General features: G+C 66.1%; 56 protein-coding genes and 2 tRNA genes (2 of these 58 cut by a window edge). 31 read left to right on the forward strand and 27 right to left on the reverse strand.

The genetic code is table 11. The features are described 5' to 3' along the window. A protein-coding gene (locus E5A73_RS01655) for an Lrp/AsnC family transcriptional regulator (RefSeq protein ID WP_135962058.1) crosses the window boundary here: on the reverse strand, positions 1-410 show its 5' portion. The gene continues 58 nt to the left of window position 1, outside the view; 410 of the gene's 468 nt are visible here — the first part of the coding sequence; its start codon is at positions 408-410; the stop codon falls past the left edge of the window. A gap of 180 nt (positions 411-590) precedes the next feature. On the opposite strand from E5A73_RS01655, the gene E5A73_RS01660 reads away from it, so the two are divergent. The 4 genes from E5A73_RS01660 to E5A73_RS01675 all read left to right on the forward strand — a co-directional run bounded on the left by E5A73_RS01660 (position 591) and on the right by E5A73_RS01675 (position 3,576). Beyond that, entirely contained in the window at positions 591-2,303 is a 1,713-nt protein-coding gene (locus E5A73_RS01660; RefSeq protein WP_240699967.1) for a sensor histidine kinase, read from the forward strand. A 7-nt stretch (positions 2,304-2,310) separates the two neighbouring features. Next, a complete protein-coding gene (locus E5A73_RS01665) occupies positions 2,311-3,369 on the forward strand; it encodes a polysaccharide deacetylase family protein (protein WP_135962059.1) in 1,059 nt (352 codons plus the stop codon). Continuing rightward, positions 3,360-3,435, forward strand: a tRNA-Ile gene (locus E5A73_RS01670). The genes E5A73_RS01665 and E5A73_RS01670 overlap by 10 nt, the downstream gene beginning before the upstream one ends. Before the next feature lie 64 nt (positions 3,436-3,499). Next, positions 3,500-3,576: transfer RNA gene (locus E5A73_RS01675), tRNA-Pro, on the forward strand. A gap of 1 nt (position 3,577) precedes the next feature. On the opposite strand, the gene E5A73_RS01680 is transcribed toward E5A73_RS01675, so the two are convergent. The 3 genes from E5A73_RS01680 to E5A73_RS01690 all read right to left on the reverse strand — a co-directional run bounded on the left by E5A73_RS01680 (position 3,578) and on the right by E5A73_RS01690 (position 6,808). After that, on the reverse strand, positions 3,578-4,903 hold the full coding sequence (locus E5A73_RS01680; RefSeq protein WP_135962060.1) for a dicarboxylate/amino acid:cation symporter: 1,326 nt from the start codon (positions 4,901-4,903) through the stop codon (positions 3,578-3,580). A gap of 127 nt (positions 4,904-5,030) precedes the next feature. Beyond that, a complete protein-coding gene (locus tag E5A73_RS01685; protein WP_135962061.1) occupies positions 5,031-5,270 on the reverse strand; it encodes a hypothetical protein in 240 nt (79 codons plus the stop codon). A 164-nt stretch (positions 5,271-5,434) separates the two neighbouring features. Continuing rightward, entirely contained in the window at positions 5,435-6,808 is a 1,374-nt protein-coding gene (locus E5A73_RS01690) for a M28 family peptidase (RefSeq protein WP_135962505.1), read from the reverse strand. A gap of 144 nt (positions 6,809-6,952) precedes the next feature. Here E5A73_RS01690 and ettA point away from each other — a divergent pair, with 144 nt between their 5' ends. Next, positions 6,953-8,632, forward strand: coding sequence for an energy-dependent translational throttle protein EttA (gene ettA, locus E5A73_RS01695; protein WP_135962062.1), 1,680 nt, complete (start codon positions 6,953-6,955; stop codon positions 8,630-8,632). Positions 8,633-8,637: 5 nt separating this feature from the next. Continuing rightward, positions 8,638-9,096, forward strand: coding sequence for a GNAT family N-acetyltransferase (locus tag E5A73_RS01700; protein ID WP_135962063.1), 459 nt, complete (start codon positions 8,638-8,640; stop codon positions 9,094-9,096). 19 nt (positions 9,097-9,115) lie between these two features. Here the strand turns inward: E5A73_RS01700 and E5A73_RS01705 are convergent, their stop codons facing one another. From E5A73_RS01705 to E5A73_RS01725, 5 genes are all read right to left on the reverse strand, one after another. Continuing rightward, positions 9,116-9,685 carry a Uma2 family endonuclease gene (locus tag E5A73_RS01705; protein ID WP_135962064.1) on the reverse strand — a complete coding sequence of 190 codons (570 nt, stop codon included), beginning with the start codon at positions 9,683-9,685 and terminating at the stop codon, positions 9,116-9,118. A gap of 80 nt (positions 9,686-9,765) precedes the next feature. After that, positions 9,766-10,152 carry a DoxX family protein gene (locus tag E5A73_RS01710; protein ID WP_135962065.1) on the reverse strand — a complete coding sequence of 129 codons (387 nt, stop codon included), beginning with the start codon at positions 10,150-10,152 and terminating at the stop codon, positions 9,766-9,768. Positions 10,153-10,261: 109 nt separating this feature from the next. Continuing rightward, complete coding sequence (locus E5A73_RS01715) at positions 10,262-10,540, reverse strand: acylphosphatase (RefSeq protein WP_135962066.1); 279 nt, start codon at positions 10,538-10,540, stop codon at positions 10,262-10,264. Positions 10,541-10,660: 120 nt separating this feature from the next. Continuing rightward, the gene (gene greB / locus E5A73_RS01720; protein WP_135962067.1) at positions 10,661-11,137 is read right to left on the reverse strand and encodes a transcription elongation factor GreB; all 477 of its coding nucleotides are present in this window, start codon (positions 11,135-11,137) and stop codon (positions 10,661-10,663) included. Between the two features lie 50 nt (positions 11,138-11,187). Then, entirely contained in the window at positions 11,188-13,194 is a 2,007-nt protein-coding gene (locus E5A73_RS01725) for a lytic transglycosylase domain-containing protein (RefSeq protein ID WP_135962068.1), read from the reverse strand. Between the two features lie 71 nt (positions 13,195-13,265). On the opposite strand from E5A73_RS01725, the gene dapA reads away from it, so the two are divergent. The 7 genes from dapA (at position 13,266) to E5A73_RS01760 (ending at position 22,988) form a co-directional block, all read left to right on the forward strand. Continuing rightward, complete coding sequence (gene dapA, locus E5A73_RS01730) at positions 13,266-14,147, forward strand: 4-hydroxy-tetrahydrodipicolinate synthase (protein ID WP_135962069.1); 882 nt, start codon at positions 13,266-13,268, stop codon at positions 14,145-14,147. Positions 14,148-14,355: 208 nt separating this feature from the next. Further along, positions 14,356-16,662: a TonB-dependent receptor gene (locus tag E5A73_RS01735; protein WP_135962070.1), complete on the forward strand. Its 2,307-nt coding sequence runs from the start codon at positions 14,356-14,358 to the stop codon at positions 16,660-16,662. A 187-nt stretch (positions 16,663-16,849) separates the two neighbouring features. Continuing rightward, positions 16,850-17,332, forward strand: a complete 483-nt coding sequence (gene smpB / locus E5A73_RS01740) for an SsrA-binding protein SmpB (protein ID WP_135962071.1) — start codon at positions 16,850-16,852, stop codon at positions 17,330-17,332. Further along, entirely contained in the window at positions 17,325-17,897 is a 573-nt protein-coding gene (locus E5A73_RS01745; protein ID WP_240699968.1) for a DUF2062 domain-containing protein, read from the forward strand. The genes smpB and E5A73_RS01745 overlap by 8 nt, the downstream gene beginning before the upstream one ends. A 44-nt stretch (positions 17,898-17,941) precedes the next feature. Continuing rightward, positions 17,942-20,035 (forward strand): M13-type metalloendopeptidase, encoded by a 2,094-nt coding sequence (locus E5A73_RS01750; RefSeq protein ID WP_135962073.1) that lies wholly within the window; start codon positions 17,942-17,944, stop codon positions 20,033-20,035. 172 nt (positions 20,036-20,207) lie between these two features. Further along, the gene (locus E5A73_RS01755; protein WP_135962506.1) at positions 20,208-22,592 is read left to right on the forward strand and encodes a hybrid sensor histidine kinase/response regulator; all 2,385 of its coding nucleotides are present in this window, start codon (positions 20,208-20,210) and stop codon (positions 22,590-22,592) included. A 39-nt stretch (positions 22,593-22,631) separates the two neighbouring features. Then, positions 22,632-22,988, forward strand: coding sequence for a response regulator (locus E5A73_RS01760; protein ID WP_135962074.1), 357 nt, complete (start codon positions 22,632-22,634; stop codon positions 22,986-22,988). Positions 22,989-23,033: 45 nt separating this feature from the next. On the opposite strand, the gene E5A73_RS01765 is transcribed toward E5A73_RS01760, so the two are convergent. Continuing rightward, the gene (locus tag E5A73_RS01765; RefSeq protein WP_135962075.1) at positions 23,034-23,750 is read right to left on the reverse strand and encodes an MOSC domain-containing protein; all 717 of its coding nucleotides are present in this window, start codon (positions 23,748-23,750) and stop codon (positions 23,034-23,036) included. Positions 23,751-23,830: 80 nt separating this feature from the next. Here E5A73_RS01765 and E5A73_RS01770 point away from each other — a divergent pair, with 80 nt between their 5' ends. From E5A73_RS01770 to E5A73_RS01795, 6 genes are read left to right on the forward strand one after another with little or no spacing between them, the layout of a single operon-like run. Beyond that, a complete protein-coding gene (locus E5A73_RS01770) occupies positions 23,831-24,556 on the forward strand; it encodes an enoyl-CoA hydratase/isomerase family protein (protein ID WP_135962076.1) in 726 nt (241 codons plus the stop codon). Then, positions 24,556-25,290 carry an N-formylglutamate amidohydrolase gene (locus E5A73_RS01775; RefSeq protein ID WP_135962077.1) on the forward strand — a complete coding sequence of 245 codons (735 nt, stop codon included), beginning with the start codon at positions 24,556-24,558 and terminating at the stop codon, positions 25,288-25,290. Before E5A73_RS01770 ends, E5A73_RS01775 begins: the two co-directional genes overlap by 1 nt. Positions 25,291-25,301: 11 nt before the next feature. Next, positions 25,302-27,023, forward strand: a complete 1,722-nt coding sequence (ilvD, locus tag E5A73_RS01780) for a dihydroxy-acid dehydratase (protein ID WP_135962078.1) — start codon at positions 25,302-25,304, stop codon at positions 27,021-27,023. Between the two features lie 31 nt (positions 27,024-27,054). Continuing rightward, positions 27,055-27,438: a hypothetical protein gene (locus E5A73_RS21550; protein ID WP_206366354.1), complete on the forward strand. Its 384-nt coding sequence runs from the start codon at positions 27,055-27,057 to the stop codon at positions 27,436-27,438. After that, a complete protein-coding gene (locus E5A73_RS01790) occupies positions 27,435-28,835 on the forward strand; it encodes an NAD(P)H-hydrate dehydratase (protein ID WP_135962079.1) in 1,401 nt (466 codons plus the stop codon). The genes E5A73_RS21550 and E5A73_RS01790 overlap by 4 nt, the downstream gene beginning before the upstream one ends. Continuing rightward, complete coding sequence (locus tag E5A73_RS01795) at positions 28,826-30,028, forward strand: class I SAM-dependent RNA methyltransferase (protein WP_135962080.1); 1,203 nt, start codon at positions 28,826-28,828, stop codon at positions 30,026-30,028. The genes E5A73_RS01790 and E5A73_RS01795 overlap by 10 nt, the downstream gene beginning before the upstream one ends. On the opposite strand, the gene truA is transcribed toward E5A73_RS01795, so the two are convergent. After that, positions 30,019-30,759: a tRNA pseudouridine(38-40) synthase TruA gene (gene truA / locus E5A73_RS01800; RefSeq protein WP_135962081.1), complete on the reverse strand. Its 741-nt coding sequence runs from the start codon at positions 30,757-30,759 to the stop codon at positions 30,019-30,021. The genes E5A73_RS01795 and truA overlap by 10 nt on opposite strands. Further along, the gene (fmt, locus tag E5A73_RS01805; RefSeq protein ID WP_135962082.1) at positions 30,756-31,655 is read right to left on the reverse strand and encodes a methionyl-tRNA formyltransferase; all 900 of its coding nucleotides are present in this window, start codon (positions 31,653-31,655) and stop codon (positions 30,756-30,758) included. Before fmt ends, truA begins: the two co-directional genes overlap by 4 nt. A gap of 137 nt (positions 31,656-31,792) precedes the next feature. On the opposite strand from fmt, the gene recR reads away from it, so the two are divergent. The 3 genes from recR (at position 31,793) to E5A73_RS01820 (ending at position 34,453) form a co-directional block, all read left to right on the forward strand. Further along, the gene (recR, locus tag E5A73_RS01810; protein ID WP_135962507.1) at positions 31,793-32,389 is read left to right on the forward strand and encodes a recombination mediator RecR; all 597 of its coding nucleotides are present in this window, start codon (positions 31,793-31,795) and stop codon (positions 32,387-32,389) included. A 51-nt stretch (positions 32,390-32,440) separates the two neighbouring features. Then, positions 32,441-32,968 carry a peptide deformylase gene (gene def / locus E5A73_RS01815; RefSeq protein WP_135962083.1) on the forward strand — a complete coding sequence of 176 codons (528 nt, stop codon included), beginning with the start codon at positions 32,441-32,443 and terminating at the stop codon, positions 32,966-32,968. Positions 32,969-33,064: 96 nt separating this feature from the next. Continuing rightward, positions 33,065-34,453, forward strand: a complete 1,389-nt coding sequence (locus E5A73_RS01820; protein ID WP_135962084.1) for a DNA recombination protein RmuC — start codon at positions 33,065-33,067, stop codon at positions 34,451-34,453. Positions 34,454-34,958: 505 nt separating this feature from the next. Here E5A73_RS01820 and E5A73_RS01825 read toward each other — a convergent pair. From E5A73_RS01825 to E5A73_RS01860, 8 genes are all read right to left on the reverse strand, one after another. Further along, the gene (locus tag E5A73_RS01825) at positions 34,959-35,660 is read right to left on the reverse strand and encodes an META domain-containing protein (protein ID WP_135962085.1); all 702 of its coding nucleotides are present in this window, start codon (positions 35,658-35,660) and stop codon (positions 34,959-34,961) included. A gap of 75 nt (positions 35,661-35,735) precedes the next feature. Next, the gene (locus E5A73_RS01830; RefSeq protein WP_135962086.1) at positions 35,736-36,542 is read right to left on the reverse strand and encodes a TrmH family RNA methyltransferase; all 807 of its coding nucleotides are present in this window, start codon (positions 36,540-36,542) and stop codon (positions 35,736-35,738) included. 8 nt (positions 36,543-36,550) lie between these two features. Then, a complete protein-coding gene (locus E5A73_RS01835) occupies positions 36,551-36,823 on the reverse strand; it encodes an HPr family phosphocarrier protein (protein WP_135962087.1) in 273 nt (90 codons plus the stop codon). Beyond that, the gene (locus tag E5A73_RS01840; protein ID WP_135962088.1) at positions 36,820-37,227 is read right to left on the reverse strand and encodes a PTS sugar transporter subunit IIA; all 408 of its coding nucleotides are present in this window, start codon (positions 37,225-37,227) and stop codon (positions 36,820-36,822) included. Before E5A73_RS01840 ends, E5A73_RS01835 begins: the two co-directional genes overlap by 4 nt. A gap of 1 nt (position 37,228) precedes the next feature. Continuing rightward, positions 37,229-38,167, reverse strand: coding sequence for an RNase adapter RapZ (gene rapZ / locus E5A73_RS01845; RefSeq protein ID WP_135962089.1), 939 nt, complete (start codon positions 38,165-38,167; stop codon positions 37,229-37,231). Then, positions 38,164-38,607: an HPr kinase/phosphorylase gene (locus E5A73_RS01850; RefSeq protein WP_135962090.1), complete on the reverse strand. Its 444-nt coding sequence runs from the start codon at positions 38,605-38,607 to the stop codon at positions 38,164-38,166. Before E5A73_RS01850 ends, rapZ begins: the two co-directional genes overlap by 4 nt. After that, positions 38,607-40,181 carry a sensor histidine kinase gene (locus E5A73_RS01855; protein ID WP_135962091.1) on the reverse strand — a complete coding sequence of 525 codons (1,575 nt, stop codon included), beginning with the start codon at positions 40,179-40,181 and terminating at the stop codon, positions 38,607-38,609. The genes E5A73_RS01850 and E5A73_RS01855 overlap by 1 nt, the downstream gene beginning before the upstream one ends. Then, on the reverse strand, positions 40,150-40,857 hold the full coding sequence (locus tag E5A73_RS01860; RefSeq protein WP_135962092.1) for a response regulator transcription factor: 708 nt from the start codon (positions 40,855-40,857) through the stop codon (positions 40,150-40,152). The genes E5A73_RS01855 and E5A73_RS01860 overlap by 32 nt, the downstream gene beginning before the upstream one ends. Positions 40,858-41,034: 177 nt before the next feature. Here E5A73_RS01860 and E5A73_RS01865 point away from each other — a divergent pair, with 177 nt between their 5' ends. The 4 genes from E5A73_RS01865 (at position 41,035) to E5A73_RS01880 (ending at position 43,844) form a co-directional block, all read left to right on the forward strand. Continuing rightward, positions 41,035-42,651: a phosphoenolpyruvate carboxykinase gene (locus E5A73_RS01865; protein ID WP_135962093.1), complete on the forward strand. Its 1,617-nt coding sequence runs from the start codon at positions 41,035-41,037 to the stop codon at positions 42,649-42,651. An 88-nt stretch (positions 42,652-42,739) separates the two neighbouring features. Continuing rightward, entirely contained in the window at positions 42,740-43,207 is a 468-nt protein-coding gene (locus E5A73_RS01870) for a hypothetical protein (protein WP_338112842.1), read from the forward strand. Between the two features lie 36 nt (positions 43,208-43,243). After that, a complete protein-coding gene (locus E5A73_RS01875) occupies positions 43,244-43,555 on the forward strand; it encodes a hypothetical protein (RefSeq protein ID WP_135962095.1) in 312 nt (103 codons plus the stop codon). 91 nt (positions 43,556-43,646) lie between these two features. Continuing rightward, positions 43,647-43,844, forward strand: a complete 198-nt coding sequence (locus E5A73_RS01880) for a hypothetical protein (protein ID WP_240699969.1) — start codon at positions 43,647-43,649, stop codon at positions 43,842-43,844. Positions 43,845-43,872: 28 nt separating this feature from the next. Here E5A73_RS01880 and E5A73_RS01885 read toward each other — a convergent pair whose 3' ends face one another. The 4 genes from E5A73_RS01885 to E5A73_RS01900 are packed head-to-tail and all read right to left on the reverse strand — an operon-like array spanning position 43,873 to position 47,469. Beyond that, on the reverse strand, positions 43,873-44,190 hold the full coding sequence (locus E5A73_RS01885; RefSeq protein ID WP_206366355.1) for a hypothetical protein: 318 nt from the start codon (positions 44,188-44,190) through the stop codon (positions 43,873-43,875). Then, positions 44,187-46,007, reverse strand: a complete 1,821-nt coding sequence (locus E5A73_RS01890; protein WP_135962096.1) for a DUF885 domain-containing protein — start codon at positions 46,005-46,007, stop codon at positions 44,187-44,189. Before E5A73_RS01890 ends, E5A73_RS01885 begins: the two co-directional genes overlap by 4 nt. A 16-nt stretch (positions 46,008-46,023) precedes the next feature. Beyond that, positions 46,024-46,473 carry an NfeD family protein gene (locus E5A73_RS01895; RefSeq protein ID WP_135962097.1) on the reverse strand — a complete coding sequence of 150 codons (450 nt, stop codon included), beginning with the start codon at positions 46,471-46,473 and terminating at the stop codon, positions 46,024-46,026. 3 nt (positions 46,474-46,476) lie between these two features. Continuing rightward, entirely contained in the window at positions 46,477-47,469 is a 993-nt protein-coding gene (locus E5A73_RS01900) for an SPFH domain-containing protein (protein WP_135962098.1), read from the reverse strand. 51 nt (positions 47,470-47,520) lie between these two features. On the opposite strand from E5A73_RS01900, the gene E5A73_RS01905 reads away from it, so the two are divergent. From E5A73_RS01905 to E5A73_RS01925, 5 genes are all read left to right on the forward strand, one after another. Next, positions 47,521-48,330: an HpcH/HpaI aldolase/citrate lyase family protein gene (locus tag E5A73_RS01905; protein ID WP_135962099.1), complete on the forward strand. Its 810-nt coding sequence runs from the start codon at positions 47,521-47,523 to the stop codon at positions 48,328-48,330. Between the two features lie 81 nt (positions 48,331-48,411). Beyond that, positions 48,412-48,798 (forward strand): hypothetical protein, encoded by a 387-nt coding sequence (locus E5A73_RS01910; protein WP_135962100.1) that lies wholly within the window; start codon positions 48,412-48,414, stop codon positions 48,796-48,798. A gap of 86 nt (positions 48,799-48,884) precedes the next feature. Continuing rightward, positions 48,885-50,342, forward strand: a complete 1,458-nt coding sequence (gene guaB / locus E5A73_RS01915) for an IMP dehydrogenase (protein WP_135962101.1) — start codon at positions 48,885-48,887, stop codon at positions 50,340-50,342. A gap of 3 nt (positions 50,343-50,345) precedes the next feature. Beyond that, positions 50,346-51,533 (forward strand): RsmB/NOP family class I SAM-dependent RNA methyltransferase, encoded by a 1,188-nt coding sequence (locus E5A73_RS01920; protein ID WP_135962102.1) that lies wholly within the window; start codon positions 50,346-50,348, stop codon positions 51,531-51,533. Positions 51,534-51,562: 29 nt separating this feature from the next. Beyond that, a complete protein-coding gene (locus E5A73_RS01925; RefSeq protein WP_135962103.1) occupies positions 51,563-52,069 on the forward strand; it encodes a tetratricopeptide repeat protein in 507 nt (168 codons plus the stop codon). A 309-nt stretch (positions 52,070-52,378) separates the two neighbouring features. Here E5A73_RS01925 and rsmA read toward each other — a convergent pair whose 3' ends face one another. The 3 genes in view from rsmA to E5A73_RS01940 are tightly spaced (at most 16 nt apart) and all read right to left on the reverse strand, a layout consistent with a single transcriptional unit that may run on beyond the window. Continuing rightward, a complete protein-coding gene (gene rsmA, locus E5A73_RS01930; protein ID WP_240699970.1) occupies positions 52,379-53,197 on the reverse strand; it encodes a 16S rRNA (adenine(1518)-N(6)/adenine(1519)-N(6))-dimethyltransferase RsmA in 819 nt (272 codons plus the stop codon). Then, on the reverse strand, positions 53,194-54,195 hold the full coding sequence (gene pdxA / locus E5A73_RS01935; RefSeq protein ID WP_135962104.1) for a 4-hydroxythreonine-4-phosphate dehydrogenase PdxA: 1,002 nt from the start codon (positions 54,193-54,195) through the stop codon (positions 53,194-53,196). Before pdxA ends, rsmA begins: the two co-directional genes overlap by 4 nt. 16 nt (positions 54,196-54,211) lie before the next feature. After that, positions 54,212-55,304, reverse strand: partial view of a peptidylprolyl isomerase gene (locus E5A73_RS01940; RefSeq protein WP_206366356.1) — the 3' portion only. 254 nt of this gene lie beyond the right edge of the window; 1,093 of the gene's 1,347 nt are visible here — the last part of the coding sequence; its start codon lies off the right edge, out of view — the gene reads right to left on this strand; its stop codon occupies positions 54,212-54,214.

Here is a 55,304-nt window from a genome sequence, read left to right on the forward strand (position 1 = left end):
GTCTTGACGTGCTCGACATTGGGCGCGGTGGTGAGTTGGGTGGTCAGGATCTGCTGGAAGCTCTGCAGATCGGGCGCGACGATCTTGAGGATGAAGTCGATCTCGCCGTTGAGCATATGGCATTCGCGGACTTCCGGAATTTCCGCCACCAATTTCTCGAACGCGCGCAGGTCGCTCTCGGCCTGGCTCTTGAGGCTGACCATCGCGAAGACGGTGAGGTTGTAGCCGAGCGCGGTCGGATCGAGTGCGGCGTGATAGCCGCCGATCGCGCCCTGTTGCTCCAGCGCGCGGACACGGCGCAGGCAGGGCGGCGCAGTCAGTCCGACGCGCTCGGCCAGCTCGACATTGGTCATCCTGCCATTATCCTGCAGCAGCCCGAGGATCCGCACATCGATCTCGTCGAATCGCATGGCGTCCTCTCTTTCATTGTGGATTCGTTGCATATTGGGGTTGCTAGACTATAAGATAATTACAACGCAACGCAATTGTCCCACAATGCGACGTGCCGAAATGGCATGTATCTAGCGTCCCCTTCAAACGTTAATAAATTCCAATGGCGCGCTTCCGCGTCGCGGGAAAGATTAAGGCGCGTGCGCTTCGACGACACTCTCGAAACGGTGCTCGCAGCCGATCTGGGTACGCCCTATGGCGTGCAATCGGTATGGCGCCAACTCGTCGACTTGATCGGCCGCCGCCGGGTGCCGCCCGCCACGCGTGCGATGGCGACTCTGCGGGCGATTCGGGCCGACGTGCCGCCGCCGGTGCGCGCCGGCAGCGCGCGCGCGCTCGAATATGCCGATCCGCCGGCGGCGCTGGTTCGCCTGTTCGCGCAGGATGATATCCCGATCGCGATTCCCGTGCTGCGCAGTGCTCGACTGACATCGTCCGAATGGATTCAGCTGCTCCCGGACTTGTCGCCGACCGCGCGCAGCGTTCTGCGCAATCGCCGCGATCTTGGCCCGGATGTGCGCCGTGCGCTCGAGAGTTTCGGACCTGTCGACTTAGTCCTGCCCGACAGCGCGACCAACGCCGCCAATGCAGCGACGGAAGTTGTGGATAGATCGGCCGCGCCGATTGCGGAACCGCGCTCCCGCGCGCACAACCCGAACATGGATCAAAGCGACAGGATCTCGGCCGCGGCATCTGCCGCGACGCCGGCACGGCCGGTCGCACCCCCGCCTTTCGGGGAGGATTCGGGTCCGTTTGAAATCGCCGAGGTCGTCGCGCGGATCGATGCGTTCTGGCGCCATCGCGAGGAAGCCGGCCCGGTCGTGCCGCCGGCACCGCCGCGGGCCGTGGAATTCCGCTTCGAAACCGATGAGAAAGGCGTGATTCGCTGGGTCGACAGAGTCAGCCGCGCGCCGGTGATCGGGCTCTCGCTGGATCTCATTGGCGAGGGCGACAGTTCGCAGGTCGATGGTGTCGCCGCGGGCGCATTCCGCCGCCGCGCCGGCTTCTCGACTGCGCGGATGGTGATCGAAGGCAGCGCGGACGCCGCAGGCGATTGGCTGATCTCGGCGGTCCCGGTATTCGATCCGGCGAATGGCCGCTTCACCGGCTATCGCGGTACGGCGCGGCGCCCGCGCACCGACGAGCGCGCCGAGCCGGCCCGCGTGCCGATGGGCTCGCCGGCCGAGTCGCTGCGCCAGCTCGTCCACGAGCTGCGCACGCCGACCAATGCCATCGCCGGGTTCGCCGAGATGATCGAGACGCAGATGCTCGGCCCGGTCTCCGACGTATATCGCGCCCGCGCGCACGTCATTCGCACCGAAGCGCGCGAACTGATCGGCGCGATCGACGATCTCGATCTTGCCGCGCGAATCGACAGCGACGCGCTCGCGCTCAGCCCCGACCGAGTGGCACTGCGACCCCTGCTCGCTGCGATTGCCGACGATCTCGCGCCCTTGCTCGAGCTGCGCGGCTCGATGATCGGGCTGCCGGTCGAGGATCTGGCGGTGGTCGGCGATCGCCGCGCGGTCGAGCGGTTGCTTTCGCGGCTGATGGCTACGCTCGTCTCGGCCAGCGGCCCCGGCGAGCGAATCGGCGTGAAGGTGGCGCTCGAAAGCGACCAGCGCGTCGCCGTGTCGATCGACCGTCCGAAGGCACTTGCCGACTATCCGGGCGATTCGGTGCTCGGCATCGATGACGAGCGCGAGGATTCGACCTTGCTGGGCACGGGCTTCGCGCTGCGGCTATCGCGCAATCTCGCCCGCGAACTGGGCGGCGGCCTGCTCATCGGTCCGGCGAGCTTGACTTTGCGGCTTCCCGCCGCCGTAACCAGCCAAATGGGGCAGGCGATCTGATCTGAGCGTGGAGGCGCGGCATTCCGGCAGGGGCTATCGTCCCCCCGCGGCTGCGCCGGGTGCCATCGTCCGATGGCCCGATACCTTCGGCACGCGCTTCACGCTGTTCGTCGATACCGAAGAGGAATTCGACTGGGGCGCAGCGTTCAGCCGCGACGCCGGCGGCACCAGCCACATGTCAGCGATGCCCGACGCGCATGCCCGCTTCGCCGCGCACGGCGTTCCGCTGACCTGGCTGATTGACTATCCGATCGCGACTTGCCCGCGCGCGGTCGAAATTCTCCGCGGGCTGATCGGCGACGGCCGCTCGGCGATCGGCACCCAGCTTCATCCGTGGGTCAACCCGCCTTTCGACGAGGATCTCTCTGCCGCCAACAGCTTCGCCGCCAACCTTCCTGGCCCGTTGGAAGCGCAGAAGCTCGCAACCCTTACCCAGGCCATCGCCGTGGCATTCGGCGTCCGGCCGCCAATCTATCGTGCCGGACGCTATGGTATCGGCCCGAACAGCTTCGCCACGCTCGCCCGGCTCGGCTACCGCGCCGACACCTCGATGCGTTCGGGCTACGACTATTCCCGCGACGGCGGTCCCGATTTTTCGGCCATCCCCAACCACGCGTTCCGCACGGGCCCCGCGGAGACGATCGTCGAGCTCCCGCTGACCACGGTCTTCACCGGCACGCTGCGCCGGGGCGGCGCCATGCTCCATCGTCGGCTCGGCAGCGTGCCGCGAGGGCGCGGCGCGGCGGCGCGGCTCGGCCTGTTGTCGCGGGTGGCGCTCACGCCCGAAGACATGCCGCTGGACGAAGCACTCGAAGCGGTCCGCATCGCGGTGGGGGAGGGAGTGCGGCTGCTCAATTTCAGCTTCCATTCGCCTTCGATCCAGCCCGGCCACACGCCTTATGTCCGCGACGCCGCCGATCTCGCTGCGTTCTGGCGGTGGTGGGACGCGGTGTTCGCCTTGCTCGGGCGGCTGGGCGTCGCGCCAGCATCGCTCGCCGAGATCCTCGACGCGGCTTGCGGCGCGGGCCCAACCTCCGCTACTGCCGCGGGCGCTGGGGGCCTGTAGCTCAATGGTTAGAGCTGGCCGCTCATAACGGCTAGGTTGCGGGTTCGAGTCCTGCCGGGCCCACCAGCACTTTAAAACGTCATACGCCGGGTTGTGCATCGCGGCACAAAGGCCTAGGCGGCATCGGCGTCGGGGAGTGGCGCAGTCCGGTAGCGCGCCTGCTTTGGGAGCAGGATGTCGCAGGTTCGAATCCTGTCTCCCCGACCATTTAATCCCGATCTGCCGCCACTGGCGCCGCTGTCGGTGCGTCGTCGGGCATTCCATCCAACGCCCGCGCCAACTGCTCGCGGTCCAGCGCGCCTTCCCAGCGCGCCACGACGATCGTCGCAACCGCATTGCCGATAAAATTGGTCAAGCTGCGGCATTCGCTCATGAAGCGGTCGACCCCGAGGATCAGCGCCATTCCCGCGATCGGCACCTTCGGCACGATCGCCAGCGTCGCCGCGAGCGTGATGAAGCCCGATCCGGTGACGCCCGCCGCGCCCTTCGAGCTCAGCATCGCCACGCCGAGCAAGGCGATCTGCTCGCCGAGGGTCAATTGCACCCCGGTCGCTTGCGCGATGAACAGTGCGGCCAGCGTCATGTAGATGTTGGTGCCGTCGAGGTTGAACGAATAGCCGGTGGGCACCACCACCCCCACCACTTCCTTGTCGCACCCGGCGCGTTCCAGCTTCTGGATCAGCGCAGGCAGCGCGGCTTCGGAAGACGACGTGCCGAGCACGAGCAGCAACTCGCCCTTGAGATAGCGGATCAGCTTGAGAATCGAAAAGCCGTTCAACGCGGCCACGCTGCCGAGGATCACCAGCACGAAGATCAACGCAGTCAGATAGAAGCTGCCGACCAGTGCGCCGAGGCTCCACAGGCTGCCGAGACCGTATTTGCCGATCGTGAACGCCATCGCGCCGAATGCGCCGACGGGCGCGGCCCACATCACGATCGTCACCAGCCGGAATATGACCAAGGCGAGTCGTTCGAGCATGTCGGTCACCGGCCGCGCGGCCTCGCCGACCAACGTCAGCGAAACGCCGAACAGCACCGCGACGAACAGGATCTGGAGGATCGATCCGCTGGTGAAGGCCGACACCAGCGTGGTCGGGATCACTGAGAGCAGGAAGCCGGTGACGGTGGTCTCGTGCGCCTTTTCGGCAAAACCGTGAACCGCCGCGGCGTTGAGCGTCGAGGGATCGACGTGCATCCCCGCGCCAGGCTGAATCACGTGCGCGACGACGAGCCCGACGATCAGCGCCAGGGTCGAGAAGAATAGGAAATAGACGAACGCCTTGACCACGACGCGGCCGAGCGCCGCCAATTGGCGCGATCCGGCGATCCCGGTGACGACGGTCAGGAAGATCACCGGTGGGATGATCATCTTGACGAGATTGATGAAGCCATCGCCGAGCGGCTGCAGGCTCGCGCCGAAAGCAGGGGAGAAATAGCCGACCGCAACGCCGGCGACGATGCCGACCAGCACCCAGAAATAGAGCAATTGCCAGAACGGCCGCTTCTGCCCGTCCGCGTGCACGCCAGCTCCCATCCTCGTCCCCTTCGCAGTCGCGCAGGTCGATCCCCGTCGCGATCAACGCATTACAAACAAAAAGGGCGCCCCCGCGGGAGCGCCCTTCCTGAATTTCAGCTCCGGCCCATGCGGGCCGGAAAAGAGATCAATGCGCGGTCGCGTTGTCGTGCGCGGCGTCGGCCTTGTTCTCTTCGACATCGGCAGCGTTCTCGAGGACGTTCTCGGCAACGACGTTCGACGTGTTGTCGGCTGCCTCTTCGTAGATCGCAGCGTTCGCCTCGTGGCTCTCGGCAACGTTCTCGGCAGTGGTGTTGGTGGTGCCGCCGCCGCAAGCTGCGAGCGACATCAGGCCTGCGGTCGCAGCAACAATGAGGATCTTCTTCATGGGGTGCTCCTGTGGAACATTAAACGTTTCGCATCCGGCCCAATGCCCGACGCGAACCGCTGGAATAGCGGTCGTTGCGCTTGCGTCAATCGCAAATGCGACAAACCGCAAGATTTCTGCCACTTTTCTGCCCGAATTAGGACATCGGAGCGCCTTGACATAAATCAGTGGGCGGCAGGCTGAACCTTGCCGATGTCCTCCGGCGCGTTCGCCACGATCGCCAGCAGCGCCGTCCATGCTGCCACATTCTGACGCAGTTGCTCGGGGTCGATCTTGTCGAGCGTGTCGTCGGGCGTGTGGTGGTAATCGAAATAGCGCAGCCCCGACTGGTCGAGGTCGATCCCGGCGACCCCGGTGCGCAATACGGGCCCAACATCGGTGCCCCCGCCCGCAATACCGTGGCCGCGCGAAATGCCGAGCGGGCCGAGCGCGGTCGCCAGCCGGTCGGCGATCGGCTTGGCCGAATCGGGCAGATTGGTCTCGAACTTCCACACCCGGTCGGCCCCGAAATCGGATTCCGACGCGAAGACATGGCGTTCGCCGGCATGCGCCTTGGCATAGGCCTCGCCGCCGAATCCTCCCACTTCCTCGGCGCCGAACCATACGACGCGGATCGTCCGGCGCGGCTGGCCTGCGTCGAGGATCCGCTTTGCCGCCGCGGTGGTGATGCCGAGCCCCGAGGCATCGTCGATCGCGCCGGTGCCGAGATCCCAGCTGTCGAGGTGGCCGCCGACCAGCACAATCCCCGCCTGTGGGTCGCTGCCCGGCACGTCGGCGATGACGTTGCCCGATTCGGCCTCGCCCTTGAATTGCGGGGTGACCAGCAGCTTGAGCCGCACCGGCCCACGCTTGAGCAACCGTTCGAGCTGCTCGGAATCGGGGAGCGACAGCGCCGCCGCCGCGATCGGCTTGGTGCCGTCGGGCCAGTTGGTCACCCCGGTATGCGGGTTGCGGTGATGATCGGTGCCGATCGAGCGGATCAGGATCGCCGCAGCGCCCTTGCTCGCCGCGAGCGCCGGACCCTGCCGGCGGGCACCGCCGAACACGCCATATTGCGAGCCGTCCTGCGTCGGCGTCATCGCGTGGCTGACGAACACGATCTTGCCCTTCACGGCTTGCGCGGGCGCGGCCTGCAGGTCGGCGAGCGTCGGGAAGAAAGCGACTTCGGCCTCGACGCCCTTGGGTCCAGTCGATCCCGAATTGCCGAGCGCGGCGATCGTCAATTTCTGCGACGAGGTGCCGAGCACTTCAGCGCTCTCCGCGCCGCGCACCCAGACTGGCATCTTGTAGGTCTCGATATGGACGTTCTGGAAACCGAGCGCGGTCAGCTTCTTCACTGCCCATGCCCGCGCGCGCGCCTCCGCCTCTGTCGCGGCGAGGCGCTGGCCCACTTCGGTAGTCAGCCCTTCGGTGATCTCCCAGGCGAGATCGTCCTTGAGCGCCGCGTCGCGCAACGCGACGACATCGTGCGTCTGGGCGAGCGCGGGGAGGGGAAGGGCGAGCGCCGCGGCGGCGGCGAGCAGGATGCGCTTGGTCATGACGGCGTTGCTAGCCATGCCCGTAACATTTGCCAAGGCGCGTTTCCGATTTGTTCGTATCTCCGCCGCGTTGCCATTTGGCGCTCCGATCGCTACATCGCGGCCAAACTTCCCGCAGACAGAATTTCCATCGGAGACCCTATCGTGGCCGCCCAATACGCCTACGTCATGAAGGACATGACCAAGACCTTCCCCGGCGCTCCCAAGCCGGTGCTGTCGAACATCAACCTGCAATTCTATCAGGGCGCCAAGATCGGCATCGTCGGCCCCAACGGCGCCGGCAAGTCGACGCTGATGAAGATCATGGCGGGCGTCGACAAGGATTTCACCGGCGAGGCGTGGCCCGGCGAGTACATCACCGTCGGCTATCTCGAGCAGGAGCCCCAGCTCGACCCGAGCAAGAATGTGCTCGACAACGTCAAGGAAGGCGCGCGCGAGACCGCCGACCTCGTCGATCGCTTCAATGCGATCTCGGCCGAGATGGGCGATCCCAAGGACGATACCGATTTCGACGCGCTGATGGAGGAAATGGGCGATCTCCAGGCCAAGATCGACGCAGTCGACGGCTGGACGCTCGACAACCAGCTCGAAGTCGCGATGGAGGCTCTCCGCTGCCCGCCGGGCGACTGGCCGGTCGAGAATCTCTCGGGCGGCGAGAAGCGCCGCATCGCGCTCACCCGGCTGCTGATCCAGAAACCCTCGATCCTGCTGCTCGACGAACCGACCAACCATCTCGACGCCGAGAGCGTCCAGTGGCTCGAAAATCACCTCAAGGAATATGCCGGCGCGGTGCTGATGATCACCCATGATCGCTATTTCCTCGACAACGTCGTCGGCTGGATCCTCGAGATCGATCGCGGCAAATATTTCCCGTACGAGGGCAATTACTCGACCTATCTCGAGAAGAAGTCGAAGCGCCTCGAGCAGGAGGAGCGCGAGGAATCGAGCCGCCAGACCGCGATCAAGAACGAGCTCGAATGGATCCGGCAAGGCGCAAAGGCCCGCCAGACCAAGTCCAAGGCGCGTATCGCCAAGTTCGAGCAGCTGGTCGAGACGCAGAAGAATCGCAAGCCGAGCGGCGCCCAGATCGTCATCCAGGTGCCCGAGCGCCTCGGCGGCAAGGTCATCGAAGTCGAGAACATCTCCAAGGCCTATGGCGACAAGCTCCTGTTCGAGAACCTCTCGTTCACGCTGCCCGCGGGCGGCATCGTCGGGGTGATCGGTCCCAACGGCGCCGGCAAGTCGACTCTGTTCAAGATGATCACTGGACAGGAGACTCCGGACAGCGGCACCATCGACCTCGGCTCGACCGTGCGCCTCGGCTATGTCGACCAGAGCCGCGACCATCTCGATCCCAAGAAGAACGTCTGGGAGGAAATCTCGGACGGGCTCGATTACATGAAGGTCAACGGCCATGACGCCTCGACCCGTGCCTATGTCGGCGCATTCAACTTCAAGGGCGCCGACCAGCAGAAGAATGTCGGCAAGCTCTCGGGCGGCGAGCGCAACCGCGTCAACATCGCCAAGATGCTGAAAAAGGGCGGCAACGTCCTGCTCCTCGACGAGCCGACCAACGATCTCGACGTCGAGACTCTGGGCGCGCTCGAGGAAGCGATCGAGAATTTCGCGGGCTGCGCGGTAGTGATCAGCCACGATCGCTTCTTCCTTGATCGCCTCGCCACGCACATCCTCGCCTTCGAGGGCAACAGCCATGTCGAATGGTTCGAAGGCAATTTCGAAGCCTATGAGGAAGACAAGCGCCGCCGTCTTGGCGACGCCGCAGACCGGCCGACGGCGCTGTCGTACAAGAAGTTGACGCGCTGATCGGCGTGTCGGTCGGATATGAGCGCTGGCAGGGGCCGGTGGCGGATGCCGCCGATCCGTTGCTGGCGCTCTGCCGGTCGATCTTTCCGGATTTCACCGACTCCTATTTGCTTGATCGGCTGCCTCGGTTGACCGATCCGATGCTGTGGCTCGCGGTCGAAGGCGGCGAGTGGCAGGGTTTCAAGCTCGGTTATCGCCGCGGCGGCGATATGCTCTATAGCTGGCTGGGGGGCGTTACCCCCGAATTGCGCGGACGGGGCGTCGCCGCTGAATTGATGCGCCGGCAGCATGCCGACGCGGCTGCCTGTGGTTATCGCCTTGTCGAAACCCGCACCCGCGCTGCGAACAACCCGATGATCGTGCTCAACCTGCGCCAAGGTTTCCACGTTGCCGGTTTCGAGACGGATGCGCGGGGAATCCCGGTGGTGATCCAGCGCAAGGAACTGGCGTCGCCCCAGGCCTGAACGCGCCGGGCTACCGTAGTCAGAGCGCGCTGGTGTCCACACACAGCGCCGGAATCGTCGCGGCAGTGAACCGCTCGCCGAACGCGATCTCGCGGCATTCAGCATAGGCGTCGTCCGCGGGCCCCCACATCTGGTGGATCACACCTGCGTTGACATCCACGACCCAATATTCCGGGACGGCGTTGTCCGCATAGAGCTTCCTTTTGCGTGCCATATCGAACGCGAGGGTAGCATCGGAAACTTCAACGATCAGGCGTACAGACTGGAGCGGGATTAATCCCTTTCCTTCCGGATCATCGGTTACGACGATGTCAGGCTCCGGGGAGCTGTATGGAGGAACCGCGATCGAGCCCTCTACGATCGCTTCCAGGCCTCCGATCTCACGTAAGCAGTCGGCGATCGCGAGAAAGAGACGCGATTTCACTCTGGCATGCGGCCGGTGCTGCGCGTTCATGAAGAAGATATCCCCCTCGATCAGCTCCGTCTTCGCATAATCCTGGAAGGCCCCATGCTCGTCGAGCAGCAGATAATCCTCAAGCCGCAGCTTTACCGGCAGGTGGGCGTTGTTGAGGGGGAGGACCTCGGTCATGCGGATAGCCTTATCATATTCTATCCCTGAACGCATGGGCTGACCCTCCCGCTCATCGTCTTCCAACCTGTTCCGACGCGTCAGCCTCGGTTGCGCGCCGCGTCGACGCTCCACGGTCCGGCACCGGCTGCGGCGAGATACAGGAAGATGAACGCGTAGAGCAGGATCGCCTCGCCGCCATTGACCGAGGGGAAGAAGCCCTTGGGTGCGTGGGCCATGAAATAGCCGACCGCGCACATGCCCGAGGCGATGAACGCCACCGGCCGGGTAAGCAGGCCGATCAGCAGCAATGCGCCGCCGACGAGCTCGATCGCACCCGCCGCGAGCAGCAGCGGCGGCAGCGGCGCCGGCATCGGGAAGGGCGGCAGCCCGAAGAATTTCGAAGTGCCGTGGTGGAGGAAGGCGAGCGCGGCGACGATGCGCAGCACGCTCAGCAGGGGGCCGGACCAGTTCGCGGGAATGGGCATGCGTTCCTCCTGTTCACGGCGCGCGATGACGAGGCCGTTTCGAAGGTGGAACCTTTCATGCCGCGACCCAAGAATCAACCGGCCGGTGGGAAACCCTGCGTTTACGCCCTCACGCCGTGAAGCGCTTGGTGAAGCCCTTGGTCTGCTTCTCGTTCTCGGCCGAATAGGCTTCGACATGCTCGACGCGGGCCAGCGGCGAACCCTCGCGGCAGCCCTCGACCAGCTTGGCGACGGTCTCGTCGTCGCCGGAGACCAGAATCTCGACTCGCCCGTCCTTCACGTTGCGCACCCAGCCGGTCAGGCCGGTCCGCTGCGCCGTGCGCACTACCCAGTCGCGATAGCCGACGCCCTGGACGCGACCTGAAACCAGAATACGCTGTGTCGCCATAAACCCCACGCTGACCCGGACCCGAACGCGGGTCCCGTCGCCAGTCTAGCACGGTGCATCGAAAGGTGGGCGGGGCGATGCTGCGATTCACCGCATCCGAAGCACGATTCAGGGCTGGGTTCAGGGGTAGGTTACGGCAATCACTTCATATTCCCGCTCGCCGCCGGGCAAGGTGACCCGGCGCAGATCGCCTGTCGTCGCCCCGCGCAGCGCGCGTGCGAGCGGCGCGTTCCAGCCGATCAGTCCGTTGCCGGCATCGGTCTCATCGTCGCCGACCAGGGTAAGTATCCGATGGTTGTCGTCTTCGTCGGCAACGGTGACGGTCGCACCGAAGAATATGCGAGTACGATCCTCCTGCATCGCGGGGTCGACCACCTTGGCCGCCTTCATCCGCTTCGACAGCCATCCCAGTCGCCGGTCGATCTCGCGCAGCCGCTTGCGGCCATAGATGTAATCGCCATTCTCGGAACGGTCACCATTGCCTGCTGCCCAGGCGATCGTCTCGACCAGCTTCGGCCGCTCGCCGCCGAACAGCGCGTCATATTCGGCCTTGAGCGTCGAATAGCCGGCGGGGGTGATGTAATTGGGGCGGTCCATTCCCTGTCCCCATACGGCATCCCGGCAAAGGCCGGGAAGACCAAGTTGGATTAGCCCGGCCGGTTTTTGCCCAGATACCAGCTCATGTTCGCCGGCCCGCGCGAGCGGGCATATTGCGGGTTCATCAGGTCATAGACCACGGCGTTCTCGAGCACCCGCTGGACGTAATTCTTGGTCTCGAAGATCGGGATCTGTTCGACCCATTTGACCATGTCGCCGCCCGGAAGCCGCGGGTCGCCATTGGCACGGATCCATTTGTTCACATTGCCCGGCCCGGCATTATAGGCCGCCACTGCCAGCGGATAGCTGCCGTAGAGGTTGTAGACGCGCTGGAAATAGCTCGAGCCGAGCTTGATGTTGTAGTCGGTGTCGGTGGTCAGCGATTCGCGATCATAGCTCAGCCCCAATTTGCCGGCAGTCTCGGCCGCGGTTCCCGGCATCAGCTGCATCAGCCCGCGCGCGCCGGCATGGCTCACCGCGGCGCGATCGAACTGGCTCTCCTGCCGCGCGATGGCGTGGACGATCGTCCAGTAATCGCGCTGCGATTCGGGCACGCGGACCGACGGGAACCCCGCCGCGGTATAATCGGAAAGCCCGTTCTCGAGCGCGCTGCGCCCGACCATCACGCCGAGATCGGGGCGTCCGATCGTGCGGCTGAGTTCGGCGGCAAGGACGTGGTCGGTGTCGGAGGTGGCATCGCGCGCGATCTGGCGGATGAACAGCCCCTGCGACACGCGGTCGCCCTGGGTGCCCAGCAATTGCGCCGCGCGGACCGTCTCGCGCCGATAGAACGTGTCGCGCGTCACCGGATCGGCGACCCGCGTGTCGAGCGGCGGTGGGCCCTTTAGCGGCCGCCCGATCCGTTCGGCGGCGAGTTGGCCGTAATAAAGGTCGGCGAAGCCCGCGGCGCGTGCGAAATAGCCCTCCGCACCCACCTGATCGCCCGCCGCCTCGGCGGCGCGTCCGGCCCAGTATAGTCCCTTCGACTGAGTCGTCGGAGTCTTCGAGCCCTTCGAATAGCGTTCGAACATCCCAACCGCGTCGCGAGCCCGGGCGAGATTGTAATACGCAGTGGTGCCGGCGAGCCAGGTCAGGCTGGTATAATCGTCGCGTTCGCCGAGCGGCAGTTCGGCGATTACCGTGGTCGACGGGAAGGCGTCGTCGACCTGGCTGGCGATCTGGTAGGCAAGGCTGTGCTGCCCGTCGGCGGAAGCGCCGCGCGCCGCCATCAGCAGCACTTCATACCAGGCTTCGGCGTCGCCCGGATAGGATGTAAGCCGCGGCCGCTGGGCAAGATAGGCGCGCATTGCCGGGCTCTGCCCGGTGTCGCGTAGCCAGCGCGCGCGGTCGGCGATATAGCCCGGATCGCTGCGCCCGAGCTCCATCGCAGTGGCGCCCTTGAACGCCGCATCGGCAGCCTTGCTCCGGAAGGCGATCCGCGCCTCGAAGATCGCCCGCTTCGCCGGCGAGACGAAAGCGAGCTGGCGCTGGGCGAGGCTCACCGAGCCCTTCCACAGCAGCATGTCCATCCGCGCGTCGTGATCCGCGGGCGTCAGCGCCGACAGGAAGCCCGACATCAGCCTGCTCTCGTCGGATGCGCGCAGCTGGCCCGCGCGCCAGGCCCTGCGTGCCTGTTCGTCGGCATCGGCGCGTCGGCCCGACGCCGCCAGAGCCTCGGCGAAGCGGAGATGGCCGGCGGGGGTCAGCGGCGGGAAGCGCGAGAAGAAGCCGACGACCAGCCCCGGCGCCCCGCTGCCGTTGTCGAGCGAGGTTTCCGCCGCCGCACGCCGGCTCGTCTCGCCGGGCCAGCCGGGATGCGCGAGCATGAAATTGGCATAATCGGCGAACGGCCAATTGTCGGACTGCTGCAGCCGCTTCCATTCGATCAGCGCATAGGAGACCGGATCCCCTTGCGCATAGGCCGGCTGGACGGGTGAGATGGCGCTTTGCAGTGCCCCCGCCATCGACCGGATTTGTTCCTGCGAGAGCTGCGATGAAACCGCAACTCCCGATACCCCAGCGAGCAAAACAGCGCTCTTGATAACCGACGCGAGCATACTGGACATCATAGGCGCTCGCCGCCTATCTGCCAGTCCCGATTGCGGGAATTGAGAAAGATTTTCACGTCATGTTCTCCGGGTCGATCCCTGCTCTGGTCACGCCGTTTCGCGATGGCAGGTTCGCAGAAGGGGATTACCGGACCCTTGTTGAATGGCAGATTGCCGAAGGTTCGGCGGGACTGGTTCCGTGCGGCACCACCGGCGAAGCCGCGACCCTGACCAAGGACGAGCATTTCCACGTCGTCCGGATCTGCGTCGATCAGGCGAAGGGCAGGGTGCCGGTGCTCGCCGGCGCCGGCTCGAACGACACCCAGGTCGCGATCGCCAACGTCCATGCCGCCAGGGCTTCGGGCGCCGATGCCGTGCTGATGGTGCCGCCTTATTACAACCGTCCGAGCCAGGACGGCATCTTCCGCCATTTCGAGGCAGTGGCGCAAGCGACCGACTTGCCGATCATACTCTATAACGTTCCCGGTCGCACTGTCACCGACGTCCTGCCCACGACGATGGCGCGCATCGTGGAGGCGTTTCCAGACCGCTTCCTCGGCGTCAAGGACGCCACCGGCCAGCTCGGCCGAGTGTCCGAACAGCGCGCCGGCTGCGGCAAGGGCTTCATCCAGCTCTCGGGCAATGACGAGACCGCGCTCGCCTTCAATGCGATGGGTGGGACGGGTTGCATCTCGGTGACTGCCAATGTCGCGCCGCGGCTCTGCGCCGAGTTTCAGGCCGCCTGGGCCGCGGGCGACAATGCCCGGGCGCTCGAGCTGCACGATCAGCTCTATCCGCTCCACATCGCGATGTTCACCGATGCGTCGCCCGGCCCGATCAAATACGCGCTCGGCAAGGTGCGGCCCGGTTTCCCCGGCGAGCTTCGCCTGCCGATGACCGCGGCCTCCGAAGCCAGCCGCTCTGCGGTCGATGCCGCGCTGGCGCACGCCGCATTGATCTAGCTGCATTCGCTTCGAGCGGCGCCGCTTGCAAAAGTTGCATCTTGCACTGCGGCGAACGGTGGAATTCTGTCACAATCCGATCACAATCCAAGCCTAGCCGCCCGGTCAGGGAACATAGCCCTTTCGCGAAAGACAGCCCTCCTGTGCTCAGTGAGCGTCGGGGGATTGCTGCGTTCGTTCGCGAACTAAAAACAAGATTGGGGAACCGATGAAATCCGCATTTACCCGCCGCGCGCTTCGTTCGAGCGCCGCCGCCGCCGCATTGCTCTACGCCGGCACTGCCTTCGCGCAGGACACCGCTACCACGCCCGAGGCTGAGTCCGGCGACATCATCGTCACCGCGCAGCGTCGCGAGCAGCGGCTGGTCGACGTGCCGGCCTCGGTCCAAGTAGTGCAGGGCGAGGCGCTCCGTGAGTTCCAGGCGGCAGGCGACGATACGCTCGCGCTCGCCGGCCGCGTACCCGGCCTCTATGCCGAAACCACTACCGGCCGCATCTTCCCGCGTTTCTACATTCGCGGCCTTGGCAACATCGATTTCTATCTCGGTGCGTCGCAGCCGGTGTCGATCATCCAGGACGATGTCGTGCTCGAGCATGTCGTGCTCAAGTCGAACCCGGTCTATGACCTCGATCATGTCGAAGTACTGCGCGGCCCGCAGGGCTCGCTGTTCGGCCGCAATACCACTGCCGGCATCGTCAAGTTCGACACGATCCGCCCGAGCGACACCTTCCAGGGCCGCGCCGCGATGTCGGTCGGCGAATATGGCAGCTCCAACATCGACGCCGGCTTCGGCGGACCGATCGTCGACGACATTCTGTCGTTCCGCATCTCCGGGCTCTATCAGCATCGCGACGACTGGGTCGACAACACCTATACCGGCCCGAGCTTCGACGGCACCCGCGGCAGCTTCAACGCGATGGGCGGCTTCGACGACCGCAATCTGCGCCTCCAGCTCCGCTTCACTCCTACCGACCGACTGACCTTCGACCTGTCGGGCCATGGCCGCTGGTACAAGGGCACGTCGACGCTGTTCCACCGCGGCGCATTGGTGAAAGGCTCGAACAGCGTCGAGAACGAGTCGCGTGACCGCGTCGCTTATGACGAGGCGATGGACAATCCGCAGGCATACGACACCTACGGCACGTCGCTCCGCGCCAGCTACGATCTCGGCGGCGCCCTGCTCACGTCGATCTCCGCCTGGGAAACGACTTCGGGCTATAGCCGCGGCGACACCGACGGCGGCGCCGCGCCGCTGTTCGCCGGCACGGCCTTCTATGGCGAGTCGCAGGGCAATGTCCGCGATCTCGACCAGTTCAGCCAGGAGCTGCGCATCGCCAGCCCGGGCACCGGCCGATTCAATTGGCAGCTCGGCGGCTATTATTTCGACTCGCGCGACACCACCGATTTCTACCAGCGTCGCTTCTTCCTCACCACGCCGTTCAGCGCGGCAAACCCGAACAGCAACAATCCGAACAATTGGGTGCGGCTGCACAACATCAACACCAGCTGGGCGGGCTTCGGCCAGCTGAGCTATGAGCTCGTCCCCAATCTGACGCTCACTGCCGGCGGTCGCGTCACCAACGACAGCAAGTCGACTCGGCTGCTCAAGACCGCTGACAGCGGCACCGGCGCAGTCACCTATCCGGGCCGCCGCTTCGTCGAGCTCGAGGACACCAAGGAAAGCTGGGATGTCAGCGCGCTCTACAAGCTCAGCGGCGATGTGAGTCTCTATGCGCGCGTCGCCAGCGGCTTCCGCGGGCCGACGATCCAGGGCCGTTCGGCGGTGTTCAACTCGGACTTCACCACGGCGGATTCGGAGACGATCCTGTCGTGGGAAGCCGGCGTGAAGGGGGCGCTGCTCGATAACCGCGTGCGGTTCGGGCTGAGCGGCTTTTACTACACGGTCGACGACATCCAGCTCAACGCCAACGACGTCAACGGCAACGGTGTGCTGCTCAATGCCGACAAGGCCAAGGCGTACGGCGTCGAGGCCGAGCTCGACCTGCACCCCGTCGAGAATTTCGCGCTCTCGCTGGGCGGCAGCTGGCTGCACACCGAGATCGACGATCAGGACGCGCTTGCGCAGGTCTGCGTACTCGGCGGCGTGGTCACCTGCACCGTCAACGATCCGACGGTGAACATCGCCGGCCGCGGCGTCTTCGCGCGGATCGACGGCAATCGCCTGCCCAATGCGCCCGAGTACAATCTCAACGTGGCGGCGCGCTACGACATCCCGACTGCGAACGACGGCAAGTTCTTCGTCTCGACCGACTGGAACCTGCAGGGCTTCACCAGCTTCGTGCTGTACGACACCAAGGAGTTCACGTCGGACGGCAACTTCGAAGGCGGTCTGAAGATCGGCTATGAAGGCAAGGGTGGCGACTGGGAAATCGCGGCGTTCGCACGCAACATCACCAACGAGAAGAACCTCAAGGGCGTGATCGAGAACTATATGGCCGCGGTGTTCAACGATCCGCGGATCATCGGCGTTTCGTTCAGCACCCGGATGCGCTGACCTTATAATGCCTCCACCCGTCATCCCGGCGAAAGCCGGGATCTCAGGCGGAGGCATTGTGCGGCGTGAGATCGCGGCCTTCGGGACGATGGAAAAGGGCTCGGCGCACGCGTCGGGCCCTTTATCTTTCGCGCTAGGGCTCCACGGCTTCCCTTAACCGCCTTACCCCCCTACATGCGCCCCTCTCATGGCCCGCCCCCGTCCCGCTACCTTTGATAAAGTGAAGATCGTCGCCGAGAACCGGCGCGCACGGTACGAATATTTCATCGACACGGTCTACGAGGCCGGGTTGGCCCTGACCGGCACCGAAGTGAAATCGCTGCGCTTCGGCGAGGGTTCGATCGCCGAGGCCTATGCCGAAGTGAAGGAAAACGGCGTGTGGCTGGTCAACGCCAACATTCCGGAATTCAGCCACGGCAACCGCTATAATCACGAGCCCAAGCGCCCGCGTAAATTGCTCCTTCACGAGCGTGAAATAAACAAGCTGCACGGTGCGGTGGCGCGCGAGGGCATGACGCTCGTCCCGCTCTCGATCTATTTCAACGGGCGCGGGCGCGCCAAGGTCGAGCTCGCGCTCGCAAAGGGCAAGAAGACGCATGACAAGCGCGAAACGATCAAGGAGCGGGACTGGAAGCGCGAGCAAGGCCGCATCCTCCGCGATCGTGGCTGAGCGCGGGCTCGGCGCGCGGTTTCACGCATGGGTCGGCCGCAACCTGCCGACCCGGGAAAGTTTCGAATCCAATCGCTGGTTGAAGCCGATCGCGCACCGCATCCTGCATTCGTCGCTGTGGCGAATGACGCGGCGCTCGGTTCCGCGCGGCGTGGCGCTCGGCATGTTCACCGGCATCCTGATCCCGATGGGCCAGATCCCGGCCTCGGCGGTGCTCGCGCTGCCGCTGCGCGCGAACGTGCCCGCCGCCGCGCTGACCACCTTCTTCACCAACCCCTTCACCACGCCATTCCTGCTGATCCTCTATTACAAGGTCGGCAGCTGGGTGCTGCACCTTGGCGGGCCGCTGCCGGGGACTGCGAAGAAGGCCGCAGAGGACGGCGGCTGGCTGCACTGGTTTGCGGCAGACGTCGGGCTGCCCACTGCAATCGGCATGGCGATCTGCGCGGTGATCGGCGGCGTCATCAGCTATTTCGTCACGGCGCTGGCCTGGCGGCTGTGGGTTTCGCGCAAGTGGCGCAGGCGGTCGAGCGTGCGCCAAGCGGGACAGATTGACGCGGCGTAAGGGCCCGGTAAGACAGCGCCTTTCTCTTTCGAAGGGCCGCTCCCATGCGTCTTCCGCTTCTTGCCACTACGTTCCTCGCAGCCCCCGCATTGCTCGCCGGTTGCATGCGCGCGGCGACGCCGCCGCCTGAGGCGGTCGCCGCCCAGACCGCTACCGTGTCCCAGGCCGCGGTCGGTCCGGTGGCGCCGGCCAGTGCGGCGCGGCCGCAACTCGGCAATTACGGCTTCGACGAAGCCGGTATGGACAAGTCGATCGCGCCGGGGGACGATTTCTACGGCTTCGCCAACGGCATCTGGGCCCGGACCACGCCGATCCCGTCGGATAAGTCGAACTTCGGCGCGTTCAACGTCATCGACGATCTCTCGAAGCAGCGGACGCAGGAAATCCTCGAGGCGGCCAGGGCCGATCCCAATTCGAAGATCGGGCTGGCCTATGCGACCTATCTCGACACCGCGGCGATCGACGCCAAGGGCCTCGCTCCGATCCAGCCCTGGCTTGACCAGATCAAGAGCGTCAAGGCCAAGTCCGGGCTCGCCGCGCTGTACGCCCAGGCCGATCGGAACGGAGTTGGCGGTGTCTTCGGCAGCTATGTCGGCCAGGACGACAAGAATCCCGAAGTCTATGCCCTCAGTCTCTCGCAGGGCGGCCTCGGCATGCCCGACCGCGATTATTATCTGTCGAAGGATGCCAAGCTCGCCGAGACCAAGGCGGCGTATGAGAAGCATCTCGCCAACGTCCTGACATTGGCCGGCGAGCCCAACGCCGTGGCCCGCGCCAAGGGGATCGTCGCGCTCGAGACGCGCATCGCCCAGGCCCATTGGACGCGCATCGAAAGCCGCGACGCGAACAAGACCTACAACAAGATGACCGTCGCCGAATTGGTGCGGAAGGCGCCGGGCTTCGACTTCCAGGGATATTTCACCGGCGTCGGTGCCCGTGTCGACAGCGTGATCGTCGCCCAGCCGAGCGCGGTGACCGGGATCGCGAAGCTGGTCCAGGCCACGCCGCTCTCCGTGCTCAAGGACCAGTTGCTCGTCCGCAGCCTCGACAATTTTGCCGATGTGCTGCCCTCCAGCTTCGACAAGGAGCAATTCGCTTTCTACGGCACCACGCTGTCGGGCACCCCCGAGCAGCAGGTCCGCTGGAAGCGCGCTGTCGAATTCACCACTGGCGCGGTCTCCGACGAAGTCAGCAAGGCCTATGTCGCCAAATACTTCCCGCCGGCGGCCAAGGCCGCGGCCGATGCATTGGTCAAGAACGTCATCGCCGCGATGGATCGTCGCATCGATCAGCTCGACTGGATGGCGCCGGAGACAAAAGTGAAGGCGCACGCCAAACTCGCCGCCTTCACCCCCAAGATCGGCTACCCCGACCAGTGGCACGATTATTCGAACCTGCAGATCAATGCCGGCGACGCATTCGGCAACAATGTCCGCGCCAACAATTGGACGCATGACGACGAAGTCTCGAAGCTCGGCCAGCCGATCCGCCGCTGGGAATGGGGCATGACGCCGATGGAAGTGAACGCCTATGCCAATTTTGGCATGGTCGAGATCGTCTTCCCCGCCGCGATCCTCCAGCCGCCCTTCTTCGATCCCAACGCCGATCCGGCAGTCAATTATGGTGGCATCGGTGCGGTGATCGGCCACGAGCTCAGCCATCATTTCGACGACCAGGGCGCCAAGTATAATTCGGAGGGACGCCTCACCGACTGGTGGACGCCCGCCGACGTCGCGGCGTTCAAGCAGCGTACCGATGCGCTGGTCGCGCAATATGACAAATACGAGCCGCTGCCGGGGATGCACGTCAAGGGCGCGCTGACCCTCGGCGAGAATGTCGCCGATCTGGCAGGTCTCACCGTCGCGTATGACGCCTACAAGCATTCGCTGGGTGGCGAGGGTGCGCCGGTGCTCGACGGCATGTCAGGGGATCAGCGCTTCTATCTCGGCTGGGCACAGGTCTGGCGCCGCAACTATCGCGAAGCCAATCTCCGCCAGCGCCTGCTGACCGACCCGCACAGCCCGTCCGAACAGCGCACCTGGGTCGTGCGCAACCTCGACCCCTGGTATTCGGCGTTCGCGCCGGCGCAGGGCAACAAGCTGTTCCTCACCCCCGAGCAGCGCGTCCGCATCTGGTGACCTCGAACTCCCGCTCCTTTCGGGAGCGGGAAGGGGTCCGCGCGCGACGCGCGTGGGAAGGGTGAGGGCAGGCATAGACCCTCACCCTTCCGCCGCTTCGCGGCTCCCTCCCTCTCCCGATGGGGAGAGGGAATACTTGACCCGCCACGCTGCAGCGAACATCGCTGACGCCATGGCGACTTTGCCCAATCCCCAATCCCCCGCTCGCAGGTTCCTTCCGCTGCTCGCCGCCACTGCGGCGGGGCTTATCGCCGCCGTGCTCATCCTGTTCACGCTGAACGACCGCGCCGTCGCGATCGGCTTCATTGCCGCGGGCATCCTCGCTGGGGGCATATTGCTGGGCGCGCGCCGAATGCTTCACCGCGAGCCGGTCGTCGAGATTGAAACCGATTGGTCGGTGGCGCAGGCGCTTGCCGCCGCCTCTGCAGACGCGCTCGCCGTCACCGATCGCGCCGGCCGCTTGGTGTGTGCCAATGCGCGCTACGAGATCCTCTTCGCCGGCTGGCCGACGCCGCCCAGCCTGCCGGTCAGCGACACGGCCGTCGATGCGCTCGGGAGCGCCGCGCGCACGGCGTGGCGCGAAGGCGAGGCGCTCGTCGACAATATCCAGGTCTACGGCGCGCCCGTGTCGGCGCGGGTCGAGCGCGTCGGCGACGAATCTCTGGTATGGCGGTTTGTCGGAGTCCAGGCACTCGATCTCGCCGCACAGGTCGCGGCGCTGATCCAGGGCCATACCGGCGATCGCCTGGCGTCGGCGGGGATCATGGCAGTGATGGTCACGCCGGAGGGCCGCGTCCGTTCGGCCAACCGCGTGTTCAAGGCGCGCGCGATGGGGTTCCCCGACGCTACTGCTGAGGGCCGCGACTTCACCCGCTTCCTGATCACCGATTCGATGGGGCTCGTCCGCTTCGAGCGCGAAGGGCTCGAGGGCATGCCGCTGCGCGTGCTGCAGATCCCGTTCCTCGACGGCGACGAGGCGCCGATGCTGGTCGTCTTGCTCGACGAAGACAATCTCGCGCTGCCGGCCCCGGCGATCGGAGCGAGCGCTTCGGCGCATGTCCGCTCGCTGATTGCGATGTTGCCCTCCGGCCTGGCCTTGGTCGATCGCGACGGCCGCTTCGTAAGCATGAACGACGCGTTCGTCCGCGCCGCGCGAATCAACGCCGCCGCCCCGCCGCTTTATCCGATCGATCTGGTGGTGCGCGAGGACAAGGCCGCGCTCGCCGATGCCGTCCGCCGCTTCGCCGGGGGCGCTGCGCAATCGGCCGAGATGACCGTGCGTTTCCTCGACGCGCCCGAGGAGCCGGTCGCGCTGACCATTGCGGGCGCGCGTGGGCTCGGCGACGCGGCAGTGCTGATCAGCCTCAAGGATTCGGGTGAGGAGGGCAAGCTCAAGCGCCAGATCGCGCAAGCTACGAAGATGCAGGCGGTCGGCCAGCTCGCTGGCGGCGTCGCGCACGACTTCAACAACATCCTCACGGCGATCATCGGCCATTGCGACCTGATGCTGATGCGCCACTCGCCCGGCGACAGCGACTATGACGACATCCAGCAGATCCGCGCCAATTCGAACCGCGCCGCGTCGCTGACGCGCCAATTGCTCGCTTTCTCGCGCCAGCAGACCTTGCGCCCGCAAGTGCTCCAATTGCCGGACGTCATTTCCGAAGTCTCGAACTTGCTCAAGCGCCTGCTCGGCGAGACCGTCCGGCTCGAAGTCAAGCACGGCCGCAATCTCGGCCCGGTCCGCGCCGATCCCGGCCAGCTCGAGCAGGTCGTCGTCAATCTGGCGGTCAACGCCCGCGACGCGATGCTCTCGGCCAATCCCAATGGCGGCGGCACGCTCACCATCGCCACTGCGTCGGTCGCCGCCGCCGAGGTGCGCCAGATGGACGACGACGTCCTCCCCGTCGGCGACTATACCGCGCTCCGCATCACCGACACGGGGACCGGCATCCCACCCGATATCCTCGGCAAGATCTGGGAACCGTTCTTCACCACCAAGGAAGTGGGCAAGGGCACCGGGCTCGGCCTGTCGACCGTCTACGGCATCATCAAGCAATCGGGCGGCTTCATTTTCGCTGACAACGTCGCCGGCGGCGGCGCCGAATTCACCATCTATCTGCCGGTCCACAGCGCGCCCGAGGCAGTGGTCGCCAAGGCCCCGGTCAAGCCCCGGCAGATCGATCTCTGGGGCTCGGGGACGATATTGCTGGTCGAGGACGAGGATATGGTCCGTGCCGTCGCCGAACGCGCGCTCACGCGGCAAGGCTATACGGTCGTCACTGCGGAAAATGGCGAGGCGGCGCTCGAGACGCTCGAAAAGATCGACAAGCCGGACCTGTTGATCAGCGATGTCGTGATGCCGTCGATGGACGGCCCGACCATGGCGCGACAGGTGCGCAAGCGCTATCCCGACCTGCCGATCCTGTTCATGTCGGGCTATGCCGAGGAGCAGCTGCGCAAGTCGATCGATCTCGGCAACGTCGCGTTCCTGCCCAAACCCTTTTCGGTTCAACAGCTTGCCGAAGCTACTCGCGACGTTCTCGCACCGAAATAATCTCTTGGCGGCGGCGGAATTCTCTGCAAAGTGCCGCACATGCCCAGCTTGCGCCGTGTCCTCATAGTCGAGGACGAACCCTTGATCGCCATGATGCTCGAGGACTTTCTCGATGCCCTCGACCGGGAAGTCGCCGGCACCGCGGATGATGTCGCGGGCGCACTGGCGGTGATCGAGCAGGGCGGGGTCGAGGCTGCGATCCTTGACGTCAATCTGCGCGGCGGCGAGCAAAGCTGGCCGATCGCGGCGCGGCTCGCCGAACTCGGCATCCCCTTCATGCTGGCCACCGGCGGGGCAGGGGACTCGATCGCCGAGGCCTGGCGCGATCGCCCGGTGCTGTCAAAGCCGTTCACGATGGATGCGGTGGAAAAGGCGCTCGCCGGGCTTGATTCCTAGGTCGCCGGCTGCATTTGCCGCGTGCGGCGCTTCGGATTAGTGCCTTTAGTCGATCAGATGAACGGCATCGCCGATCCGGATCAGGCCGGGCCGGGCGGTTCCGGCATAGACGCCGTAGCGATTTCCGAAAGTCTGGGCGATGGTGCGAAGCACGCGTGCGTCCTTGGCGCCGGTATCCGGATCGATCGTCACCAGCATGCAGCGCGGGATCCGATCGGCGCAGTGGACGCTCGCGCCATCCTCGTCATTGCCGAACTTCAAGCGCTGTCCGATCCAGTCGGCCGCCTCGATTTCGCTTTCTATCACGATGTTGGTACGAAATCTTCGGACATCCAGAGTGCAGCCGTGTGCCGTCTCGACGCGCGCATGCCCGCCGGTCGTCTGGATGGAGATTGGCATCGAGTCGTAGATTCCTCGCGCGACCTGGATCAGCGCCGCAGCTTCGTCCGCCGCGATTTCGAGGCGCGCGAGCAACAACTGATCGTGGAGCGAGATCGAAGCGCCATCGGGGGTCTGGACCAGCACGGCCGAAGTCTTGGGCACCCCTGGATCGGCGAAACGCGCCTGGTGGAGCACCATCGCCGGCACCTCGCGCGCGGTCAGCCAAGGAAAGCGCGTGCCGTTGGCCTTGCGCACAAAGGCATATTGCCGGTCGCCCTCGATCCCCTGCCAGTCGACCTCCGCCACGCTCAGCCGCTCGCCCGCCATCGACTTGACGGGGAAGCGCGTGAGTGCCGCGACATGGCCGACGATACGAGTCATTGCGCGCGGGCTATCGGGCAAAGCGCTGCACCGCAACCCGGCGGCGTGACAGCCGCGGCGCGATCGGGCAGAGCGCCGGGATGATCAACATCACCCGTGACGGGCCGGTTGCGACGATTGCGCTCGCGCGGGCGGAGGCGAAGAACGCGCTGCCGATCGCAGCATGGCGGGCGCTCGCCGCCGCGGCGCGCGAGGTCTGCGATTCGCGCGCAATTATCCTCAAGTCGGATGTAGCCGGGATATTCTCCGCCGGTGCCGATGTCCGCGAATTCGAGGCGCTCCAAGGAGACCCCGCCCTTCGCGGTGCCTTCCGCACCGCGATGCGCGATGCCATCGACGCGATCTCCGCGTTGCCGATGCCGGTGGTCGCCGCAGTGGACGGCGGCTGCTTCGGCGCCGCAGTGGCGCTGATCCTCGCCGCCGACATCCGCGTCGCCGGGAACCATGCCGAGTTCGCCACCACGCCTGCGCGGCTCGGGCTCGGCTATCCGCAGGAAGATGTCGCGCGGCTCTCCGCCCAGGTGGGGAAGGGGATGGCGTCGCTGATGCTGTTCACCGGTGACCGGCTCGTGCCGGACGAAGCAAAGCGCATCGGCCTTGTCGAGTTGCGCGCCAAAAAGGCAATCGAGACGGCGACGGGCCTCGCCGCCGCGATCGCCGACAACGCGCCCGAGGCGGTACGTCTGCTCAAGCGGACCCTGCGCGGCGGCGAGGGGCTCGATCAGGCGTTCGACCACGCCTTTGGCGGTAATGAATTCGCAGAGGGCCTCGCCGCTTTTCGCGAGCGCCGCAAGCCGGTCTATTGATGCAGGCGCCGGTGGATATTATCGAGGGAAAGCAGCAGGATGTGCTCCTGATTTGTGACCATGCCTCAAATGCCGTACCCGATGATATCGACCTGGGCATCGTGCCCGAATTGCTCGATCTCCACATCGCTGTCGATATCGGCGCCGGCGCGGTCACTCGCAGCCTTGCCGCGCGCATGGACTCGCCTGCGATGCTGGCGACGGTCTCGCGGATGGTAATCGACCTCCATCGCGAGCCCGATCATATCGGGCTGATCCCGCATCGCAGCGATGGCCACCTGATCCCCGGCAACGAGAAGGCGGACCGCGCCGAGCGGATCGCCCGCTTCCACGCACCCTATCACCGCGCACTGGCGCGCCGCGTCAGGGCGCAGCGGCCCCGGTTGATCCTGTCGATCCACAGCTTCACGCCGCGCCTCGAACATGGCGGCACCGATCGGCCGTGGGAAGTCGGCATCCTCTATAATCGCGACGCCCGTGCCGCGCGCCCGGCGATCGATTTCCTGCGCCAGGAAGGCTTTGTGACAGGCGACAACGAGCCCTATTCGGGCCGCCTGCTCAATGCCACGCTCAACCGCCATGCCGAGGCCAATGGCATTCCCTCAATCGCGATAGAGATCCGCAACGACTTAATCCGGGACGTCTCCGGGATCGGGCGATGGAGCCAGACTTTGACCGCCCTGGCAAATTCTTTGCGCAATAGTCTTGCGCAAAACCGGCCTCTAACGACATAGGCTTGCGCATCATGACAAACCGATTCGACAAATCCAAGCTCCCCAGCCGCCACGTCTCCGTCGGCCCCGAGCGCGCTCCGCACCGCAGCTATTATTATGCGATGGGCATTCCCGAAGAGGATATCGCCAAACCCTTCGTGGCCGTGGCGAGCGCGGGCAACGACAGCGCGCCGTGCAACACCACGCTCGATTTCCAGGCCGATGCGGCGCGCGAAGGGGTGATCGCCAATGGCGGCATGCCGCGTCGCTTCAATACGATCACGGTGACCGACGGCATCGCGATGGGCCATCAGGGAATGAAATCGTCGCTGGTCAGCCGCGAAGTGATTGCCGATTCGGTCGAACTCAGCGTCCGCGGCCATTGCTACGATGCGCTTGTCGGCTTCGCAGGGTGCGACAAGTCGCTCCCCGGCATGATGATGGCGATGCTTCGCCTCAACGTGCCGTCGATCTTCGTCTATGGCGGCTCGATCCTTCCGGGCCGCTTCCACGACAAGGACGTCACCGTCGTCGACGTGTTCGAGGCGGTCGGCAGGTTCGCCGCCGGCAATTGCCCGCTCTCGGAGCTGACTGCGCTCGAAAAGGTCGCATGCCCCGGCCATGGCGCGTGCGGCGGCCAGTTCACTGCCAACACCATGGCGTGCGTCGGCGAAGCGATCGGACTGTCGCTGCCCAATTCGAACATGGTGCCGGCGCCATACCAGTCGCGCGAACAGATCGCCGTCGCGGCGGGGCATCAGGTGATGAACCTGCTCGAGATGAACCTGCGTCCGCGCGACATCTGCACGCGCGAGGCGTTCATCAACGCGGCGCGTGTCGTCGCCGCGACCGGAGGATCGACCAACGCGGCGCTCCACTTGCCCGCAATGGCCAGCGAAGCGGGCATCGAGTTTGATCTCCACGATGTCGCAGAGGCTTTCAAATCAACACCTTATATTGCTGACTTGAAGCCGGGTGGTAAGTATGTCGCCAAGGACATGCACGAGGCCGGCGGCGTTTACATGCTAATGAAGACGATGCTCGCGGGCGGGTTCCTGGACGGGAATTGCCGGACGGTAACCGGCAAGACGCTGGGCGAGAATATCGATCAGGTGACGTGGAACCCCGACCAGAAGGTCATCTATGACGTCAAGACGCCGCTATCGCCGACCGGCGGGGTGGTCGGCCTGCGCGGAACGCTGGCGCCCGAAGGCGCGATCGTGAAGGTCGCCGGGATGCACCGCCTCCAGTTCACTGGCCCGGCGCGCGTGTTCGATTGCGAAGAGGAATGTTTCGAGGCAGTCGAAAAGCGCGAGATCAACGAAGGCGAAGTCATCGTCATCCGCTACGAAGGCCCCAAGGGCGGCCCCGGCATGCGCGAGATGCTCTCCACCACGGCGGCGCTCTACGGCCTCGGCATGGGCGAGAAAGTCGCATTGATCACCGACGGGCGCTTTTCGGGCGCCACCCGCGGTTTCTGCATCGGCCATGTCGGCCCCGAGGCGGCGGATGGCGGTCCGATCGCCTTGATCGAGGATGGCGACACGATCCGAATCGATGCCGAAGCCGGCACGATCGACCTCGATGTGCCCGAGGACGTCCTCGCCCACCGTCGCGCAAACTGGCAACCGCGCGTCAACGATTACCAGGCGGGCGCGCTGTGGCGCTATTCCCGTACCGTCGGCCCGGCTTATAAGGGTGCGGTAACGCACCCGGGAGCCAGCGCCGAACGCCATGTCTACGCGGATATCTGACGCTAAATCCTCCTCCCTTATAGGGAGGAGCGTGCTCTTGGCGCGCTTCCTCCCGCTGCTTCTGGCGGGGTGCGGTGAGCAGCCGGCAGATAATGGTCTCGCGACGGCTCCTGCGACCAACGCGACTGTTGCCGTCCCCCAACCCGAGCCGCCCAAGATCCCCTGCGCGCCCCGCGGCGTCGCCGTCCTGACCCCGATCTGCACCGTCGACCGCAGCGAGACTCCAGCTGGCGTCATCCTCACCCTTCGCCACCCCGACGGGGCGTTCCACCGCCTGCAGATCACGCGCGACGGCCGCGGTGTGATCGCTGCCGATGGTGCCGAATCCGCGCATGTCACACTGCTTGGCGCCGACCGCATCGAAGTCGAGCTCGGCGGCGCGCGCTATCGGCTCCCCGCGACCATCCGCCGATGATCCCGGGCGCTCCGATCGTCACCGCTGCCGAGATGCGCGCCGCCGAGCAGGCGGTTTTCGCCCGTGGCGTCTCGCAGGACGAATTGATGGAGCGGGCGGGGTCCGCGGTCGCCCGCGAGACCGCGCGCTTCGCGGCGGGCCGCCCGATCCTGATCCTAGCCGGGCCCGGCAACAACGGCGGTGATGCCTATGTCGCGGCGCGCCTGCTCAGGAACGACGGTCATGACGTCAGCCTGGTCGCCACCGGGGTGCCGGCGCCGGGGGCTGCCGAGCGGATGCACGCATTATGGCAGGGGCCGACCAGTTCGCTCTACGCCGCGCGCCCGCGACCGATGCTGGTCGACGGGCTGTTCGGCACCGGCCTTACTCGCCCGCTCGAACGCGGCCTGGCCGCCGTCTTCGCGGATCTGAGCAAACAGGCCGAGTTCACCTTGGCGATCGATTTGCCCTCGGGGATCGATACCGACACTGGCGGCGATCTCGGCGCTCCGGGCGGGATCGATGTTTCCCTCGCGCTCGGAGCGCTCAAGCCCGGCCATCTGCTCGATGCTGGTCTCGCCCGCTGCGGCACGGTCCTGCTGGCCGATCTGGACATCCCGGTCGACGCGCGCTGGCGCACGATCGCCCGTCCCAGCATCGAAACGCCAAGCGCGCACAGCCACAAATACAGCCGAGGGCTCGTCGCCGTGATCGAGGGCGCGATGCCGGGTGCCGCGCGCCTCGCTGCCCGCGCGGCTATGGCCGGCGGCGCGGGCTATGTCGTGCTCGCCGGCGATCGTCCGTGGGGCGAGGGGCCCGACGCGCTGGTCCGCCGCGAAGTGCGCAGTGCCGAGGATCTGGCCGAGTTCCTCGCCTGGGATCGTATCGATGCCGTCGTGCTCGGTCCCGGGCTGGGTCGCGATCGCCGTGCCGAAGCCTTTCTCAGCGTCGCGTTCGCCGCACCCTGCCCACTGATACTCGATGGCGACGCACTTACCTTGCTCGGCACCGGCGCAGCGCGCTGGCTCGGGACACGGGACGCGCCGACCTGGATCACCCCGCATTCGGGCGAATTCGACCGGATGTTCGCCGGCGCCGGCAGCAAGATCGACCGCACGCTCGCCGCTGCGGCCGAAACGCGCGCGACGATCGTCCACAAAGGCGCGGACACGGTGATCGCATCGCCCAAAGGCGATGTCCGGTTGCTCGCCGGCGCGTCGCCCTGGTTGTCGACCGCGGGGACCGGCGATGTCCTCGCCGGATTGCTCGCCGCGCAGGTGGTGCAGGGTGGGAAGGGGATTGTCCCCGCCGAAGCCGCGGCATGGCTCCACGCCCGCGCCGCGCAGCTTGCCGGACCGGCGCTGATCGCCGATGACCTGATCGCGCAACTCCCCAAGGCGATTTCAGAATGTCTGTGAACGATGACGAAGTCCTCCGCGTTGCCGCGCGGGGCGATGGCGTCACTGCTGACGGACGCCACGCCGCCTTCGCTGCGCCGGGCGATCGGCTCACCCCCGAGGGCGCCGTGGTCCCCGGCCCCCATCACCAGCAGCCACCCTGCAAGCATTTCCCCGAATGCGGCAGTTGCCAGCTCCAGCATCTCGACGATGCCAGCTGGACCCAGTTCATCGCCGATCGTGTCGCGGGCGCACTTGCCGCGCAGGGCCTCGAGACCTGGATCCGCGCGCCGTTGCTGTCGCCGCCCAACACCCGCCGCCGGGCGACGCTGCACGCAGAGCGCCGCGGGCGTCAGGTTCGCCTGGGCTTCACTCGCCAGAACAGCCATGAGCTGATCGATCTGGAGGAGTGTTGGGTCCTCGTGCCCGAGCTGTTCGCGCTGGTTGCGCCGTTGCGCGGGATGCTCGCGGCGTTGATCCCAGGAACCCGCCGGATCAACGTGCATCTCACCCAGACCGATCAGGGCCCCGACATATTGATCGACGGCCTCGAAGCCGAGGGCCTCGCCGCTGCCGAGGCGCTGAGCGCGTTCTCGCACCGCCACCATCTCGCCCGCCTGTCGATCGACGAAGGCTTCGGTCCGAGCGCGCGGTATGAGCCCGAGCCGGTCACAGTCACGCTGGGCGGTGTCGCGGTGCCGTTTCCGCCGGGCAATTTCCTCCAGGCAACCCCCGAGGGGGAGGCGAGCCTGGTCGCCGCCGTGCAGGATATCGCCGGCGAGGCGAGGGCAGTCGCCGATCTGTTCGCCGGCCTCGGCACCTTCACTTTCGCCTTCCCCAAAGCCAAGGTCTATGCCGCCGAGGCCGCGCGCGATCCGATCATGGCTTTGAAAGCCGCGGCCGGGGCTGCCGGGCGCGCGGTATTCGCCGAACATCGCGATCTGTTCCGCCGTCCGGTCACTGCCAAGGACCTTGCCAATTTCGACGCGATCATACTCGATCCGCCTCGCGCCGGAGCACGCGAGCAGATCACCGAAATCGCGCAATCCGGCACCTCTCTAATTGCCTATGTCTCGTGCAATCCCAGCACCTTCGCGCGCGATGCTGAAACTCTATGTCAAGCCGGTTACCGGCTCGATTGGGTGCAGCCGGTCGGCCAGTTCCGCTGGTCGACGCATGTCGAGCTCGCCGCGAAGTTCAGCCGTCAGGGATAATCGGCGCGGACGAAGAACAGTCCGTCGGGCGGCGCGTTGAATCCGAGCCGCGCCCGATCCTGCGCCTCCAACGCCTTTCGCAGGTCGCCCGCGCTCCATTTGCCTTGACCTACCAGTCCGAGACATCCGACCATCGAGCGGACCTGGTGGTGCAGGAACGATCGCGCGGAGGCATGCACCAGCACCCGGTCGCCCTCGCGCGTGACGTCGAGTCGGTCGAGCGATTTGACCGGGCTTTGCGACTGGCAATGCGCCGAGCGAAAGGTTGTGAAGTCATGCCGCCCGACCAGCAATTGCGCCGCTTCGTGCATCGCGGCGGCATCGAGTGCGGCGGGGATCCGCCAAGCCAGTCCCTTCTCCCATGTCAGCGGCGCGCGTCGGCTGACGATGCGATATTCGTAATGCCGGGCAAGGCACGAAAACCGCGCGTGCCAGTCGTCCGCCACTTCGACGCAATCGAGTATCGCCACGGGATGGGGTCTCAGCCGCGCATTGAGCGCCTCCATCAGGCGAAACGCAGTGATATCGCGCAGGATGTCGAGATGCGCGCGCATGCCGAGCCCGTGTACGCCCGCGTCGGTTCTCCCGGCGGCATGCACCGTCGCCGTCTCGCCGGTAACGGCCAACGCCGCTGCTTCGATCGCCTGCTGGACGCTCGGCCCATGGTCCTGCCGCTGCCAGCCCATGAACGGCCGGCCATCATATTCCACGGTGAGCGCGAACCGCGTCAAAGCCGCGTGCCGGTCGGGATCGCAAAGCCGCGCAGCAGCTCGACCGACGTCATGACGCCACGACCGGCACGCTGGACGAGGGTGGGGCGGAGGGCGCCACCCACGCAGGCGATCGTCAGCAAATCGTCCAGCACCGTCCCGGGATCGCCAAGCCCTGCGACGACATCGGCCGCATGGATCCGCACCCGCTCGCCGCCAGCTTCGAAGAACGCCCCTGGGGCCGGATTGAACGCGCGCACCTGCCGCTCGACCGCTTCGGCCGATTGCGAGAAATCCAGCCGCGCCTCAGCCTTGTCGATCTTAGCCGCATAGGTGACGCCATCCTCGGGCTGCGGTAGCGCGGGATAGCGGTCGATATCGCCAAGCACTTCGACCATCAGCCGCGCGCCCATCGCGCTCAGTTCGACGGTCAACTCCCCGGCGGTCTTGCGCGCTACCGGCGTGCGCCCCTCAAGCCGTACGGGACCCGTGTCGAGACCGGCCTCCATCTGCATGATCCCCACGCCGGTTTCGGCATCCCCGGCGAGGATCGCCCGCTGGATCGGCGCCGCGCCGCGCCAGCGCGGCAGCAGCGAACCGTGGACGTTGAGGCATCCCAGCCGCGGCGCCTCGAGGATCGGCCGCGGCAGGATCAGCCCATAGGCCGCCACTATCGACACTTCCACATCCAGCACTGCAAACGCCGCCTGCGCCTCGGCGTCGCGCAAGGAGGGAGGCGTGCGCACTTCGATTCCCAGCACCTCGGCGCGCGCGTGCACCGGCGACGGCGCCGTCTTGCCGCGATTCCCACGCCGCGGCGGCTGGCTGTACACGGCCACCAGGTCGTGGCCGGCCTCGACCAGCGCGTCGAGCACGGGGACGGCGAATTCGGGGGTTCCCATGAAGATGATCCGCATGGCTCGCCCATACGCATATTCGACATCCCGGCGAAAGCCGGGATGTCGTGGGCGCGAAGCCCGCCGACCGCCTCGGATCCCGGCCTTTGCGCGGCGGGAGAGTTTGCTTCTTGCGACCGCAAGACTATCTCTCCGTGATGGCCTCCCCCGAAATCGAAGCCCTGACCCAGGCGCTCTCGCGCCTCCCCGGCCTCGGCCCGCGTTCGGCCCGTCGTGCGGTGCTCCATCTGCTCAAGAAGCGCGAGACCGCGCTCGATCCGTTGCTCTCGGCGCTCGACGCGGTCAGCCGCGGGCTCAGCACTTGCGGCGCTTGTGGAAATGTCGATACCAGCGACCCCTGCGCGGTGTGCGCCGATCCGCGCCGCGATGCCCGGTCGCTTTGCGTGGTCGAGGAAGTCGCCGATCTCTGGGCGCTTGATCGCTCGCGGCTGTTTCCCGGCAAGTTTCACGTGCTCGGTGGCCGGCTTTCCGCGCTCGAGGGCGTTCGGCCCGAGGATCTGCGCATCGACAGCCTCGTCCGCCGCGTCGCGGCAGGCGGGATCGACGAAGTCGTCCTCGCGATGAACGCTACGCTCGATGGCCAGACCACCGCGCATTACCTCGCCGAGCGGCTCGAATCCTATCCGATTCGCCTTACCCAGCTCGCCCATGGCCTGCCCGTAGGCGGCGAGCTCGACTATCTCGACGAAGGGACTCTCGCTCAGGCGCTCCGTGCGCGCCGCCCGGTCGCCTGATAAATAGCGCTGCACGCTTGCGACTTTGCGCGCGCCGACTATTTTAGGCCAATGGCCGTCCTACCCATCCTCGAAGTTCCCGATCCGCGCCTTCGCCTGATCTCCACGCCCGTCGAGACGGTGGACGATGCATTGCGCGATCTGGTCGCCGACATGTTCGACACGATGTACGATGCCCCCGGCATCGGCTTGGCCGCGATCCAGGTCGGCGTGCCCAAGCGGGTGATCGTGATGGACCTGCAGGAAGAAGAGGATGAGGAAGGCAAGCCGATCCGCGCCCCGCGCGTCTTCATCAATCCCGAGATCCTCGATCCCGCCGAGGATCAGTCGGTATATACCGAAGGCTGCCTGTCGATCCCCGAGCAGTTCGCCGAGGTCGAGCGCCCGGCGCATTGCCGGGTCAGATGGCTCGATGCGCAAGGTGCAGCGCATGACGAGGCCTTCGAGGGTCTGCTCGCCACCTGCATCCAGCACGAGATGGACCATCTCGAAGGCGTGGTGTTCATCGACCATCTCTCGCGCCTCAAGCGCGACATGATCCTCAAGAAGCTGGCCAAGGCGCGGAAAGCCGCCGCATAAGCACGCCGTCATCCCGGCGAAGGCCGGGACGACGAGTATCTGGTTGCTCCCATCCCCGACGCGGGCTAGGTTCGCCTTCTGTTCCGGGAGGCAAGGTTGGACTCGCTCGCACTCATCCTGACCGTCATTGCGCTGTTCGCCGGCCTGGCGCTCGGCTGGTTCCTCGGTACCCGTGGCGTTGCCGAAGCCCGCGCCGAACGCGATCGTCGCGAAGCGGACTTCAAGGCGGCAATTTCGGATCTCGCAGCGGCGGAGGAACGGGCGGCGGAAATCCCTGGGCTCCGGGCGGAGCTCGCACATATCCGTGACGAGCGCGACCAAGCCCGGCTCCAGCTCACCGAACTCCGCGCAAAGGCAGAAGCCTTCGAAGAGCGACTCAACGAGTTCAAGGGCGCGCGCGAGGCGATGGCCGGCCAGTTCCGCGAACTCGCCACCACGATGCTCGGCGAGACCCAGAAGGCCTTTCTCGAGCGCGCCGAAGCACGCTTCAAGCAATCCGAAGAGGTTGCCGGACAAAACCTCAAGTCGATGCTGCAGCCGGTCAGCGAACGCCTCCAGCGCTACGAGGAGGGTGTCGCCAAGGTCGAGGCCGAGCGGCGCGACGCATTCGGCGAACTCAAGGGCCAGATCGAGCAGATGCGGATCGGCCAGGAGAAGGTCAGCACCGAAGCTGCCAAATTGGTCAATTCGCTGCGCAACGCCCCCAAGTCGCGCGGGCGCTGGGGTGAGCAGCAATTGAAGAACGTGCTCGAAACCTGCGGGCTCTCCGAACACACCGACTTCCAGACCGAAGTGAATACCGCGGGCGAGGATGGCGGCCGGCTGCGCCCCGACGCGATCGTGCGCGTGCCCGGTGGCCGCGCGCTGGTGATCGACGCCAAGGTGTCGCTCAACGCCTATCAGGATGCGTTCGGCGCGGTCGACGATATCGAGCGTTTCGCCGGGCTCAAGGCGCATGCCGATTCGATGCGCGCGCATATCAACGGGCTCGGCAACAAGGCCTATTGGAGCCAGTTCGAGGACGCGCCGGACTATGTGATCATGTTCGTCCCCGGCGAGCATTTCCTCTCGGCGGCCTTGGAGCATGATCCCACGCTATGGGATTTCGCGTTCGACAAGCGGGTTTTGCTCTCGACTCCGACCAATCTGATCGCGATCGCGCGCACCGTCGCCGCGGTGTGGCGGCAGGAGAAGCTCGCCAAGGAGGCCCGCCAGATCGGCGAGCTCGGCAAGGAGTTGTACGACCGACTCGCCAAGGCCCTCGGCGACTTGCGCGTAGTGGGCGGTGGGCTCAACACCGCAGTCAAGAATTTCAACACCTTCGCCAACAGTCTTGAGAACCGGGCATTGGTCAGCGCGCGCAAGCTCAAGGACCTCAACATCGAAACGGGCGCCCGCGAGATCGAGGGCATTCCCCCCATCGAACTGCTCGCCAGCCATGCGGATGAGCCCGAGTCGGAGCGAGAGGTAAAGGCCGCCGAATAAGAATGCCGCGACGCCCCATCCCACCTACCGCCGTCCTGTTTCAAACGGGTCAGGCTGTTGTCCCGTGCCGGCCGTTCAATCTAGATGAAATCGACTCTAGGGCCTGTATTCAGTTAGATATCGAATAGTTAGCGGCTAGGCGGTGGCGCTTCCCTTGGCTTGCGATCCAGGTCTGAATACCTCTTGCAATGTAGGATTTCGTTTGCTGAAAGCGATGCGCTACCGCCCTGCGGCCGCTCTTTGACAATATGGATCCCCACGGAAGCACCATGCACGTCTGGGCAGACCTTTGTGATACCGGGATGGCCGGTCGCCGTTCGGACATGCGCGACACTGTGACCCTGGTCTGACTTTCGCTTCGTCGGATGCGTACGCGGCGGCGCGATCGCCCTCGCGTTGATCGCGAACGGCTTCCTATTGCGCCCTGACCCCAGGGTCGATTCCATATTGATGGAATCGCTGCTTTTCCCGGGCGGTTCAATCTAAGTGAATCAATTCTAGGGGCTTAGCGCCGGCGCTCCGGCGCCAGCACCAGCCGGCTGCCCCCGGTACTGGTCAGCACGAGCTTGCCGGCGCGGTTGCGGCTGACGCTCAGTGGCTCGCCCAGGATCCGCAGCACCGCGCTCTCCTGCACGTTCTCCGCTCGCTGCATGCACGCCATCCGGGTCGAGGCGAGCCGGCCCGCCGTCAGCCGCCCGCGCTCGAAGCGGAAGCTGCCGTTGAAATTGTTGCAACTGGCATTGCCGCTGATCCGATCGCCGCTGAACGTCACGCGCGGCGTGGTGCGCGGCGCAACCGGCCGCCCGCCGATCGACTCGATCCGCCAGCTGCCTTCGAGCAAAGACGCCTGGGCAGGGCGCTCGGACAGGATTTCGCCGCCGCAGCCGCGCAACGTGCGTCCGCCGACATTGATCGTCACGGTATCGTGATAGGTCCGGTCGCTCATGCCGTCGCTGCACTCGACATGGGTGATGTCGACAGTGAGGCGGCGGGTACGGTAATTCTCGCCGTTGAAGCCGATGGTCGGCCGCGGGCGCGCGACGCTGACGACGCGACCGGCTGCCGGCTGGTAGCGGATCGTCGACCCGTCGATCGTCAGCGACCAGAACGGCTCGGTGCCGCTCGCACGATACGGCTGGGCATTCGACTGGGCGGAAGCGGGCAGGGCGGTCAGCATCAGCAATCCGGCGGCGGCGAGTTTGATCACGACTTGGTCTCCTTGGTCATGGCGCTCTGCCGCCCCGCGGCTGAACAATGCATGGCCGTAACGATCGGCTTCCGTTCAGGATGCCCCGCGCGTCCTGCTCAGCACCTCATATGCCATCACGGCTGTCGCGACGGCGGCATTGAGGCTGTCGGCCTTGCCGAGCATCGGAATCTTGACCAGCAGGTCGCACTCGGCGGCCATGAAGTCGGGCATGCCCTGTGCTTCGTTGCCGGTGAGCAGGAACGTCGGCGCGGCATAGGCTGGCGCCTTGTAATCATATTCGGTGTCGAGGCTGAGCCCCACCAATTGTCCCGGGCCCGCGCGGAGCCAGGGTACGAACTCGGCCCAGCTCGCTTTGGCGACGGGCATGGTGAACAGCGCCCCCATGCTCGCCCGAACCGCCTCGACCGAGAAGGGATCGACGCATTCGTCGATCAGGATCAGCCCGCCCGCGCCGACGGCATCGCCGGTGCGCAGGATCGTGCCGAGATTGCCGGGATCGCGCAGCCGTTCGGCGACCAGCCAGATCGGCGACGTGTTCCGGTCGAGATCGTCCAGGCCCAGCGCGAACTCGGGATAGACGCCCACCACCGCACCGGGATTGTCCTTACCCGAAAGCTTGGAGAGGATGTCGGCATTGGTCTCGATTGCCTCGCCGCCCGCTGCCTCGGTCGCCGCGACCAAAGCGAGGACCAGAGGGTGGCTCGCCATGTCCTTGGCGAAAAACAGATATTCGGGCAGCCGCCCGGCCTCGCGCGCCTCGGTCAGGATGCGCAGCCCCTCCGCGAGGAACAGCCCTTCCTCGCGCCGATGCCGCTTTTCGCGCAGCAGCCGGACGCGCTTGATCAGCGGGTTGGAGAAAGCGGTTATCTCGCGGGGCATGGCCCGGCTCAGTCTTCGCCGAAGCGCGCCTCGACGAGCTCCGCCAGCGCCTGCACCGCCTCGTGCGCGCCGTCGCCTTCGGCGCTGATCGTGATGCTGTCGCCCTTGGCGGCGCCCAGCATCATCAGGTCGAGGATCGAAGTACCCGAGGCGCTCGATCCATCCTTCTCGACGGTGAGCTCGACGGGGTGGCTCGACGCGAGCGTGACGAACGCCATGCTCGCGCGGGCGTGCAGGCCGCGTTGGTTCTCGATCAATACGTTACGCGTCGCACGGCTCACGCGGCGGCCTCTCCCAAAACTTCGGATGCGACGGTGATGTATTTGCGCCCCGCGTCGCGCGCGGCGGCAACCGCCTCGGTCACTTTCATCGCCTTGCGCGCGCTTCCCAGCCGGATCAACATCGGCAGGTTGATCCCGGCGATGACTTCGATCCGCCCCGCTTCCATCAACGAGATGGCGAGGTTAGACGGCGTGCCGCCGAACAGGTCGCTGAGCACGATCACCCCGCGGCCTTCGTCGACGCGCGCGATCGCCGCGGCGATGTCGGCGCGGCGGGCTTCCATGTCGTCGTCGGGGCCGATCGAGATCGGTTCGATCCGCTCCTGCTTGCCCACTACATGTTCCATCGCGACCACGAACTCTTCGGCGAGTCGTCCGTGCGTCACGAGCACCAAACCAATCATTTCAAACTCCGCCCCCTGATATGGTCACCGGGGCCCCCTCCAGCGAGTCCTGCGGCGCGGTCTGCAAATCGCGGTGCGTCACCGTGGGCGAAAATCCTTCCTCACGCAACCGCCGCGCCATCCGTTCGGCGACGTGGACCGAGCGGTGGCGCCCCCCCGTACAGCCGAACGCGGCGGTAACATATGCTTTTCCCTCAGCCTGATAGCGGGGCAGCAGCAGCAGCAGCAGCGCCTCGATCTGCGCCATCGCCTGTCCATAAGCGGGATCCTCGGCGATATAGTCCGAGACCTCCACGTCGCGGCCGGTCCCCGGGCGAAGCACTTCCACCCAATGTGGATTGCGCAGGAAGCGCATGTCGAACACCAGATCGGCATCGCGCGGCAGTCCGCGGGCGAAGCCGAAAGAGGTGATCGTCAGCACGGTCTCGCCCATTCCCTCCCCGGCGAAGGTCGAGCGGATCTGCTGCTGCAATTCGTTGGACGAGAAATTGGTGGTGTCGATGAGCCGGTTCGACCAGCGCCGCAGCGGCGTGAGCAATTCGCGCTCGCGTGCGATGCCGTCGCTGGCCGGGCGATCCTGCGCCAGCGGGTGGCGCCGCCGCGTCTCCGAATAGCGCCGCTCGAGCTCCGCGCCGGCGCATTCGAGGAACAAGGTGCCGACCTGATGACCGTCCTGCTCGCTCAGCTTCTTGATGCGCTGGACGATGCTCTCGGCATCGAATCCGCGGGTCTGGGTGCCGATGCCCAACGCGAGCGGGCGCGCGTCGTCGCCATCCGTCCCTTCGCCCGGCGGGGTATCGAGCAAGCGGTGCAGCAGGAGGAGCGGGAGGTTGTCCACCGTCTCCCAGCCGAGATCCTCGAGCGTCCGCAACACAGTCGATTTGCCGGCACCCGAGAGACCAGTGACGAGCAATATCTGTTTGGGTCGTCGCTCGCTCACTGGAGCGCCTGTCTGAGCGCGAGTTCGACCTTGATCGGCGCCGAAGGCTCGAGCGCGGCAAGCGCCAGCACCGGCACGTCGATCCCGGCGATCCGCCGGGTTCGGGGATCTTCCGGAAACCGGGGCGGAGCATCGAGGATGACGATCAGCAGATCCACCGGAGCACGCTCGACATTGGGCATCTCGACAATGCCCAGCCCGCGCACTTCGATCCTTCCCGCAAGCCCCGCCGGCGCGCAGGCGATCAGTCCGCCCTCATGCCGCTGGCAGACGATTTGGCCGTCGGCGACGAGTGCGGCCCCACGGTCGATCAGGCGCAACGCGAGATCGGATTTGCCCTCGCCCGAGCGTCCTTCGATGAGCACTGCGCGCCCGCCGATCGCGACGCAGGCGCCGTGTACGGTCTCCGACGAGACTTCGGGAAGCCGGATTTCGGGCATCAGTCGCGCTCCACCAATGGCAGCCGCACTACGAACCGCGCTCCGCGCAATCGATCCTCGCGTGTTTCCACTGAAATGCTCCCCTGATGGCCTTCGACGATGGTGCGTGCGATGGCAAGACCTAGCCCCGAATGCTGACCAAAGGCTTCACTTTGCGGTCGGACGGAGTGGAATCGGCGGAAAACCGCCTCGCGCGCTTCGTCAGGCACGCCCGGGCCCTCGTCCTCGACTCGCACGACGAGCATCTCGCGGTCGCTCGTCGCGGAGATGGTGACCAAGCCGCCTGCCGGCGAGAAGGACACGGCGTTCTCGATCAGATTCTCGAACACCCGCTCGAGCCGCGCGCCTTCGCCGAGCACCGTGAGCGACGCGCCGGGGCGGCGATCGAACAGGATGCGGATGTCATTTGGCAGGCCGCGCGTCTCGCGTTGCTCGAGCAACGCCGCGATCATCGCGCCGACGTCGATCGGCTCGAAGGTGGCGCGGCTGAGCTGCGCATCGAGGCGCGAGGCGTCCGATATGTCGGTGATCAGCCGGTCGAGCCGGTGGACGTCGTCGCGCACGATTGCGAGCAATTGCTCCTGCAGCGCCGGATCCTTGACCTTGGAGAGACCTTCGACCGCCGACCGGAGCGAGGCGAGGGGGTTCTTGAGTTCGTGCGTCACATCCGCCGCGAAACTCTCGGTGGCGTCGATCCGCGCGCGCAACGCCTGGCTCATGTCCGAGATGGCGCGCGCCAGCAATCCGATCTCGTCGCTGCGCTCGGGCAGGCGCGGCACGATCACCTCGCGCGCACGCCCCAGCCGGACGCGTACCGCCGCCCGCGCCAGCCGCCGCAACGGCCGAACGATCGTCCGCGCCAGGAAAAGCGAAAGCAGGATCGACAGCAGCGAGACGATCGCCACCACCACGCCCAGTCGGAAGCGCTCCAGCCTGACGGTCTGAGTGATGTCGCGCGCGTTGACCGTCGTCATCACCACGCCCAATTGGGTGATCGGTGCCGCCGCAGTGATCACCGGCGTGCGATCTGGCGCGCGCCAGACCGTCGCCGGCGTGCCGTGCGTCTCGCGCGCCGTGCGGACGTCGGGCCAATCGAGCCCGCGATCACGCCGCCGCTCGCGATAGAGCGGGGCACGGTCCGCCCCCGCCACGGTGTCGATCAACGCATCGAGGAAGCGCGCGGTGGTCTGGTTCGGCGGATCCTTGTCGGGGTCGCGCAGCACGAGATTGCGCAGCCCGAGATCGTGGCTGTCGGTGATCAGCTTGCCGCTCTCATCATAGAGCCGCACGCGGGTGCCGGTATCGCGGGCGAGGCTGAGCACGAGCAAGTCACGGCGCTCCGGAGTCGCCGATGCCACTGCCTGTGCGATCAGCCGGACCTCGCCGCGTGCCTGCGCCACCCGGCTGTCGACGATCCGGCTTCGATACGAATCGAGGTAGAAAAAGCCGCTGCCAAGCAAGGCGAGCGCGAAGATGTTGACCGCGAGGATCCTCGGCGTGAGGCTGACGCGGTTCGACCATTTGAGCGCGAGGTCGCGCTCGTTATTCGTCCGAGAAGCGATAACCGGCGCCATACAGCGTTTCGATAGCATCGAACTCGGGATCGACCTGCCGGAATTTGCGCCGCACGCGCTTGATGTGGCTGTCTATGGTGCGGTCGTCGACATAGATGTCGTCCTGATAGGCCGCGTCCATCAGCTGATTGCGTGTCTTGACGATTCCCGGGCGCTGCGCGAGCGTCTCGAGGATCAGGAACTCGGTGACGGTCAGCGTCACGTTGGTGCCGCCCCAGGTGACGCGGTGCCGCGCCGGGTCCATCGTCAGCCGTCCGCGCTCGAGCGCTTCCGCCGGGACCTGCTCGCCACCCTCGGCGCTCGGCTGGGTGGGTTCGGTCCGGCGGAGGATCGCGCGGATGCGGGCGATCAGCAGGCGCTGGCTGAACGGCTTCGAAATATAGTCGTCGGCACCCATCGCCAGCCCGAGCGCCTCATCGAGTTCGTCGTCCTTGCTGGTGAGGAAGATCACCGGGATCGCGCTCTTCTCGCGCAGCCGTCGCAGCAGCTCGAGCCCGTCCATCTTGGGCATCTTGATGTCGAGCACTGCGAGATCGGGGGGGTTCTCGATCAGCGCCTTCAACGCACTCTCGCCGTCCGAATAGACGCGGGTCAGGAAGCCCTCGGTCTGGAGGGCGATCGAGACCGAGGTCAGGATGTTGCGGTCGTCATCGACCAGCGCGATCGTTGCGGTCATGCCGGGGAGCGTGCGTGGCTTTGGAGCATCAGTCACCGGTTAAAGCAAAGTCGTGACCGGCTCAATCTACTGACAACGCTTACCCGGATTGACGCCCTTCGCGCCCGCTGCCTATGCCCGGGCCATTGATAACGCGGCCCCGCCCTCGGGCAGGGGCTTAGCGACCTTGGAGGTTGGATGTCGACCACGCGCACCCCGCGCCACGGTCTCGATGCTCAGGGCATCGCGACCGTGGCGCAGCTATTCTGGAATCTCGAAACCGCACCCTTGGTGGAGCATGCCTTGCGCCGCGGCGAGGGCAGACTCGCCAAGGACGGCCCGCTGGTGGTTTCCACCGGCAAGCATACCGGCCGCTCGGCCAACGACAAGTTCATCGTCCGCGACGCGGAGACCGAGAGCAATGTCTGGTGGAGCAAGACCAACAAGCCGATGACGCCTGAGCATTTTGCTGCGCTCAAGGCGGATTTCCTCGCCGAACTGGCGCAGCGCGACACCCTGTTCGTCCAGGATCTCTACGGCGGCTCGCAGCCCGAGCATCGCGTCAATGTGCGCGTGATCAACGAACTCGCCTGGCACAGCCTGTTTATCCGTACGATGCTGGTGCGGCCGGAAGCGAGCGAACTCGACGGCTTCGCGCCTGAATATACCATCATAGACTTGCCCAGCTTCCGCGCCGACCCCGAGCGCCACGGCGCGCGTAGCGAGACGGTGATCGCGGTAAGCCTCACCGACAAGCTGATCCTGATCGGCGGCACCGCCTATGCCGGCGAGATGAAGAAGGGCGTGTTCGGACTCCTCAACTATCTGCTGCCGCCCCAAAGGGTCATGCCGATGCACTGCTCGGCCAATATTGGCCCGAACGGCGATACTGCGGTGTTCTTCGGCCTGTCGGGCACCGGCAAGACGACGCTCTCCGCTGACGCCAGCCGGACGCTGATCGGCGATGATGAGCATGGCTGGTCGGACACTGCGGTCTTCAATTTCGAAGGCGGCTGCTACGCCAAGATGATCCGCCTTTCGGCCGAGGCCGAGCCTGAGATCTTCGCGACCACGAAACGTTTCGGCACGGTGCTCGAGAATGTCGCGATGGACGGCGAGAGCCGCGAGCTCGATCTCGACGACGCGGCGCTCGCCGAGAACAGCCGCGGCGCCTATCCGATCGATTTCATCCCCAACGCATCCGAGCACAATCTCGGTCCGGTGCCGAAGAACATCATCTTCCTCACCGCCGATGCCTTCGGGATCATGCCGCCGATCGCCAAGCTCACCCCCGACCAGGCAATGTATCATTTCCTCTCGGGCTATACCGCCAAGGTCGCGGGCACTGAAATCGGCGTCACCGAGCCTGAAGCGACCTTTTCGACCTGCTTCGGCGCCGCGTTCATGCCGCGCCACCCCTCCGAATATGGCAATTTGCTCAAGGAGCGGATCGCCAGGGGCGGAGTCGATTGCTGGCTGGTCAATACCGGCTGGGCAGGGGGGATGGCCACCGATCCCGGCATCGAGCGAATGCCGATCAGGCTGACCCGCGCATTGCTCAACGCCGCGCTTGATGGCAGCCTCAGCGATGCCGTATTTCGAGTGGATCCGAATTTCGGCTTCAACGTGCCAGTTGCAGTGAGCGGCGTCGACTCGACGGTGCTCGATCCGCGCGCGCGCTGGGCCAACAAGGCACAGTATGACGCGACCGCCGCGAAGCTGGTCGACTTGTTCAACGCGAACTTCGCCCAGTTCACAGCGCATGTCGACGAAGGCGTGCGTCAATCGGCGCCGCGTGCGCCGTTGCCTGCCTGAATGGGATCATGTGCTCCTGCGAAAGCAGGAGCCCAGAGCGGTAGGCTTTTCGGTTGTGATTATGGGCTCCTGCTTTCGCAGAAGCACGGTGACAAGTTATTGGATGACCGACTTCTCACCCCGCCTGTTCGCCACCGACGCCGAGGTTGTGCGCCTCGGCGAAGGGCTGCTCGCATGCCGCCTCGCCAAGGAGGACTGGACCCACGAGGCGCACCTCGCTGCCTGTCTCTATCTGCTCGCTGAACGGCCCGACCTGGACGTGGATGCGGAGATCGCCGGGTTGATATCCCGCTTCAACGAAAGCGTCGGCGGCGTGAACGACGATGCGGGCGGCTATCACGACACCATTACGCGCATTTATGTCGCCGGCGTCCGCCTCTTTCTCCGCTGCAATCCGCCGGGGGGACTTGCCGAACGTGTCAACGCGCTGCTCGTCTCGCCGACCGGCCACCGCGACTGGCCGCTCGGCTTCTACAGCCGCGAGCGGCTATTCTCGGTGCCCGCGCGCCTCGGCTTCGTGCATCCCGACCGTGCACCCTTCCCCGAGGCGTGCTAGTTTCGCCGGAAGTGGCACCACGCGCAGGAGGCGATCATGAGCATTCTCGACGGCATTCTCGGCCAAGTCACTCAGAACGTGGATATCGCCAACCTTGCAAAAAAGGTCGGCCTCTCGCCAGAGCAAGTCGAATCGGCAGTGCAGGCGCTCGCCAAATTCCATCCCACGGACGGCGACACCGCCGAAGGCGCTGCTTCCGCCACCGGGCTACCGGTGGACAAGATCCGCGAGATCATCGGCCATATCGGCGGTGAGGGCTCGCTCGGCCGGTTCGCGCAGCTGCTCGAGGGCGAAGGGACGCTCGGCAAGCTCGGCGGCCTTGCTTCGGGGCTGTTCGGCAAGAGCTGATGGCCGCGCCAGGCCGGCGACATTCTCGCGCCGATCGGGTCCCTGCGTCGTGGTCCGCTCTATAAGGAGGAAGACCAAGCGGGGATCCCAAGTGAAGTTCATCTCTTTGAAGGCGATCAACGGCGAGCCGATCCTCATCAACGTGACCGCGGTCCGCACGGTTTCGTCGATCGACCTCGCCGGCGTCGAAATGGGCGTCATCGGCTTCGACAAGACTCATGAAGTCGTCGTCGGCTCGACCGTGGCCGAAGTCATCGAGGCGATTGCAGGCGTTGCGGGCCTCAACTGAGGTCCTCGTGGCCGATTGAGGTTTGCAGTCAGGGCTGCGCGCCGCCTGCGACGATGTCGTGATGCTCGACATGAATCGGCCGCTCGAGCAGATAGCGATCGTCGTCCGGATAATAGCGCGCGATGCTGATATCCGCCCCCGCGAAGCCGCGGATATCGTCGAGGCTATGCCACCAGCTCAGCGTCGTCACTTCGGTAGTGCCGTCGCCCAGATCGCGGAACAGCATTTGAAAACCCAGATTGCCCGGCGTCGACGTATAATCGGTGCCGCCGGTCGCAGCGATATAGTCGCGATAGGCATTCCGCTCTTGGGTGCGGATCACCCCGCGCCAGCGCCGCAGGATCATGCTTTCCGCGCCGCGATATGCCGGTCGACGACGCGCCCGAGCACGGTCATCGGGACGTTGCCGCCGAGCACCACGGCGTCGTTGAACGCCTTGAAGTCGTAGCGAGGACCCAGAGCGGCCTTGGCGCGGTCGCGCAACCGGTTGATTTCGCTGTGGCCGACCTTGTAGCCGCATGCCTGCCCCGGCCAGGAACAATAGCGGTCGACTTCGCCCGAGACTTCCTGCTCCGACGAGCCATTGGCCTGGACGAACCAGTCGATCGCCTGCTTGCGCGTCCAGCGCTTTGCGTGGAGCCCGGTGTCGACCACCAGGCGGCACGCGCGAAAGCCGAGCGACTGGAGATAGCCGAGCTTCTCGGCTGGATTGTCGGCATAGACACCCAGTTCGTCGGCGAGCTGCTCGGCGTAGAGCGCCCAGCCCTCGGAATAGGCGTTGAATTGTAGAAGGCTGCGAACAAGCGGCAGCTTGAAGGTATATTCGCCCTGCCAGACATGGCCGGGGATCGCCTCGTGATAGGCGAGATCGGGGAGGCTGAAACGGGTGTGCAGGCTGGTGGAGCGCAGATTGATCCAGAACTTGCCCGGAATCGTCCCGTCGATCGAACCCGGTCCGCCGTAAGCGCCCGGTGCACCCGGCTCTTCCTCGGGCGGCAGGCGGCGCACTTCGACATTGCCCTTCACCAGCGTGTCGAACGCCTGCGGCATCCGCGACCGGATGTCGGTGATGCGGGTGTTGAGGAACTTCAGGATCTCGGCCCGGCCCGTGTCGCCCTCGGCAAAGGTGAAGCGCGGGTCCTTGGCAAGCGCCTCCATCCGCGCGCCGACGCTGCCCTGGCTATAGCCCTCCTTCTTCAGGATCGTGTTCATCTCGGCCTGGATCGCGGCGAGCTGGTCGAGGCCCATCTGGTGAACCTCTTGCGGGCTCATCCGGGTCGTGGTGCCCGCGTGCAGCGCCCAGGCATAATACGCGTCGCCGTCCTTGAACTTCCACACCCCCGCATCGGATGTGGCGCGGGCGCGTTGGCGCTCGAGCTCGGCGAGCTGGCGGTCGAGCGCGGGGGCGATCTTGTCGTTGGCGAGCATCCAGGCGCTGTTGCCGAAATCGCCTTCCATCCCCGCGCTGCGATTGGCGAGCGAGGTCACCAGCCCCCAGCCGGCGGTGTTGCCGCCGCGCGCGAGCTTCAATTGCTCGAGCGCCTTGTCGAGCAGGAAGTCCGGCGCGATCACGCCTTGGCTATCGGCGATCTTCAGCCGCTCGGTCTCGCCGTCGAGCTGATCGGCATAGGATTCGAGCCGGTCGAGATAGGCTTCGGCATCCTCGGGCGTGTTCACCTGATGATCGGTGTCGAGCATCCGCGGCACGTCGAGATACGCGCCGACATTCTGGACGACGACATAGGGCGTGTTGCGCCAGCTGCCGACCGCGACATCGCCATAGGGGAAGGCAAAGCCTTCGAGCGCGGTCGAATAGGAGGCCTGGACCACTTCGACATCGGTGCGCGTCAGCGGGCTGAGCGTTGCCATGTCGAGCTTGCCGAGATCGGCCAATGTCTGGCGGAGATGCGCCGCGATCTTGCCCTGGCCTTCGGGCGAGCGATCGGCGAGCTGATGCTTGAGTTGCGCGCGGGCGTCTTTGTCGATCCCCAGCGAGGTCGCGGTCTCGGGATAGAGCGTAAGGAACGTCTCGGCGGTGCGCGTCAGCAATGCCTCGGCCTGCGCGTCGCCATCTGCGAACAGCGCATTCGCCGCACGCGGCAGCGCGGTGGTGGCAAGGGCTCCGGCGGTGCCGAGCAGAAGCTGGCGGCGCGTGGTACGCATGGTCACTCCCTGGAAGTCAGGCGGTTACGGGTTCGACGGTGAGCGAGGTCCCGATCGCGCCGACGATCCGGACATGCGTGCCGACGGGTGCGTCCGGGCCCGAGGCGAGCCATTCGCCGTCGCCGACGCGGACCTTGCCCTTGCCCGCCGAGATCGGCTCGACCACGGTCACCACTTCGCCGATCAGCCGCGCGACGCGATCGTTGAGTAGCGGATCGGCGCTCGGCACCGGGTTGTTGATATACCAGCGCCGCCCGAGCGCCACCGCGGCCGAAGCGGCGACGACGAACACCGCAACCTGGAAGGTCAGCGCAAAGTCCGGGATGATCAGCGTCACCACCCCGGTCACTGCCGCGCCCGCCGCGACGAAGACGAGAAAGATCCCCGGCACTAGCAATTCGGTGATCGCGAGCACCGCCGCGAGGATCAGCCAAGAGAGCCCGGGGGTGGCAAGCAAGGCGGCCATGGCTCAGCCCTCCTGGGTGCCGAAGGGCGTGGGACGGGCGCGCGGCGATGCCGGCGCCGGCGGGGCCGGGGGGCGGGGACCGGCGCCGCCGATCGCTTCGCGTGCCAGTTCGCCGATGCCGCCCAGCGTGCCCATCAGCTGGGTCGCTTCGACCGGGAACAGGATCGTCTTGGCGTTGGGCGAGGTCGCGAACTTGCCGATCGCCTCGACATATTTCTGCGCGATGAAATAGTTGATCGCCTGGGTGCTGCCGCTTTCGATCGCCTCGGAAACCGTGCGTGTCGCTACCGCCTCGGCCTCGGCCGAACGCTCGCGCCCCTCGGCATCGCGGAACGCGGCCTCGCGGCGGCCCTCGGCCTCGAGGACCTGCGCGGCCTTTTGCCCCTCGGCGCGCAGGATCTCGGAGGCGCGCGATCCCTCGGCCTCGAGGATGTTGGCGCGCTTCTCGCGCTCGGCCTTCATCTGGCGGCCCATCGCATTGACGATGTCGGCCGGCGGGCGGATGTCCTTGATCTCGACGCGGGTGATCTTGACGCCCCATGGAGTGGTCGCGTGGTCGACGACGTTGAGCAGGCGGGCATTGATCTCGTCGCGCTTGGACAGTGTCTCGTCGAGGTCCATCGAGCCCATCACGGTGCGGAGGTTGGTCGTGGTGAGCTGGAGCAATGCGACGTAGAGGTCCGAAACTTCGTACGCAGCCTTGGCGGCATCGAGGACCTGGAAGAACACGACCCCGTCGGTCGAGATCATCGCATTGTCCTTGGTGATGATTTCCTGGCCCGGAATGTCGATCACCTGCTCCATCATGTTCACCTTGCGGCCGACGCGATAGAAGAAGGCGGGGTAGAAATTGAGGCCCGGGGAGGCGACCGCGGTGAAGCGCCCGAAATATTCGATCGTATATTGATAGCCCTGGGTGACGATCTTCACGCTCGAAAACAGGTAGAGCAGCACCACCGCCACCACGACGACCAGAAATACGTTCAGCACGTCCATTATCCCGACTCCCCTCGCATTTCGCTCGCCTTGCTAGCATAGAGTCGGGCCATGACCACAGCCCGACTGGCGCCGCGCACTGCGCTGTTCCTGCCCGCCTCCAATCCGCGCGCGATCGCCAAGGCGCGCACCCTCGACGCCGACATGGTGATCCTCGACCTCGAGGACGCCGTGCGCGAAGACGCCAAGGCCATGGCGCGAGCGGCGGCGGTGGCTGCCGCGGCCGAGGGCTTCGGCCGCGGGCTGTGCGCAATCCGGATCAACGCGACCGAGTCCGGCGAGCACGCCGCCGACCTCACCGCCGTGGCCGAGTCGATGTGCGATTTCGTCGTCGTCCCCAAGGCCGAGACTGCCGAGCAAGCAGCCGCGGTCGCCGCGGTGGGCAAGCCGTTGCTCGCGATGATCGAGACTCCACGCGGCGTGCTCGCCGCCGCAGGCATCGCGGCGGTGCCAGGCGTGGCCGGGCTGCTGGCCGGGGCCAACGATCTGCGCGCGACGCTCGGCATCCCGGCGGGCGCCGGGCGCGAGGGGCTCGCGCTGGCGCTCCAGACGATCGTGCTTGCCGCGCGGGCGAGCCGGATCTGGGCGATCGACGGCGTGTTCAACGCGCTCGACGATCCCGAGGGGCTTGCCGCGGAATGCCGCCACGGCCGCGCGCTCGGCTTCGACGGCAAGTCGCTGATCCATCCCGATCAGATTCAGATTGCCGCGCAGGCGTTCGGACCGAGCGATGACGAACTGGTCGATGCGGCGGCGCTGATCGCCGCCGCTACCGGCGGCGCCGAGCGCTTCGGAAACCGCATGATCGAAGCGATGCACGTCGCGCAGGCGCGCGCGCTGCTCAAGCGTTACCAGCGCTAAGGCTCCGGGATTTCCCTGCGATGTCCCGGCGCGCCGGCGACGCTAAGTGCCGCCACCAACCCATTTTTCCAGAGTGAGACCATGTCCGAACTCCATGATCTGCACGCGCAGTTGCTGCAAATGCTGGACGAACTGGAGGAACTGACAAAGCGGCCGTCGCCTGACGAGGCGGCGCTCGCGAGCGTGCGCTATCGGCTGACGCGCACCAGTAGTGCGCGGCGACGGCTGGTCGATGCGCTGTGCGTTGAATGCAAGCGGGTGCTTTCGGAGGAGGATGCCGCGTCGCTCTACGCGCTCCACGATACCAACACCGCCGCCATGACGGCATCGTCCGAGCACATCGTCACCTGGAGCCTGCGCGAGATCGTGAAGAACTGGCCGGGTTATTGTCAGGCGTCGCAAGCGCTGCGCGGATCGATGCGCGCGCAGATCGAGGCCGAGAAGGCGGTGCTCTACCGGCATCTGTGAGGCGAGGCACCGCCCGGCACTAGCGGTTTGGCCTGAGCGCGGTTACATGGGCCGCCAACCTCCGACTCAGGACACTGGCGCACCCCATGGACATTCCCTTCGGCCTGACCTTCGACGACGTCCTCCTGTATCCGGGCGAGTCCGAGGTGCTGCCGAGCATGGCCGATACCAGCACCTACGTGACGCGCGGGCTGGCGCTCAACATTCCGATCCTGTCCTCGGCGATGGATACCGTGACCGAGGCCGACATGGCGATCGTCATGGCGCAGCTCGGCGGGATCGGCGTGCTCCATCGCAATCTCGACGTGGAGGAGCAGGTGGAGGCGCTGCGCGCGGTCAAGCGCTACGAGAGCGGGATGGTGGTCAATCCGATCACCATGGCCCCCGACGGGACGCTGGCCGAGGCGCGCGCGCTGATGCAGCGGCACAAGATCAGTGGCATCCCGGTGGTCGAGGCGAGCGGCAAGCTTGCCGGCATCCTCACCAATCGCGACGTCCGCTTCGCCGAGAACCCCAACCAGCCGGTCTCCGAGCTGATGACGCACGACAATCTCGCCACCGTTGCGGTCGGGGTGGGCAAGGAGGAAGCGCGGCGGCTGCTTCACCAGCGTCGCATCGAGAAATTGCTGGTCGTCGACAAGGACTATCGCTGCGTCGGTCTGATCACGGTCAAGGACATCGAAAAGGCCGTCAACTTCCCCAATGCGACCAAGGACCCCAGCGGCCGGCTCTGCGTCGCCGCGGCGACCACCGTCGGTGACAAGGGCTTCGCGCGCACCGAGGCTCTGGTCGACGCCGAAGTCGACCTGATCGTCATCGACACCGCGCACGGGCACAACAAGGAAGTCGCCCGCGCGGTCGAACGCGTGAAGAAGCTCTCCAATCGCGTCCAGGTGATCGCCGGCAACATCGCCACGGCCGAGGCGGCGAAGGCACTGATCGATGCCGGTGCGGACGGCCTCAAGGTCGGCATCGGCCCCGGCTCGATCTGCACCACGCGGGTCGTGGCCGGCGTCGGCGTGCCCCAGCTCACGGCGATCATGGATGCGGCAGGCGAGGCCGCGAAATCGGGTGTGCCGGTGATTGCCGATGGTGGTCTGCGCACCTCGGGCGACCTCGCCAAGGCGATTGCCGCGGGCGCTTCGTCGTGCATGATCGGATCGCTGCTGGCCGGCACCGAGGAAGCACCGGGCGAAACCTTCCTGTACCAGGGCCGCGCCTATAAATCGTATCGCGGCATGGGTTCGGTCGGCGCGATGGCGCGTGGTTCGGCCGATCGCTATTTCCAGCAGGACATCAAGGATCAGCTCAAGCTGGTCCCCGAGGGGATCGAAGGCCAGGTGCCGTTCAAGGGCACCGCGCGCGACGTCGTCCACCAGCTGGTCGGCGGCGTGAAGGCGGCGATGGGTTATGTCGGCGCCCCGACGATCGCCGAATTCCAGAAGAAAGCGAAGTTCGTGCGGATCACCGGCGCAGGCCTTCGTGAGAGCCACGTCCACGACGTGACGATCACTCGAGAGGCACCCAATTATCCGACACGCTGACTCATGACCCCCGCCGCACGCACCCAGGCGGCGATCGAATTGCTCGACCGGATCCTCGCCGCGGCACGCGATCAGGGCGCCGCCGCCGACACGCTGATCGCACGCTGGTTCGCCGAACGCCGCTATGCCGGGTCGAAGGACCGGCGCGCGGTGCGCGAGCTGATCTACGACGCCATCCGTCTGTGCGGCGAGCGGCCGGAGACCGGTCGCGCGGCGATGCTGACGCTGGTCGCGCAGCGACCCGAGATCGCAGCGACGTTCGACGGTTCGCCTTACGGCCCTGTTTCGATCGAGCCGAGCGAGCCGGTCGCAACGGCGGGCTATGCGCCGGGCTGGCTGATCAAGAAGCTCCGCGCGTCGGATATTCCGATCGAGGAGCAGGCCGCATTGCTCGGCAGGGCGCCGCTCGACATCCGCGTCAACCGGCTCAAGGCGACGCGCGATCAGATCGCCGCCGAACTGCCCGGCGCCGAGCCGCTCGCCTTCCTGCCCGACGGATTGCGTCTGCCGCCCGAGACCAAGGTCGATCAGCTTCCCGCTTATGCTGCCGGCCAAGTGGAAGTGCAGGATGCCGGCAGCCAGCTCGTGGCGCTGGCCGCGGGCGCCGCCCCCGGGCAGCATGTCGTCGATCTTTGTGCAGGCGGCGGCGGCAAGACTCTGGCGCTCGCCGCGTTGATGGACAATCGGGGCAGCATCCTCGCTTGCGACATCGACCGTGGCCGGCTTCAGCGATTGCCCGAGCGCGCGGCGCGGGCTGGGGTGGCGATCGCCGAGACGCGGCTGCTCAACCCCACTCGCGAGGCCGAACAGCTGGAGGACCAGCGCGCGCGTGCCGATTTGGTGTTCGTTGACGCGCCGTGCTCCGGCACGGGCACCTGGCGGCGTAATCCCGAGGCGCGCTGGCGGCTGAGCCATGATCGGCTCGATAAACTGGTCGCGACCCAGCGCCACGTCCTGGGGATCGCCGCGGAGCTGGTGCGGCCGGGCGGGGCGCTGGTCTATGTGGTCTGCTCGGTGCTCGACGAAGAGGGCGCGAACCAGGTGCAGGCGTTCCTCAAGGCCTATCCCGGCTGGACCACCGTGCCGCTCGCGCCGGGCGCGGGCAAGCCGCGCGGCGCCGGACTCCGGCTCACGCCGCTGGCTGACTCGACCGACGGGTTTTTTGTCGCGAAGATGGTCCGGCCATGGTAGCCGTACGCGCCTCAGTTTCGGAGATTTTCATGCGGATCACTGCGATTTCGGCGGCTGCAGCGCTGATGGTGCTTTCGGTTTCGACCTCGCTGATGGCGCAGCGTCCCGACGATCAGATCGATCCCAAGTCGCTCGCTTTGCTTCAGGAAGGGCGCGCTGCAAAGGCCGCGGGCAATCTGGACGGCGCGCAGGACGCGCTGGAAAGCGCGCTCGCGGTCGATCCGCGCAACCGCGAGGCGTTCCTGGTTCTCGCCGATGTCGCGCGGGCGCGCGGGCTGCCGGGCAAGGCAATTCGCTTCTATTCGGAAGCGCTGGCGCTCGAGCCGAACGACCTGGTCGCGCTGCGCGGGCAGGGTGAGGCGCTGGTCGCCAAGGGTGCGACTGCAAAGGCGAAGGAAAATCTCGCCAAGATCAAGACGGCGTGCGGCGGCGAGTGCAACGAGGCGACGTTGCTCGCCGCTTCGATCGCCAAGGGCCCGCCGGTGACCGCGACGGCGCAGGCCGAACCCGCCACGCCGGCACCCGCCAAGCCCTAGGTCAGGACATTGAAAGCCGCGCGATCAAGGTGAGGGAGATCGCGCGTACCTTTCACGGACAAAGGTCACACCAGGGTCACACTATCGCGCATGTTCCAGCGACAGACGGGCCATGCCGGAATGCACACAGGTCCGGCCAATACGCGCCTTGGATTCCGGTCGGCATCCCTATTGTCAAAGAGCGGCCGCCGTTCTGCAGCGCATCCACTTCAGCAAACGAAATCCTACATTGCAAGGGGGGATCGGGCCCCGACTGCAAGCCAGCGCCACCGCCCAGCGGCAAACCACTATTCCCAATTGAGCACGGACCTAGCTCAGCGCGCGCGCGAGCGCGACATATTCCGCGACCGAGACGGTCTCGGCGCGGCGGCTCGACTCGATCCCGAGCTGTTCCATCGCGGTGAGCGCGCCCGGCACGCCCTTCAGGCTCTGGCGCAGCATCTTGCGGCGCTGCCCGAACGCCGCGCCGGTGAGGCCTTCGAGCACCGCGAGCCTGACGCCGTCGGGCGCCGCGGCGGACACGATGTGCACCACTGCCGACATCACCTTGGGCGGCGGGGTGAAGGCCGAGCGGTGCACCGTCATCGCAATCCGCGGGGTCGAGCGCCATTGCGCCAGCACCGCGAGGCGGCCATAGGATTCGGAGCCCACCGGCGCGACGATGCGCTCGGCGACTTCCTTCTGGAACATCAGGGTCAGGCTAGCCCACCACGGCTCCCACGCCGTAGAGAGCCAGCCGATCAGCAACGCCGTGCCGACATTGTAGGGCAGATTGGCGACGACATGCGGCTTGCCCTGGAACAGGGCAGGAGCGTCGACCTCGAGCGCGTCGCCCTCGATCACTGCGAGCTTGCCCGGAAAGAAATCGCCCAGTTCGGCCAGCGCGGGAATGCAGCGCCGGTCGCGCTCCACGGCCGTAACCGATGCGCCGGCTTCGAGCAGGGCGCGGGTGAGCCCTCCTGGGCCGGGGCCGACTTCGAACACCTCGGCGCCGGCAATGTCGCCGGGCACGCGAGCGATGCGTGCGAGCAATTGGTGGTCGAACAGGAAGTTCTGTCCCAGCGCCTTGCTCGCGCTGAGACCGTGTCTGCGGATGACTTCGCGAAGTGGCGGCAGTTGTTCGGTCACGGGTTTCCGGCGGCGTCGGCCCGGCGCTCGGCCTGTGCCGCGGCCATGCGGATCGCCGCGATCATCGCGCCCGGATTGGCCTCGTCGCGGCCGGCGATGCCGAATGCGGTGCCGTGATCGGGCGAGGTGCGGACGATCGGCAGCCCCAGCGTGGTGTTGACGCCATCGTCGAAGTGCAGCGTCTTGATCGGGATCAGCGCCTGGTCGTGATAGAGGCAGAGCGCGACGTCATAGCCTGCGCGGGCACGGGCGTGGAACATCGTGTCGGCGGCGAACGGCCCCACTGCGTCGATCCCCTCGGCGCGGAGCTGATCGATCGCGGGGATGAGGATGTCGATCTCCTCGCGGCCGATCGCGCCGCTTTCGCCGGCATGCGGATTGAGCCCGGCGAAAGCCAGACGGGGTTTCTCGATTCCGAAATTGCGCTGCAGGCCGCGGGCGGTGACGCGCGCCTTGGCGACGATCAGTTCCTGCGAGATCAGCGACGGGACTTCGGCAAGGGCGACATGGACGGTGATCGGAACTACCCGCAAGGTCGGGCCGGCAAGCATCATGACCGCGTTCTCGCTGGCGACGCCGCAGCGTTCGGCGACGAACTCGGTCTGCCCAGGATAGGTGAAGCCGATGCGGTAGAGTTGCGCCTTGGAGACAGGGCCGGTGACCAATGCGCTGGATGCGCCCGAGCGCGTCAGCCCCGCGGCGACCTCGAGCGACTGAAGGGCGCAACGCGCGCTCTCCACGTCGGGCGTGCCGGGGACCACCTCCAGATTATCGCCGATCACCAAGATGGGGAGCGCATCGCCGAAGATCGCGCCGGCTTCGTCCGGATTGCTGATCCGCGCAATCGGACCGTCCCAGATCTTCTCGATCGAACGCGGATCGCCGACCGCGAAGAACGGCGGCAGCGCATGCAGCGCACGCGCACTCCAGGCCTTGGCAGTGATTTCGGGGCCGATCCCGGCGGGATCGCCCATCGCGACGGCGAGCGGAACCGGCATCCGCCCGCCGCTCACTTCAGCGATATTCGACCAGCGCGTCGCGGCGCAGATCGCGCAGCATGCGCTGGGCGCGCAAATTGGTGCGTTGCTCCTCGAGCTGCTCCTGGACCTGCTCGACCGAAGGCTCGTTCGCTTCCTTGGGATCGTCGCGGCCGCACAGCACCAGCACGCGGACGCCGTCCTCGACCGAGCCGAAGGGCTGGGTTACCTGGCCGACCTGAAGCGGCATGATCATGTTCTGGAGCGCCGGCGGCAGTTCCTTGATCTGGATGCCGTCGCGATCGACGACCTGCGCGTTCTGCGCCTGCGCCACGCCGGCCACGTCGCCGCAGCCCTTGATCGTCTTGGTCGCACTGGCGAATTCGCCGGCGCGCGCCGTCGCCTGCGCCTCGGTGGTGCCCTTGGCGAAGCTGATCGCGATCTGGCGGAGGCTGAGCTTGGCGTCGCGCGGATCCGCGGTCAGCACCTGGCGCTTTTCGGCGAGGTAGAGGATCGAGAAGCCCGTCGGCAGCTGGATCGGACCCGCCACCTGGCCGGGCTGCATCTCCTGCGCCGCCTTGGCGAGCGCGTCGGGCAGCATCGTCGGACGGATCCAGCCGAGATCGCCCCCCACCGACTTGGTCGACGCTTCCGAATAGGTCTTGGCGAGATAGTCGAACGGCGCACCCTCGCGCATCTGCTGGATCATGCGCTGCATGCCGTCATGGACTTCCTGCGCGCGATCGGGCGTGGCGTTCTGGTAGATTTCGTAGACGTGGAATTCGTCGCTGCCCTTGGCTGCCTTCATGCGATCGATCATCGCCTTAACCTCGGCCTCGCCGACGTTGATGTTGACGCGGCGGCGCAGCAGGCGGTTCCATGCCATGTCGGCTTCGATCTGGCGGCGGATCGTGCGCTCCGACGCGCCGACTTCCCGGAGCCAGCCGCGCATCTGATCGGGGGTCTTCTGGAAGTTCTTCGAGACGCGCGCGAAGCTCTGCTCGATCTCGCGCGGATCGACGGTGATCTCGTTGGCCTTGGCCTCCTGGATCTGGAGCGCCTCGTCGATCAGCTGCCGGAGCATCTGGAGGCGCAACTGGTCGCGCTCCTCGGGCTTGAGGTTGAGCTTG

This window comes from Sphingomonas gei (assembly GCF_004792685.1).
Taxonomy (GTDB): domain Bacteria; phylum Pseudomonadota; class Alphaproteobacteria; order Sphingomonadales; family Sphingomonadaceae; genus Sphingomonas; species Sphingomonas gei.

What these genes read in the sequence shown, in the direction of transcription:
- E5A73_RS01760 (WP_135962074.1), top strand. Translation starts at nt 22,632, where the DNA reads ATGCCCAGCTTGCGCCGTGTCCTCATAGTCGAGGACGAACCCTTGATC.
- E5A73_RS01830 (WP_135962086.1), bottom strand. Translation starts at nt 36,542, where the DNA reads ATGCCCCGCGAGATAACCGCTTTCTCCAACCCGCTGATCAAGCGCGTC.
- E5A73_RS01865 (WP_135962093.1), top strand. Translation starts at nt 41,035, where the DNA reads ATGTCGACCACGCGCACCCCGCGCCACGGTCTCGATGCTCAGGGCATC.
- E5A73_RS01680 (WP_135962060.1), bottom strand. Translation starts at nt 4,903, where the DNA reads ATGGGAGCTGGCGTGCACGCGGACGGGCAGAAGCGGCCGTTCTGGCAA.
- E5A73_RS01900 (WP_135962098.1), bottom strand. Translation starts at nt 47,469, where the DNA reads ATGGACGTGCTGAACGTATTTCTGGTCGTCGTGGTGGCGGTGGTGCTG.
- guaB (WP_135962101.1), top strand. Translation starts at nt 48,885, where the DNA reads ATGGACATTCCCTTCGGCCTGACCTTCGACGACGTCCTCCTGTATCCG.
- greB (WP_135962067.1), bottom strand. Translation starts at nt 11,137, where the DNA reads ATGGACCGCCCCAATTACATCACCCCCGCCGGCTATTCGACGCTCAAG.
- dapA (WP_135962069.1), top strand. Translation starts at nt 13,266, where the DNA reads ATGTTCTCCGGGTCGATCCCTGCTCTGGTCACGCCGTTTCGCGATGGC.
- E5A73_RS01770 (WP_135962076.1), top strand. Translation starts at nt 23,831, where the DNA reads ATGATCAACATCACCCGTGACGGGCCGGTTGCGACGATTGCGCTCGCG.
- E5A73_RS01685 (WP_135962061.1), bottom strand. Translation starts at nt 5,270, where the DNA reads ATGAAGAAGATCCTCATTGTTGCTGCGACCGCAGGCCTGATGTCGCTC.
- E5A73_RS01750 (WP_135962073.1), top strand. Translation starts at nt 17,942, where the DNA reads ATGCGTCTTCCGCTTCTTGCCACTACGTTCCTCGCAGCCCCCGCATTG.
- E5A73_RS01795 (WP_135962080.1), top strand. Translation starts at nt 28,826, where the DNA reads ATGTCTGTGAACGATGACGAAGTCCTCCGCGTTGCCGCGCGGGGCGAT.
- E5A73_RS01715 (WP_135962066.1), bottom strand. Translation starts at nt 10,540, where the DNA reads ATGGCGACACAGCGTATTCTGGTTTCAGGTCGCGTCCAGGGCGTCGGC.
- E5A73_RS01910 (WP_135962100.1), top strand. Translation starts at nt 48,412, where the DNA reads ATGTCCGAACTCCATGATCTGCACGCGCAGTTGCTGCAAATGCTGGAC.
- E5A73_RS01690 (WP_135962505.1), bottom strand. Translation starts at nt 6,808, where the DNA reads ATGACCAAGCGCATCCTGCTCGCCGCCGCCGCGGCGCTCGCCCTTCCC.
- E5A73_RS01735 (WP_135962070.1), top strand. Translation starts at nt 14,356, where the DNA reads ATGAAATCCGCATTTACCCGCCGCGCGCTTCGTTCGAGCGCCGCCGCC.
- E5A73_RS01885 (WP_206366355.1), bottom strand. Translation starts at nt 44,190, where the DNA reads ATGATCCTGCGGCGCTGGCGCGGGGTGATCCGCACCCAAGAGCGGAAT.
- smpB (WP_135962071.1), top strand. Translation starts at nt 16,850, where the DNA reads ATGGCCCGCCCCCGTCCCGCTACCTTTGATAAAGTGAAGATCGTCGCC.
- E5A73_RS01920 (WP_135962102.1), top strand. Translation starts at nt 50,346, where the DNA reads ATGACCCCCGCCGCACGCACCCAGGCGGCGATCGAATTGCTCGACCGG.
- E5A73_RS01755 (WP_135962506.1), top strand. Translation starts at nt 20,208, where the DNA reads ATGGCGACTTTGCCCAATCCCCAATCCCCCGCTCGCAGGTTCCTTCCG.
- E5A73_RS01725 (WP_135962068.1), bottom strand. Translation starts at nt 13,194, where the DNA reads ATGCTCGCGTCGGTTATCAAGAGCGCTGTTTTGCTCGCTGGGGTATCG.
- E5A73_RS01790 (WP_135962079.1), top strand. Translation starts at nt 27,435, where the DNA reads ATGATCCCGGGCGCTCCGATCGTCACCGCTGCCGAGATGCGCGCCGCC.
- E5A73_RS01855 (WP_135962091.1), bottom strand. Translation starts at nt 40,181, where the DNA reads ATGGCGCCGGTTATCGCTTCTCGGACGAATAACGAGCGCGACCTCGCG.
- E5A73_RS01875 (WP_135962095.1), top strand. Translation starts at nt 43,244, where the DNA reads ATGAGCATTCTCGACGGCATTCTCGGCCAAGTCACTCAGAACGTGGAT.
- fmt (WP_135962082.1), bottom strand. Translation starts at nt 31,655, where the DNA reads ATGCGGATCATCTTCATGGGAACCCCCGAATTCGCCGTCCCCGTGCTC.
- def (WP_135962083.1), top strand. Translation starts at nt 32,441, where the DNA reads ATGGCCGTCCTACCCATCCTCGAAGTTCCCGATCCGCGCCTTCGCCTG.
- ilvD (WP_135962078.1), top strand. Translation starts at nt 25,302, where the DNA reads ATGACAAACCGATTCGACAAATCCAAGCTCCCCAGCCGCCACGTCTCC.
- E5A73_RS01775 (WP_135962077.1), top strand. Translation starts at nt 24,556, where the DNA reads ATGCAGGCGCCGGTGGATATTATCGAGGGAAAGCAGCAGGATGTGCTC.
- E5A73_RS01925 (WP_135962103.1), top strand. Translation starts at nt 51,563, where the DNA reads ATGCGGATCACTGCGATTTCGGCGGCTGCAGCGCTGATGGTGCTTTCG.
- E5A73_RS01705 (WP_135962064.1), bottom strand. Translation starts at nt 9,685, where the DNA reads ATGACCGAGGTCCTCCCCCTCAACAACGCCCACCTGCCGGTAAAGCTG.
- E5A73_RS01710 (WP_135962065.1), bottom strand. Translation starts at nt 10,152, where the DNA reads ATGCCCATTCCCGCGAACTGGTCCGGCCCCCTGCTGAGCGTGCTGCGC.
- E5A73_RS01895 (WP_135962097.1), bottom strand. Translation starts at nt 46,473, where the DNA reads ATGGCCGCCTTGCTTGCCACCCCCGGGCTCTCTTGGCTGATCCTCGCG.
- E5A73_RS01905 (WP_135962099.1), top strand. Translation starts at nt 47,521, where the DNA reads ATGACCACAGCCCGACTGGCGCCGCGCACTGCGCTGTTCCTGCCCGCC.
- E5A73_RS01765 (WP_135962075.1), bottom strand. Translation starts at nt 23,750, where the DNA reads ATGACTCGTATCGTCGGCCATGTCGCGGCACTCACGCGCTTCCCCGTC.
- E5A73_RS01840 (WP_135962088.1), bottom strand. Translation starts at nt 37,227, where the DNA reads ATGATTGGTTTGGTGCTCGTGACGCACGGACGACTCGCCGAAGAGTTC.
- recR (WP_135962507.1), top strand. Translation starts at nt 31,793, where the DNA reads ATGGCCTCCCCCGAAATCGAAGCCCTGACCCAGGCGCTCTCGCGCCTC.
- E5A73_RS01860 (WP_135962092.1), bottom strand. Translation starts at nt 40,857, where the DNA reads ATGACCGCAACGATCGCGCTGGTCGATGACGACCGCAACATCCTGACC.
- pdxA (WP_135962104.1), bottom strand. Translation starts at nt 54,195, where the DNA reads ATGCCGGTTCCGCTCGCCGTCGCGATGGGCGATCCCGCCGGGATCGGC.
- E5A73_RS01850 (WP_135962090.1), bottom strand. Translation starts at nt 38,607, where the DNA reads ATGCCCGAAATCCGGCTTCCCGAAGTCTCGTCGGAGACCGTACACGGC.
- E5A73_RS01890 (WP_135962096.1), bottom strand. Translation starts at nt 46,007, where the DNA reads ATGCGTACCACGCGCCGCCAGCTTCTGCTCGGCACCGCCGGAGCCCTT.